This window comes from Rhodanobacter ginsengisoli (assembly GCF_042657065.1).
GTDB lineage: Bacteria > Pseudomonadota > Gammaproteobacteria > Xanthomonadales > Rhodanobacteraceae > Rhodanobacter > Rhodanobacter ginsengisoli.
The window spans coordinates 510,790-568,460 of record NZ_JBHSNF010000003.1; the positions used below are offsets into that span (position 1 = coordinate 510,790).

The window sequence follows — 57,671 nt, forward strand, 5'->3', positions numbered from 1 at the left end:
GACCGGCGTGGCGACACCTGCGCGCGGTTGTATCTGCTGCCGGATACCGACTACCTCGCGTGGGATGCGTTGCTGGCCTGCGCCGGGCCGGCCACCACCATGCCCGCGCCGCGACGGCCGCATGAATCGGGCCCGCTCGGTGCGCAGCTGTTGTGCTTTCAGGTGCGGTGGCTGGGCGGCCTGCAGGTGCTGGGGGGCGAGATCGTCAGCCGCCGCGTGTCGCCGCTGGGCCGGCAGCTGGCGGGGCTGATCGCACGCGCCGAAGCCGCATCATGCTGGCGGACGCCGTGCGATTGAGCGGGTGTCCGCAGTCCGTCCGACTGTCCGAGGATTGTCCGCGGACACTGCGCGGCCTCGCCGAATATCATCCAAAACATTGAAATAAAACGTGTTTTATCGATTCATGATGTGTGGCACACGGATTGCAGTATCCGGGTGCAGCCGCACTGTACGCGGCCAGGGGCCACATGATGATTCGTGACACATCCGGATCCGACCGACTGGTCGAGGTCAAACCCAATCGCAAGCGCCAGCTGATCCTGGTGGGAGCCGGCGTAGCCGTGCTGGTGCTGCTGGCGTGGCTGGCGCCGGGGATTGGCCGACTGTTTTCCGCTTCCGGGTCGGTGAGCAGTTCACGCTTGTCGTTCGCCACGGTCGAGCGCGGGCTGTTCGTGCGCGACATCGCGGCCGAGGGCAAGGTCGTCGCGGCGGTCAGTCCTACCCTGTATGCCACCTCCGGCGGCGCCGTGACCTTGAAGGTGCGCGCCGGCGATACGGTGAAGAAAGGCCAGGTGCTGGCCACCATCGTGAGTCCGGAGCTGACCAACAAGCTGGCCCAGGAAGAAAGCAACGCCGACGCGATGCAGGTCAATTACCTGCGCGCCCAGATCGATGCACGCAAGCAGCGCTCGGCGCTGCAGAAAGCCTTCGACAACGCGCGGATCGACCAGCAGACCGCCCAGCGTGACCTGGATCGTTACAAGAAGGCGTTCAGTCAGGGCGCCGTGCCCAGCATGGACGTGGATCGCGCCAAGGACACGCTGGACAAGGCCAACATCGCCGCCGTGCACGCCCGCTCCGACCTGGGCATGGACAACGCCAGCCTCAACTTCGACATCCAGTCGAAGAAGCTGGCCCACGATCGCCAGCTGCTGCTGGTGCAGGATCTCAAGCGTCAGGTCGACGATCTCGACGTGAAGTCGCCGGTCGATGGCCAGGTCGGCCAGTTGTTCATCGCCGAAAAGGCCACCGTGGCCAAGGATGCCCAGTTGCTGAGCGTGATCGACCTGTCCGCCTTGCAGGTCGAGATGCAGGTGCCGGAAAGCTTCGCCCGCGATCTGGGCATCGGCATGTCCGGCGAGATCAGCGGCAACGGCCATACCTGGAAGGGCATCGTCAGCGCGATCTCGCCCGAGGTCGTCAACGGCCAGGTCGCCGCGCGGCTGCGCTTCGATGGCGAGACGCCGAAGCAGCTGCGGCAGAACCAGCGCCTGTCCGTGCGCGTGCTGCTGGACAAGCGCGACAACGTGCTGACCGTGCAGCGCGGCTCGTTCGTCGACGAATCCGGCGGCAGCTACGCCTACGTGGTGCGTGACGGCATCGCCACCAAGACACCGATCCGCGTCGGCGCCTCGAGCATCGACAAGGTGGAGATCCTCGATGGCCTCAAGCAAGGCGACCGCATCGTGATTTCCGGTACCGACAACTTCAAGGGCGCCGACCGCGTCGCGATCAGCAACTGACGATGATTTTCCCTTCTCCTTGCGAGGCGAAGGGTCCACAGACTCCACCACCGAAGGAACCCGAGCCATGCTGAAGATGAGCCACCTGTCCAAGGTCTACCGCACCGAAGTAGTGGAGACCTACGCACTGCGCGATTTCAACATCGACGTGAAAGAGGGCGAGTTCGTCGCCGTCACCGGTCCGTCCGGTTCCGGCAAGACCACCTTCCTGACCATCGCCGGCCTGCTGGAAACGTTCAGTGGCGGCGAGTACCACCTCGACGGCGTCGAAGTCAGCAACCTCAACGACAACGCCCGCTCGAAGATCCGCAACGAGAAGATCGGCTTCATTTTCCAGGCGTTCAACCTGATTCCCGACCTCAACGTGTTCGACAACATCGAGGTGCCGTTGCGCTATCGCGGCATGAAGTCGGCCGAACGCAAGCAGCGCATCATGGAGTCGCTGGAACGCGTCGGCCTCGCCTCGCGCGCCAAGCACTACCCGGCCGAACTCTCCGGCGGTCAGCAGCAGCGCGTGGCGATCGCCCGTGCGCTGGCCGGCAGCCCGCGCCTGCTGCTGGCGGATGAGCCGACCGGCAACCTGGACACCCAGATGGCCCGCGGGGTGCTCGAACTGCTGGAAGAAATCCATCGTGACGGCGCCACCATCGTGATGGTCACGCATGACCCGGAGCTGGCCGCGCGTGCCCAGCGGAACGTGCACATCATCGACGGCCAGGTGGTCGATCTGGCGGAGGAGCCGCGCTTCCACGCCCATGCCGCCGAAGCCACCCACGGCCACAGCTGAGTCCAGGCGGGGGTGAGGAAGATCGCGCGCGCTCTGGCGTACTCGGGGCGGGAGCCCGGCTGCCGAAGCGCTTCGCGACGATGCAATGCCTTATGTGATCAGAGGTTCGACGGATGTTCGGTTATTACCTTCAACTCGGCCTGCGCAGCCTGCGCCGCAATCCCGCACTCACCACGCTGATGGTGATGGCGATCGGCTTCGGCGTGGCCGCGTCGATGATCACGTATTCCGTGTTCCGCGCGGTATCGGGCAATCCGATCCCCGATAAATCCGCGCAGCTGTTCATCCCGCAGGTCGACAGCTGGGGTCCCCAACAGAACGAAAAGGGCGAGCCGCCGGAAGCGCTGGATTACGTGGATGCGGCGGCACTGATGCGTGCGCACGAAGCGAAGCGCCAGACCCTGCTGTACCTGGTTCAAGTGTCGGTGATGCCGGATGGTGGCCGTGATCTTCCCCTTGCCGCAACCGGTTACGCGGTCGGGAGCGACTTCTTCCCGATGTTCGAGGTGCCGTTCCAGTACGGCAACGGCTGGAGCCCGCAGGACGACCAGGCACGCGGTGCCGAAGTGGTGATCAGTAGCCAGCTCAACCAGAAGCTGTTCGGCGGCGTCGACAGCGTGGGCCGCACGGTCAACCTCAGCGGCCACGACTATCGTGTGGTGGGCGTGACTCGTCACTGGAACCCCTCGCCGCGCTTCTTCGACCTGTTCAGTACCAGTGGCTTCAAGGAAGCCTCGGACTTCTACATGCCGTTCACCCGCGCGCTGGACCTGAAGATGCGCCCGGGCGGCCGCAACAGCTGCCGCGGCAAGCTCACCTTCACGACCTGGGAAGATTACCTGCAGAGCAATTGCGTGTGGATCACCCCGTGGGTGGAACTGGACAGCGCCGCCGCCGTCGCGCGCTACCAGCGCTTTCTCCAAAGCTATTCCGCCGATCAGCAACGGGCTGGCCGTTTCGCGTGGGCTCCGAACGTGCGCCTGCGCAACGTGATGCAGTGGCTCGACCACGAGCATGTCGTGCCGCCGGAAAGCCGCATTTCCCTGCTGGTGTCGCTGGGCTTCTTCCTGATCTGCCTGATCAACACTGTCGGTCTGCTGTTGGCAAAGTTCCTGCGCCGCGCCGGCGAAATCGGCGTGCGTCGCGCACTCGGCGCGTCGCGTCGGGAGATCTACACGCAATACCTGATCGAGGCGGGCGCGGTGGGTCTGGCTGGCGGAGTGCTGGGCCTGCTGCTTACCGCCATGGGTGTGTCCGGCGTGGGCGTGCTGTTCCCGCCGCAGATCGCGAAGCTGGCGCAACTCGATTTCAAGCTGGTGGGGCTGACCCTGCTGGTGGCGATCGTCGCGACCGTACTCGCGGCATTCTATCCGGCCTGGCGCGCGGCACGCGTGCAGCCGGCCTGGCAACTGAAGTCCAACTGACGGTGATGACGATGAACCTTCAGATCAAACCGATCCTCATCGCGTTGCGCCGTCACAAGGCTGGTACCGTGCTGATCGCGCTGCAAATCGCGCTGACCCTGGCGATCGTCTGCAATGCGCTGTTCATCATCCACGAGCGACTGACCAATCTGTCCGCGCGCAGTGGCGTCGATGAGGCTGACGTGTTCGTGATCCAGAATCAGTGGGCCGCCGACTGGTCGACGCAGCAGGTCGATGCACAGGTGCGGGCCGACCTGGTTGCGCTGCGAAATCTGCCCGGCGTGCGCGACGCGGCTCCCTCCACCGGCTATCCGCTGCAGGGCGGGGGTTGGGACAACTTCATCACGATGACGCCCGACCAGGTCAAGCCGACCACCGATTCAGCGGTGTACATAGGCGATGAGCATCTGCTCGACACGCTCGGATTGCGGTTGGTCGCGGGACGCAACTTCCATCCCGGCGAAGTCCTTGTGATGGGTACCCAGGAGGTGGTCATTCCGCCGCAGGTGATCGTTAGCCAGGCGCTGGCCGACCGACTGTTTCCGGATGGCTCGGCGCTGGGCAAGAGCTTCTATGCGATGAGCGCGACGCCCAGCACGATCATCGGCATCGTCGAGCGCTTGCACCGGCAGGGAGTGTCTTCGTGGAACAAGGCTTATGCCGGGCAGTCGCTGATCTGGCCGGCGCGGCCGGATGATGCGCGCGGCATCTATTACATCGTGCGTGCCAAGCCGGGTCAGCTCGCCGCGGCGATGCGCGAGGCGCCCAAAGCGTTGTTCGCACAGAGTCGCATGCGCATCATCGATCCGAAGGATGGTGTACTCGACTACGCGCAGATTCGTCACCGGGTCTTCGAAAGCGACCGCGGCATGGCGATCCTGATGGGCATCATCAGCGTGGTGTTGCTGGCGATCACCGCGGCGGGCATCGTCGGACTCACCAGTTTCTGGGTCGGTCAGCGGCGCAAGCAGATCGGCGTGCGGCGTGCACTGGGTGCCACGCGCAACAACATCCTGCACTACTTCCTCACCGAGAACCTGCTGATCGGTCTCGGCGGCGTGATGGTGGGCGCGGTGCTGGCGCTCGGCATCAACCTGTGGATGGTGACGCGCTTCGAGATGGATCGGATGTCTCTGGCTTATGTAGGCATCGGCATCCTCGCCTTGCTGCTGCTTGGGCAGGGTGCGGTGTTCGCGCCGGCGCTGCGTGCCTCTCGCGTATCGCCGGTGGAGGCGACGCGGAGCGTGTGAGTTTTTACTTCCCCCTGCTGGCAGGGTGGACATGAACAACGGAGAGACGGGATGTTTGCCTACTACCTTGAACTGGCCCTGCGCAGCCTCAAACGCAGCCCTGGCCTCACCGCGCTGATGGTGCTAGCGATCGGCTTCGGCGTGGCTGCGTCGATGACCACCTGGTCGGTATTCCGCGCCGTGTCGGGCGACCCGATTCCATGGAAGTCGTCGAAGCTGTTCGTGCCGCAGATCGACATGTGGGGGCCGAACGGGCGCGGCGAGGACGGCGAGCCGCCGAATGCCATGGACTACACCGACGCGGTCGCCCTGATGCGCGATCACCGCGCAAAGCTGCAATCGGCGATGTACCAGGTCTCGCCGTCGATCGTGCCGGCCGACGCCGGCAAGCACCCGATCAACGTCAGCGGGCATGCGGTGTACAGCGAGTTCTTCCCGATGTTCGAGGTGCCGTTTCTCTACGGCAATGGCTGGACTGCCAGCGACGATGCGAATCGCGCCGCGGTGGTGGTGATCAGCAGCAAGCTCAACCAGAAGCTGTTCGGCGGCGCCGACAGCGTGGGCAAGACCGTCAACGTCGAGGGCAAGGATTACCGCGTGGTTGGCGTGATGAACGACTGGAATCCGCAGCCGCGTTTCTTCGACGTGGTCAACAGCGGCGGCTTCTCCACCGGCGTCGAGGATGTGTTCCTGCCGTTCACACGCGCCATCGCGGTCGACATGAACAACGACGGCAACACCAACTGCAATGCGGTGCCGGCCGAGTCGGGCTTTGTCGGCCTGCAGAAATCCAACTGCGTGTGGATCGCCTTCATGGCCGAGCTGGACGATGCCGCGGCGGTGACCGCCTACCGGCAATACCTCGACGGCTATGCGCGCGAACAGCGGGAGTCGGGCCGTTTCAGCTGGCCGACCAACAATCGCCTGCGTGACGTGCCGGCGTGGCTGGACAACCAGCATGTGGTGCCCAGCGACACCAAGGTGTCGCTGCTGGTGGCGCTGGGCCTGCTGCTGGCCTGCCTGGTCAATACCGCCGGCCTGTTGCTGGCGAAGTTCCTGCGCCGCAGCGGCGAGATCGGCGTGCGACGCGCGCTCGGTGCGCCACGGGCGGCAATCTACGCGCAGTTCCTGATCGAGGCCGGCATGATCGGATTGACCGGCGGCGTGCTGGGCCTGCTGCTCACCGGCGTCGGCGTGGCCAGCGTCAGCTGGGTGCTGCCCAGGGACATCGCCTCGCTGGCGCGGGTCGACCTGCCGCTGCTGATGTTGACCCTGCTGGTGTCGGTGGTCGCCACCACCCTGGCCGGCCTCTATCCCACCTTCCGCGCCTCACGGGTCCAACCCGCGTGGCAGCTGAAAAGTAATTAGCGCGCCGTCCCTGCGCACAAAGGCAGCCATCCATGGCTGCACTCCTCAACAAGAGCCCGTTCCCAGTCAGTGCGAAAGGAAAACCCTCATGACCTTGCATCCGATTCTCGCGGCACTGCGCAAACACAAGGCCGGCGTGGTGCTGATCTCGCTGCAGATCGCGCTGACCCTGGCAATCGTCTGCAACGCGGTGTTCATCATCGGCCAGCGCATCGAACGGGTGAACCGCCCGACCGGGCTGGATGAAAGCGACCTGTTGCTGGTATCCCAGCAGTGGGTCGGCGCGCCCAGCGGCGACGACCCCGCCAGCGTGGAGAAGCTCGACGCCATGCAGCGCGAGGACCTGGCCGCCTTGCGCAACCTGCCCGACGTCGCCTCGGTGGTGCCGATCAACTCGATCCCGCTGCTCAACTCGTCCTGGACCGGTTCGCTCTCGCTCAAGCCGAACGATCAACTGGCCAAGGGCAACCCGCGCACGGCTTACTACTTCAGCGACGACCAGGTGTTCAAGACGCTGGGCCTGCGCCTGGTCGCCGGGCGCAAGTTCACCGCCGCCGACGTGCAGCACCAGGGCTTTCGCGATCAGCGCGATCGCCCGGTGGTGATCATCACCCAGGCACTGGCCGACAAGCTGTACCCGGGGCAGAGCGCCGTCGGCAAGGTCGTCTACACCGATGGCAGCGGCTCGCCGAGCACGGTCATCGGTGTGGTGGCGCGCCTGCAGATTCCCAGCGCGCGCGGCTTTGGCAGCGACTTCGTGTGGAACTCGACCCTGGTGCCGACGCGGCTGGATGGCTACTTCGCCCGCTACGCGATCCGCGCCAGGCCGGGGCGACGCGACGCCGTGATGAAAGCGGTGGCGCCCACCTTGTATGCGGTCAATCCGATGCGCGTGCTCGACGACGACAGCGTCAAGTCATTCGCGGACATCCGCGCCCGCGCTTACCGCGCCGACATCGGCATGGCGATCCTGATGGGCGTGGTCTGCCTGATCCTGCTCTGCGTCACCGCCGCCGGCATCGTCGGCCTGACCAGTTTCTGGGTCGGCCAGCGCCATCGGCAGATCGGTGTGCGGCGTGCGCTGGGTGCCCGCAAGATCGACATCCTGCACTACTTCCAGATCGAGAACCTGCTGATCGCGGGCATCGGCGTGGTGGTCGGGATATTGCTCGCGGTGGGACTCAACCTGTGGCTGATGACCCACTACGAGATGACCCGAATTCCAGTGGCGTACGTGGTCACCGGCGTGCTGGCGATGCTGGCGATCGGCCAGGCCGCGGTGTTCGTGCCGGCACGGCGTGCTTCCAATGTGCCGCCGGTGGTAGCTACGAGGGCGGCGTGATGAAAAGCCGGGGGGAGAGGGGACTCGTGACTGGAAAGGGTGCCCACCCCGTTTCCATGAGTGGTCGCGAGATGGCGCTCGCCGGTACCTGGGTGTCCCTGTCCTCCGTTGTCCGTTGCTTGCCGGCGAGGATCTGAACAGTGTTCGGCTATTACCTCTATCTGGCCTGGCGCAGTCTGAGGCGCAGCCAGGGGCTCACCGCCCTGATGATGCTGGCGATCGGCTTTGGCGTGGCGGCTTCGATGACCACGTATGCCGTGTTCCGTGGGGTGTCCGTTGACCCGATTCCATGGAAGTCGTCGCAGCTGTTTGTGCCGCAGATCGACATGTGGGGGCCGGCACAATTTTCCGGTTTGGATCCGCGCAGCGGCGCCCATGAGCCGCCGGATGCACTGGACTACGCCGATGCGATGGCGCTGATGCGCGACCATCGCGCCAAGTGGCAGTCCGCGATCTACGCGGTCGCACCGACGGTGTTGCCCGCCGGAGCAGGACGCAGTCCGATCCCGGTGTTCGGGTTCGGCGTCTGCAGCGACTTCTTTCCCATGTTGGATGTGCCGTTCCAATACGGCAGCGGTTGGGATGCCCGCAGCGATCCGCAGGGTGCGCCGGTCATCGTGATCAGCGATGCACTCAACCGGGAGGTATTCGGCGGCGACAACAGCGTCGGTCGCGGCATCGATCTGGATGGCAAGGACTACCGCGTGATCGGCGTGATGAAGCCGTGGAATCCCCAGCCGATGTTCTTCGACGTGGTGGACACCGGCGGCTTCGGCGGTGACGGTCCGCAGGTGTTCGTGCCGCTGCAACGCGCCCTCGCCAGCGGCATGGCGAATGCCGGCGCGGTGAATTGCCCGAAGGGCGTGCAACCCGGCGCGGGTGCGGACGGCCTGCAGGAGTCCAACTGCGCATGGCTGGCGTACATGATCGAACTGGACGACGCGGCAGCGGTGCAGAAATACCGGCAGTACCTGGACAACTATGCACGCGAGCAGCAGAAGATCGGCCGCTTTGCCTGGCCGCCCAACAATCGCCTGCGCGACATGCGCGCGTTTCTCGATGCCGAGCACGTAGTACCCGACGATACCCATGTGTCCCTGTTGGTTGCGCTGGGCCTGTTGCTGGTGTGCCTGATCAACACGGTGGGTTTGCTGTTGGCCAAGTTCCTTCGCCGCAGCGGCGAGATCGGCGTACGTCGTGCACTGGGCGCATCGCGCCGCGCGATCCATGCGCAGTTTCTCACCGAGGCTGCGGTCGTCGGCGTCGGTGGCGGAGTGCTGGGGCTGTTGCTGACCGCCGTCGGCGTAGCCGGTGTCAATCAAGTGTTGCCGCCGCGGCTGGCCGAGCTGGCGCGCATCGATCCGGCCCTGCTCGTACTCGCCGTGGCGGTGGCGGTCGCCGCCAGCTTGCTGGCCGGCGTGTATCCCACGTTTCGTGCGGCGCGCGTACAGCCTGCATGGCAATTGAAGACGAATTGAGAATGCATCGATGAGACTGCATCCCATCCTCTCCGCCCTGCGCCGGCACAAGTCCGGCGTGTTGCTGATCGTGCTGCAGATCGCTCTGACCCTGGCAATCGTGTGCAATGCCATCTTCCTGATTGACCAGCGCATCGAGCGCGTGAATCGCCCGACCGGTGCCGTCGAGGACGACCTGATCCGCATATCGCAGACATGGTTCGGTGCATCCACCGGCGAGGACGCCACAGCGGTGGAAAAACTGGACGCATTGCAGCGAACGGATCTGGCCACGCTGCGCAATCTGCCGGATGTTCAGGACGCGGCGGCTTCGACCAGTATGCCGCTGCAGGGCATGATCTACAGCGGCTCCCTCAGCTTGAATCCGCAGCAGACGGGTGTGACGGCAAGCGCCGCCTACTATTACGGCGATGAACATCTGCGCTCGACACTGGGTGTGCGCCTGATCGCCGGTCGCGATTTCAAGGCCGACGAAATTCTGCATCACACCATCAGCAGCGCTGTCGTATCGCCGGTGATCATCGTCAGCAAACCGGTGGCCGACCAGCTGTTTCCTGATGGCGACGCACTCGGCAAGACGGTGTACCAGGACGGCAAGCCGGCGACTATCGTCGGCATCGTCGAGCGCCTGCAGACGCCGACCACGGCGAAATGGGGTAGTGCATGGGATTACAACTCGGTGCTGGAACCGGTGCGCGTAGACGGCGCCTCGGCGAGCTACGCCGTGCGCGCGCGACCGCGCCGCACGGAGGCGGTGATGCGCGAGGCACGCAAGGCGCTACTGGCGATTGACCCCCAACGGGTAATGCCCGACAGCTGGGGGATTCAGTCGCTTTCCCAGATACGCAGCAAGATTTACCGCGTCGACCGCGGCATGGCGTTGGTGATGGGCGTGGTGTGCCTGATCCTGCTGGGCGTCACTGCAGCGGGCATCGTCGGACTGACCAGCTTCTGGGTGGAACAACGGCGCAAGCAGATCGGCGTACGCCGCGCGCTGGGTGCCCGCAGGGTCGACATCCTGCGCTATTTCCAGATCGAGAATCTGTTGATCGCCGTTGGTGGCATCGCACTGGGCGTGCTGCTGGCGCTGGGGTTGAACCTTTGGCTGATGGCGCACTACGAGTTGGCGCGTTTGCCGCTGGAGTACGTGGGAGTCGGCGTGCTGGCGATGCTGGCGATCGGCCAGGCGGCCGTGTTCATGCCGGCACGCCGAGCTTCGCTGGTGCCGCCGGTGGTGGCGACACGGGCCGCATGAAGGATGGTGCGAAGGCGCGGGGAGTTGCGCCGCGGGATTCGGGGCTCGGGAGCACGTGGGTTGGTCTGGGATTGACGGAGAAAGAGCATGTTTGCCTATTACCTTGATTTGGCCCTGCGCAGCCTCAGGCGCAACAAGGCGCTCACCGCGCTGATGGTGCTGGCGATCGCGCTTGGCATCGGCGCCAGCATGACCATGCTGACCGTGCTGCACGTGCTGTCCGGCGATCCGCTGCCGGGGCGCAGCGGTGAAATCTACTATCCGCAGGTCGATCCGCAGGATCTCAGGGGCATGTACCCGAGCAAAGAGCCACCGATGCAGGTCACTCTGATCGACGGCATGAACCTACTTCGCGCGAAGCGGGCGGATCGCCAGGCGCTGATGACCGGCGGCGAGGTGCCGATCCAGCCGGCGCAGTCGGCGCTCGATCCGTTCTATGCGGATGCGCGTTACACCACGGCGGACTTCTTTCCGATGTTCGGTACGCCGTTCCTCTACGGCCGTGGCTGGAGCCCAGCCGATGATGAGGCGAAGGCGCGTGAGGTAGTGATCGCCCGTGAACTCAACCAGAAGCTGTTTGGCGGCGCGAACAGCGTGGGCCGCACTCTGCGCTTGGCCGGCACCGCCTTCCAGATTGTCGGCGTGCTCGACTACTGGCAGCCGAACCCGCATTTCTACGATCTCAATACCGGTTCCTACGCCTATGGCGAGCAGGTGTTCCTGCCGCTGCAGACGATGATCGATCTGCACCTGAACCATGATGGCTCCACCGATTGCTGGGGCAATGGCGGCGGCGGCACCGGAACCATCCTGCCTTCGGCCACCTGCGTCTGGTTGCAGTTGTGGGTGCAACTGGACAGCCCGGCGAAGGTGGCGTCGTACAACCAGTTCCTGGTGCATTACTCGCAGGAGCAAAAGGCACTGGGCCGCTTCCAGCGGGCGCCCAACGTGCGTCTGCGCAATGTCATGCAATGGCTGGATCACAATGGCGTGGTGCCCGACGACGTGCGACTGCAGACCTGGTTGGCCTTCGGCTTCCTGCTGGTGTGCCTGGTCAACACGGTGGGACTGATGCTGGCGAAGTTCATGCGCCGCGCCGCCGAGCTGGGCGTGCGCCGAGCACTGGGCGCATCGCGGCGTGCGCTGTTTGCGCAACTGCTGATCGAATCGGGCGTGATCGGTCTGGTCGGCGGTGTCGGCGGTCTGCTGCTGGCCCTGCTCGGGCTATGGCTGGTGCGGCAGCGGCCGTCCGCCTATGCCGCACTGGCGCATCTGGACATGAGCATGCTGTTCAGCACCTTCGTGCTGGCGCTGTGCGCCGCCCTGCTGGCCGGTCTGTTGCCGGCCTGGCGGGCGTGCCAGATCGCTCCGGCCCTGCAACTGAAGAGCAATTGAGGTGGTCATGGATATTCTTCCGATTCTCTCCACGCTGCGTCGGCACAAGCTCACCGCCTGGCTGCTGGTCCTGGAAATCGCGCTGACCTGCGCGATCGTCTGCAATGCGGTGTTCCTGATCGGTCAGCGCCTGCAGCGGATGGACATGCCCAGCGGCGTCGCCGAGCACGAGTTGCTGCAGATCCAGGTGGCCAATGTGGTGCAACCGGCCAATCCCTATGCGCGCGTGCAGGAGGATATGGCCGTGCTGCGCCAGGTTCCGGGCGTGCAGTCGGTGGCCTTCACCAACCAGGTGCCGTTCGGCGGCTCGTCATCGAATGGCAATGTCATGCTCGATCCGAACCAGCCCCAGCGCACGCTCAACGCGACCACCTACTTCGGCGAAAATCTGGTGACCACGATGGGTGTCCAGCTGGTTTCCGGGCGCGACCTGCAACCGGATGACTTCGTCGATGTGGAAACGGCATTGAAGGGGCTGAGCAGCGGTGACAACAAGAGCCTGCCGCATGTGACGCTGATCACCTCGACACTGGCCGGGCGCCTGTGGCCAGGACAAAACCCGCTTGGCCGCATCATCTATCTGACGCCACAGGTGGGGTTGCGTGTGGTCGGTGTGCTGGCCAGCCTGGCACGGCCGAACGCCTATGATGCCAGCAAGGCTCAGTACACCATGGTGGTTCCGTTGCGTATGGGCGCGGACAAGGGCGAGAGCTACGTGATCCGCACCCGGCCGCAGGATCGTGAGCGCGTGATGAACGCGGCACTGGCGGCGCTGAAGAAGGCCGATCCGCAGCGCGTCGTGACGACCCAACGAACTTTCGACGAAGTGCGCCACCGGTTTTTCCAGGACGACCGTGCGATGGCCGGCATGCTGGTCGGCGTGATCGCGGCGCTGCTGATCGTCACCGCGCTGGGCATCGTGGGGCTGGCCAGCTTCTGGGTGGCGCAGCGCCGCCGCACCATCGGCGTCAGGCGTGCGCTGGGTGCCACCCGGAGCAACATCCTGCATTACTTCCAGACCGAGAACTTCGTGCTCGCCACGATCGGCATCGCACTGGGCATGGTGCTGGCGTACGGAATCAACCTGTTCCTGATGCTGCATTACGAGCTGCCCCGCTTGCCTGCGGTCTATTTCCCGGTCGGTGCGATCGTGCTGTGGCTGATCGGCCAGCTGGCGGTGCTCGGCCCCGCGCTGCGTGCGGCGGCGGTGCCGCCGGTGGTGGCGACAAGGTCGGTGTGATGAACAAGGAACCTGCAGGAGCGCACCCTGTGCGCGATGCTCTTGGGTGCATCGTGCGAAGAGCATTCGCGCAAAGGGTGCGCTCCTACCGGATAACGGCAGTTTTGTTGGTTGACGAGGGCACATGATGTTCGGTTATTACCTTGATCTGGCCCTGCGCAGCCTGAAGCGCAACGTGATGCTCACGGCGCTGATGATCGTGGCGATCGCGGTGGGGATCGGCGCCAGCATGACCACGCTGACGGTGATGCACCTGTTGTCGGGCGATCCGCTGCCAGGCAGAAGTGCAGATATCTACTACCCACAGGTGGATGCCTCGCCGGCCGGCTACACCAAAGGTGGCCCGCTGGATATGCTCGACTACCGCTCGGCGGTGGATCTATGGAGCGCGCATCGGGCCGACCGCCAGGCGTTGATCGCGGGCAGCGATGTCAAGGTCCGCGCGCCCGATGTCAAGTTGCCGCCCTTGATGGTGCCGATGCTGGCCACGACCTCCGACTTCTTTGCGATGTTCAAGGTGCCGTTCCAGTACGGCGGCGCCTGGACTGCTGCGGACGCCGCCAACCGTGCGCGCGTGGCCGTGATTTCCTCGGACCTCAACGACAGGCTGTTCGGTGGTGCCGATAGCGTGGGCAAAACCTTGCGCTTGAAAGACAGCGACGTGCGAATTGTCGGCGTGATGAATACGTGGCGCCCCTCGCCGCTCTTCTACGATGTGCGCGGTGGGCGCTTTGCCGAGGGCCAGACCTCGTCGTTCTACGACAAGCCCGAAGGCGTATTCATGCCTTTTTTCAGCGGGCTGGAGGTCAACGAAGGCAATTTCTGGCAGTTCACCTGCTGGGGCAAGGTTGCCACGCCGGGGCATCTGCAGGACGCGCCGTGTGTCTGGGTCGGCTTATGGGTGCAACTGGACAACGCAACCAAGGTGGCGGATTACCGCGCCTTCATTGCGCATTACGCGCAGCAGCAAAAGGTGCTGGGGCGTTTCGCCAATACCGATACTCGCATGCCGAGCCTGATGCAGTGGCTGGTGTTCAACCATGTGGTACCCAGTGACGTGAAGCTGCAGACGTGGCTGGCGTTTGCGTTCCTCGCCATTTGCCTGTTCAACATGATTGGCCTGCTGCTGGCCAAATTCCTGCGTCGCAGCAACGAAATCGGCGTGCGTCGTGCTCTTGGCGCCAGTCGTGGCGCGGTGTTCACGCAATGCCTGGTTGAGGCCGGGGTGGTCGGCGTGGTCGGCGGCATCGGTGGTTGGTTGCTGACCCTGCTGGGCCTGTGGCTGGTGCGACGGCAGCCGGTCGAGTACGCCGATCTCGCGCATCTGGACATCGGCATGTTCGGGTTGACGTTCGCGCTCGCCGTTGCGGCCAGTCTGTTGGCCGGCCTGTTGCCCGCGTTGCGAGCCAGCCGGGTGGCACCGGCGTTGCAGTTGAAAACGTTGTGAGGACCGGGACGATGCAGATCAAGCCCATTCTTTCCGCGCTGCGCAAGCATCGCCTGTCCACGGTCCTGATTGCGCTGGAAATCGCGCTGGCCTGCGCGGTGTTGTGCAACGCCTGTTTCATCATTTCCCAGCGCATCGCGGCAATGCATATTGTCAGCGGAGTGGATGAAGCTGCACTCGCCTCGGTGCAACTGACCGGCTACGACTCCGCGCAAGCGGCCGATGTGGACGCACGGGCCCTCGCCGCCCTGCGCGCCGTTCCCGGTGTGGAGTCGGTGTCGCCAATCAATTCCATCCCGTTCGGCAGCCGCCGTGGTACCGCTGGAATCAGCACCGATGCGGCCGGTGAACATTTTGGCGGCGTGATCGAATTCTACGTGGGTGGTCCGGGCAGCTTGCAGACGCTCGGCGCCAAGGTTATCGCCGGACGCGCTCCGCAGATGGATGACTTTCACGCGTTCACCGGCTTCATGCCCGATGAGGGCAGCGTCCAGATCACGCAGTCCCTGGCCAACCATTTGTGGCCGGGCGCCAATCCGCTCGGCAGGGAGTTCTGGGTGCTGAAGTCGCACTACCGCGTTGTCGGCGTGCTGAAGAACCTGGTCCGGCCCGATCCGACGGGATGGACGCCAGAGCAGCGCCAATGGTCTGTATTCCTGCCTGCGCAGCCGGGTCCGTATCTGACTGGAAGTTACCTGTTGCGAGCCCATCCCGGGGATTTGCCGCGCGTGCTGCGCGATGCGCTCGCGGCCGTTGCCAGAGCGGTGCCGGAAGTGGTGATTGATCGGGAAGACAGTCGGACCTTGACCGACTTGCGTCACGACGTCTTCAAGAACGACCGCGCCATGGCGGGCATGCTGGTCGGCGTGATCGCCGCACTGCTGCTGGTCACCGCGCTGGGCATCGTCGGACTGGCAAGTTTCTGGGTGCAGCAGCGGCGCAAGCAGATCGGCATCCGTCGTGCGATCGGCGCCACCCGCGGCGACATCCTGCGTTACTTTCAGACCGAGAATTTCCTGATCGTCACCTTCGGCATCGCGTTGGGCATGGTGCTGGCGTTCGCGATCAACCTTCTGCTGATGCAGCACTACGAGTTGCCGCGCCTGCCGCTGTACTACCTGCCGATCGGCGCGCTGGCGCTGTGGGTGCTGGGCCAGTTGGCGGTACTCGGCCCCGCGCTGCGTGCTGCGGCCGTGCCGCCGGTGGTGGCGACAAGGTCGGTATGAGAACCATGCTATCTGGCACGGGAGCGCGCGGCCCGCGCCGGGCACAATCGTCAGGTCTGAATCTTCTCTACACCCACAAGGATGCCTCTGCATGAAAATCTTGCCATTGCTGATTTGCGCGAGCCTGCTGGGCTCGGTGACGTTGACGGTATCCGCCCAGGCAGCCCCTGCGGCGCAGGCGGCTTCGACTGCCGATGTGGCCACGCGGGTGAAGGCGCTCAATGCGCTGCTGGCCGAGCAGTGGCAGTACAACCTGAAGAATTCGCCGGAATTCGCCACCATCCTGGGCGACCTGCGCTACAACGACCGCTGGAGCGATGTCTCGCTGGCGCACCAGGCGGCCGACCACCGGGCCACCCAGGATTTCCTCAAGCGGTTCGAGGCGATCGACACCCGCGGCTTTGCCGACAGCGACAAGCTCAACCAGCAGTTGATGGTGCGGCAGTTGAAGGATCAGCTGCGAGGCTACGAGCTGAAGCTCAGCGAAATGCCGCTGGACCAGATGAGCGGCATACATATCGCGCTGGCCGGCTTCGTCAGCTCGATTCCATTTCACAACGTCAAGGAATACGACGACTACCTGGCCCGCCTGAAGGCGGTGCCCAAGCTGTTCGACCAGGTCACCGAAGTGGCACGGCAGGGCCTGCGCGACAAGATGATGCCGCCGAAGTACCTGCTGGAAAAAGTCGCCACGCAGATCGGCAGCATCGAGAAGCCGGCCGGGATGGACAGCGTGTTCGCCGAACCGCTGAAGCATTTTCCGAAGTCGATACCAGCGGCGGATCAGAAGCGCCTGCACGATGCCATCCTCGCGGCGATCGCCGATGACGTGCGTCCGGCTTACGCGAAGCTGGGCCGGTTCGTGGCCACGGACTATGCGCCGCACGGGCGCAGCCAACCGGGCGTGTGGGATCTGCCCAACGGCGATGCGATCTATCGCTACGATGTCGAGCAGATGACCACGACCAAGGAGACGCCGCAGCAGATCCACGAGATCGGCCTGGCCGAGGTGAAGCGGATCGAGGGCGAGATGACCGCGATCGCCAAGGCTCAGGGCTTCAAGGATCTGGCCAGTTTCCGTGCCTCGCTGAAGTCCAATCCGAAGACGCACGCGACTTCGCGTGAGGACATCCTCAATCGCTACCGTGGCTATATCGCCGGCATGCAGCCGGAGCTGCCCAAGCTGTTCGGCCTGCTGCCGAAGACCAACGTGGTGGTGATGCCGGTCGAGGCGTTCCGCGAGAAGGAGGCGGCGGCCGCGGAATACCACCCCGGCACGCCGGACGGCTCGCGGCCCGGGCAGATCTTCGTCAATACCGGCGACTTCGCCAATCGCAGCGTGCTGACGATCGAGTCGACCGCCTATCACGAGGGCATCCCAGGCCATCATCTGCAGATCTCGATCGCGCAGACCCTGCCGAAGCTGCCGCCGTTCCGCCAGCAGGCCGGCTACACCGCCTACATCGAGGGCTGGGCACTGTATTCGGAGCAACTGGGCAAGGAGGTCGGTTTCTACAAGGATCCATTGTCCGACTACGGCCGGCTGGTCGACGAACTGCTCCGTGCCGATCGGCTGGTGCTGGATACCGGCGTGCACTACAAGCACTGGACGCGCCAGCAGATGGTGGACTTCTTCCACGCCCATTCCAGCGAGGACGAGCCGGACGTGCAGGCCGAGACCGATCGCTACATCACCTGGCCCGGCCAGGCACTGGCCTACAAGACCGGCGAGCTGAAGATCCTCGAGCTGCGCGCGCGCGCGAAGAAGGCATTGGGCGACCAGTTCGACATCCGCGCCTTCCACGACGAGATCCTCAGCGGCGGTGCGTTGCCGCTGGACGTGCTGGAAGCGCGGGTCGACGACTGGATCGCGGCGGTGAAGGCGGGCAAGGCGCCGGCGCATCCGGTGACGGTTTCCGGGTGAGTTGAGCCGGCGCTTGCCGGCGGGGCGTGTCGCGAGCGCGGCGCACCCGCCGGCAGCAGTCTCCGTACGGGTGGGAATGGCCGGGTTCGGCCATCCCGTGGCGGTTTTGCCCTGGGTATCGACCGATTCGACGGTGCGGGTGGTTTGAATAGTTCGTTGGTCATGGCAACCTTCCAGGCTGGAGCGGCATCCATGTCCGCATGTGCAGAAGAAAGATGCGAACCGTCCTGATCATCGACGACAACCCGGCCGTGGGCGAGGCGCTGTCATTGGCGCTGTCGCTGCACGAAATCCGTCCGTTGACCGCGTTGACCCCCGACGAAGGCCTGGCCCTGCTCGAGCGCGAGGCGGTCGACGTGGTGATCCAGGACATGAATTTCACCGCCGACACCACCTCGGGCAAGGAGGGCATCGCCCTGTTCCGCGCGATCCGCGAGCGCCATCCGGATCTGCCGGTGATCCTGCTCACCGCGTGGACCCATCTGGAAACCGCGGTGGAACTGGTCAAGGCCGGTGCTGCCGATTACCTGGCCAAGCCGTGGGACGACAACAAGCTGCTGGCCACGGTGGAGAACCTGCTCGAGCTTTCCGAGTCCACCCGCGAGATCACGCGCAGCCGGCGCGAGCGTCGCCAGCGGCGTGAGCAGCTGCAGAAGAAATACGACCTGGACGGGCTGGTGTTCGCATCCGAGGCGATGGCGCGCACGCTGGACCTGGCCTGCCAGATCGCCCGTTCGGATGTCTCGGTGCTGATCACCGGCCCCAACGGCACCGGCAAGGAACGCATCGCCACGATCATGCACGCCAATTCGGCGGTGAAGCGCGGCCCCTTCGTCGCGGTGAACTGCGGCGCGCTGCCGGGGGAGCTGATCGAGGCGGAGCTGTTCGGTGCCGATGCCGGCGCCTACACCGGCGCGAACAAGGCACGCGAGGGCCGCTTCGAGCTGGCCGATGGCGGCACCCTGTTCCTCGACGAGATCGGCAACCTGCCGCTACCGGGCCAGATGAAACTGCTGCGGGTGCTGGAGACCGGCCAGTTCGAGCGGCTCGGTTCCGGCCGCACCCGCCAGGTCAAGGTGCGCGTGCTGAGCGCGACCAATGCCGACCTGAAGGCGATGATCCGCGCCGGCACGTTCCGCGAGGACCTGTACTACCGGCTCAACGTGATCGAGGTGAACCTGCCGCCGCTGGCCGAACGCAGCGACGACATCCTGCCGCTGGCCGAATACTTCCTGGATGGCCGTGGCGAACTGGGCGATGCGGCGCGCGAGGCGCTGCAGGGTTATCCGTGGCCGGGCAATGTGCGCGAATTGAAGAATGCGATCGAACGCGCCGCGCTGCTGGCTGGCGGAGGACCGATCACCCCCGAGCTGCTGAACCTGCCGCAGCATGTATCGACCACCGCCCGCAATCTGGACGAACCCAGCCGCGAAGCGGTCGAGGGCGCACTGCACAAAGCCGACGGCGTGGTCAGTCGTGCCGCGCAGAGCCTGGGCCTGTCGCGCCAGGCGCTGTATCGGCGGATGGAGCGCTACGGGCTGGCGAGCCAGGCTCAGGTATAGACTCTTGCTCGCAGGGCTGGCGTCAAATGCGGTTTGCCACAGCGGCTGTTGCCGGAGGGGTCATGCACTACCGAACGCTCATGACACCGTGTCGTTGAACCTGCGCGGAGCCTTGCGATGCTGCGACTGAATTCCCTGCAGATGCGGCTGACCGCGTTGCTGGCGGTGGCCGGGCTGGCCGGCGCCCTGATCTACGCGGGCGTCACCCAGTGGCCGCTGCCGCAGCTGCTGCAATGGCTGCGCAAGGATCTGGCGTTGACCATCCATGCACCGATGCCGCTGGGCATCTACGGCGGCATGCTGGCCAGCCTGATCGTGCTGTTGCCGCTGGCATTCTGGCTGGCCGGACAGGTGATGGCGCCGGTAAGCCGCCTGCTGCGCGCACTGGAAGGCGCGGTAGCCAGTTATCGCGATGGCGATTTCAGCTTCTCCATCGCGATCGACCGCCGCGATGAGCTGGGCGAGCTGATCCGGATGCACAACGCGCTGGGGCAGACCCTGCGCGAGCAGCGTCAGCATCTGGTGCAGCGCGAGCTGTTGCTCGACACGGTGGTGCAGAACACGCCGGTGGCGCTGGTGCTGACCGATGCGGTGGGTCGGATTGCCTATGCCAACATCGCTGCGCGGCATCTTTTCCACGGGGGCCGCAACCTGGTCGGGCTGGATTTTGCCGAGCTGCTGGCCGACACGCCCGAAGCGCTGCGGCGGGCGGTGGATAGCGGTGAGGACGCCCTGTTCACTGTGGAAATGGACGGCGGCGAGGAGACCTTCCACCTGTCGCAGCGGGCGTTCCGGCTGCAGGGGCGGCCACATCGGCTGCAGTTGTTCCGGCGCATGACGCGCGAGCTTTCGCGACAGGAAGTGGCGACCTGGAAGCGGGTGATCCGGGTGATCAGCCATGAGCTCAACAATTCGCTGGCGCCGATTTCCTCGCTGGCCCATTCCGGCGCTGAGTTGGCGCGTCGCGGCGATATCGAGCGGTTGCCCGGCGTGTTCGCCACCATCGGTGAGCGCGCGCGCCACCTGCACGGCTTCATCGCCGGTTACGCCAGTTTCGCCAAGCTGCCCACGCCGCAACCGGTGGCGGTGGAGTGGGCGCCGTTCCTCGAAGGTCTGGCGCTGCACTGCCGGTACCGCATGGCCACGCCGGTGCCGCAGCAGCCGGGACATTTCGACGCGGTGCAGATCGAGCAGGTGCTGATCAACCTGATCAAGAACGCGCATGAATCGGGCGGCGCCGACGACGAGGTCACCCTGTCCCTTGTGGAGACCGCCAGCGAATTGCGCATCGAAGTGGCCGATCGGGGGCCGGGCATGAGCGAGACGGTGCTGGCGCAGGCACTGCTGCCGTTCTATTCGACCAAGCGTTCGGGCACCGGCCTGGGGCTGGCGCTGGCACGCGAGATCACCGAGGCGCACGGCGGGCGCGTGACCCTGGCCAACCGCGAGGGCGGTGGCCTGAGCGTGAGCCTGCGGCTGCCGCTGATGCAGGCGCAAGCGCAGGTGCAGGTGCAGGCTTCAACGCGGTAACCGTCCTGCCGGGCCCGCTCACCTATACTCATGGCTTCATCTGGATAGGGGAAGGGCACATGGGACAGATTCTTGCGCTGGTCATCGTATTTCTGGTCGTCATCACGATCGCCAAGCTGGTGCGCATCGTGCCGCAGGGCTACGAGTGGACCGTGGAGACGTTCGGCAAGTACACCAGCACGCTGAGCCCGGGCCTGCATTTCCTGATCCCGGTTTATCAGGCGGTGGGGCGCAAGATCAACATGATGGAGCAGGTGCTGGACGTGCCCAGCCAGGACGTGATCACCAAGGACAACGCCGTGGTGAAGGTCGACGGCGTGGTGTTCTATCAGGTGCTGGACGCATCCAAGGCGGCGTATGAGGTGTCCAACCTGGAACAGGCCTCGCTGGCGCTGGTGATGACCAATATCCGTACCGTGCTGGGCTCGATGGACCTGGACGAAAGCCTGAGCAAACGCGACGAGATCAATGCGCGCCTGCTGCGCGTGGTCGACGAGGCGACCCATCCGTGGGGCGTCAAGGTCAACCGCATCGAGATCAAGGACATCGCGCCGCCGCGCGACCTGATCGACGCGATGGCGCGGCAGATGAAGGCCGAGCGGGAGAAGCGCGCCAATATCCTCGACGCCGAAGGCTTCCGCCAGGCAGCGATCCTCAAGGCCGAAGGCGAGAAGCAGTCGGTGATCCTGTCGGCCGAAGGCGACAAGGAAGCGGCGTTCCGCGCCGCCGAGGCGCGCGAGCGCTCGGCCGAGGCCGAGGCGAAGGCGACCACGATGGTGTCCGACGCGATCAGCGGCGGCAATGTCAACGCGCTGAACTACTTCGTCGCCAACAACTACGTCGAGGCATTGAAGGAGATGGCCAAGTCGCCGAACCAGAAAATGCTGCTGCTGCCGATCGAGGCGACCGGTATCCTCGGTTCGCTGGCAGGCATTGCCGAGCTGGCGAAGGAGTCACTGGGTCAGCAGCAGAAGTCGGTGGCGGTGCAGCCGCCGCTGCGCTGAAACCGGAGTCGATGATCATGTGGGAACTCTCTGCACATTATCTGTGGTGGATCCTGGCGCTGATGCTGATCGCCGGCGAAATCCTGTTGCCCGGCTATTTCCTGCTGTGGATCGGTCTGGCCGCGGCGGCGATGGGCGCATTGCTGTGGGTCGTGCCGTCGCTGGGCCTGCTGGCGCAGGCCGTGCTGTTCGGCCTGCTGGCAGTGGCGGCCTGCGTGGCCTATGCGCGCCTGCTGCGACCGAGGCTGGAACGGCGCGACCCGGGCAGCGACCGGCTCAACCGGCGTGCCGAGCAGATGATCGGCCAGCGTTACGAACTGATCGAGCCGATCGTCAACGGTCGCGGCAAGGCCCGCGTGGGTGATGGCCAGTGGCTGGTCAGCGGTCCGGACCTGCCGCTGGGCAGCACGGTGGAGGTGATCGCGGTCGATGGCAGCACGCTGAAGGTGCGCGCCGCGGCATGAGCGCCGGCCCCGCCATCAATCAGCCGTTTGCCACTACCGCGCTGACCACGCGCATCGCGTTCCTGCTCGAGCTGGCGCGGCGCCTGCATCAGTACGGCACCACCGCGCCACGGCTGGAGATAGCGGTGGCCGGCGTGGCACAGCGGATGGGGCTGGCCGCCGATGTGTGGTCCAGCCCCACCGCGATCATCATCTCGTTTTCGGACCTGGCCCAGGGCGAGGAGGGCGTGGCGCAGAGCACCCAGGTGATGCGGCTGGCACCGGGCGACGTGAACCTGGCCCGGCTGTGCGAGGCCGATCAGATTGCCGACCAGGTGATTTCCGGCGACCTGGAACTGCGTGAGGGCTTTCACCGCCTGCGCGCCCTGAGCCGGCCCGAAAGCCGGTTCGCGCAGGCCGCGGTGATTGCCAGTTACGGGCTGTCGGCCGCGAGTATCGTGGCGTTGTTCCTGCACAGCTCGTGGCCGGATCTGCTGACCGCCGGCCTGATCGGCCTGATCATCGGCGCCATCACCATTCTTGCCGCCAGCCGGCCGCGGCTGGCGATTGCCAGCGAGGCGGTCTGCGCGATGGTCGCCACCACCATCGCGATCGTGGTCAGCGCCCTCGTGGTGCCGCTGGCGATCAAGGCGGTGGTGCTGGCCAGCCTGATCGTGCTGATTCCCGGCATGTCGCTGACCACGGCGGTCCGCGAATTGTCCAGCCAGCATCTGGTATCCGGCGTGGCCCGCATGGGCGGCGCGGTGACGACCCTGCTCAAGCTCACCTTCGGCACGGTGGCGGCGACCCAGCTGTGTGCCGCCGTCGGCATCCAGGCGCGCGACTATGCGTTGCCGCCGTTGCCGGGCTGGATGGACTATCCCACCCTGCTGCTGGGCGCGTTCGGCTTCGCCATCCTGTTCCGGGCGGCACGCCGCGACTGGCTGGTGGTGATGGGGGCGGTGATCGTGGGCTATCTGTCCACGCGCTGGGGTGGCCGGATATCGGGTGCGGTGCCGTCGGCGCCGTTCGGGGTATTCCTGGGCGGTTTTCTGATCAGCGCGCTGGCCAACTTCTATGCGCGGTACGCCGGTCGTCCCGGTGCGGTGATCCGCGAGCCGGGCATCATCCTGCTGGTGCCCGGCAGCGTGGGCTTCCGCAGCATGTCGTTTCTGCTCGACCGCGACACCGATCTGGGCCTGGATACCGGCGTGCTGTTGCTGACCCTGCTGGTGTCGCTGGTGGCCGGGCTGATGTTCGGCGAGCTGCTGGTTTCCCCCCGTCGGTCGCTGTAAGACAGAAGTTGCCGGCCTCAGCGATCTGCACGTGACCCGTGCATCAAGAGGGCGAACCTGCACGGCACTTTCGCCCCCTCCCCCAAAAAGGGAGAGAAATCTGTCGCCCGTCGATTGATGGGTGCCGGCTTTGCCTGAGGTGGAGAGTGAAACGGCGCGTGAGACGAGTACAAGAAAACGCCGGCACGAAGCCGGCGTTTCTTCATGGAAATGGCGCCGATCAGATCGCCAGGTCCTTTTCCTTCTTGCCGGCCTTCAGCGCGTCGTTGAACCAGTGCGGACGCTTGCCGCGGCCGGACCAGGTCTGTGCCGGGTTGGCCGGGTTGCGGTATTTCGGCGGAACCGGGGTGCCCGTGCGCTTGGCCTTGCCGCGGGTGCTGCCGAAGATGTCCTCGAAGGCATAACCCTCGGCCTTGATCAGCGCATGAATCTTGTCGCGCAGTTTGACGACCTTTTCCTTGCGCAATTCATTCTGGCGCATCTGCGCCTTGCTGATCAGGTCATTGAGCTGGGTGTGATTGAGATTCTTGATATCGACGGCCATGATTGACTCCCGGGGTGAGTGTCGGTTTAAACAGTCTGGGTATTATTGGGGACAATGCCCGACGTATTGACGGTTGTTGCGGGCGGGATTCTCGCCGATTTGCCCGGTATTTGCAAAGAGTGACCGGGGTGTGAGTACGGTTTCACATTAAGCCGCGATTATTGTCGTGACGGGTAAATCGAATGGATCGGGGTTATGGTTTCATTCCTCCGATAAGGAAACGGCCGCCCACGGCGACCGTTTCTCCCAATTGCATCGGCACGATTCAACCCAGCAGGGCAAACAATTCGTCCTCGCTGAGCGCGCGGCTTTCGCTTTCCTCACGCGCACGATATTCCAGCGTGCCGGCGGCCAGTCCACGCTCGCTGACCACGACACGGTGCGGAATGCCGATCAGTTCCATATCGGCGAACATGCCGCCGGGACGCAAGCCGCGATCGTCCAGCACGGTCTCGATGCCGCGCCGGTTGAGCGACTGGTACAACGCCTCGGCCGCTTCGTTGACGGCGGCGGAGGCATTTTTCGGATTGATCACGCACACCGCCACGCGCCATGGCGCCATCGCCTCCGGCCACAGGATGCCGGCGTCATCGTGGCGTTGCTCGATGGCGGCGGCGACGATGCGGCTGACACCGATGCCGTAGCAGCCCATCGTCATCAGCTGGGCCTTGCCCTGGTCGTCGATCACCGTGGCATCCAGTGCCTGGGCGTATTTCTGGCCCAGCTGAAACACGTGGCCCACTTCGATGCCGCGGGCGATATGCAGCACGCCCTTGCCATCGGGGGACAGGTCGCCTTCGACCACGTTGCGCAGGTCGGCGGTGCGCCCGATGCGTGCGTCGCGATCCCAGTTGGCACCGGTCCAGTGCGTGCCGTCGGCGTTGCCGCCGCAGACGAAATCGGCCAGCACCGCGGCGTCGCGGTCGACGATCAGCGGGATCGAGTCGGGCAGGCCGACCGGACCGATGAAGCCGGGGCGGGTGCCGCAGGCGGCGAGGATTTCCTCCTCGCTGGCGAGTATCGATTCACCCGGCAGCTCGGCCAGCTTGCCGGCCTTGACCTCGTTGATCTCGTGATCGCCGCGCAGGCACAGCGCGACCAGGCCATCGCTGCCGCGCACCAGCAGCGTCTTCACGCATTGCCGCGGCGATACCTGGAGGAAGGCGGCGACGTCACCGATGGTTTTCTGGGTCGGCGTGTCCACCCGCTGCAGGGCCGCGCCGGCGGCGGGGCGTGCAAGGGTCGGCGGCAGTGCCTCGGCTTTCTCCAGGTTGGCGGCGTAATCGGAGCCGTCGGAAAACGCGATCGCGTCCTCACCGGAATCGGCCAGTACCTGGAACTCGTGGCTGGCATTGCCGCCAATCGCGCCGGTATCCGCCTGCACCGCGCGGAAGGTCAAGCCGAGCCGGGTGAAAATGCGCACATAAGCCTGGTACATCGCCGCGTAAGTTTCCGCCAGCGACTCCTGCGTGAGGTGGAACGAATAAGCGTCCTTCATCAGGAATTCGCGCGCGCGCATCACGCCGAAGCGGGGGCGGATCTCGTCACGGAACTTGGTCTGGATCTGGTAGAAGTTGACCGGCAGCTGCTTGTAGCTCTTCAGCTCGTTGCGGGCGAAATCGGTCACCACTTCCTCATGGGTCGGGCCGTAGCAGAACTCCTGCTGTTTGCGATCCTTGATTTTCAGCAGCTGGCCGCCGAATTTCTCCCAGCGACCGGTTTCCTCCCATAATTCCTTCGGCTGGATCGACGGCATCAGCATTTCGATCGCGCCGGCGCGGTTCATTTCCTCGCGCACGATGTTTTCCACCTTGCGCAGCACACGCAGGCCCAGCGGACTCCAGGTGTACAGGCCCGAGGCGAGTCGGCGGATCATGCCAGCCCGCAGCATCAGTCGATGGCTGGCGATTTCCGCATCGGCGGGGACCTCCTTGACGGTGGCCAGGTGAAATTGGCTGAGACGCATACATGCAATTCCGGCGTGAATGAAGACGGGCATTGTAGCGGGCTGCCGTCGCCGCCGGAGATTGCAGCCGGCGATGGCAGCCGGACGCTGCCATCGCCATGAAACGAGCGGTCTGCGGGGCCGCTACCTGGCCTGGCAATACTGGTCGTACTGGGCCTGGGCCGCGGCGACCTGCTGCTTGCGCTGGGCCGCGTCGAGCGCCATCGACTTGCCGTCCTGCTGCATCACGACCGGGCCGCTGCCCTGCAGGGTGGCCAGATTGGCTTTCAGCGATTCGCACAGCTTGCTGCGATTTTCCGGGGTATCGGCCACCGGTTTCTGCTCCACGCTGGGTTCATTGCTGCCTTCGGTATTATCCTTCGGCGCCGGTTTCACCAGCGGCTCCGCCGTGCCGGTGGTGGCCACCTTGGTGAATTGGGTGCCCTGCGCGGGCGGTGCCTGCGAGTAATGCACGGTGCCGCCGGCATCGGTCCATTTGTAGACCTGGGCGGTGGCTAGCGGAGCCAGCAGCAACAGCGCCACGGCAATCAGTGAACGATGCATGGGGGTACTCCATTTCATGGGAAACATGTGGTTTACCTTGTTATCACTCCGGCGGCCCGGACTCAAGCAGTCGATGGTTTACACTGCGTCTATCCCGTCACGGTCCTGATTCATGAGCGAGCACATGCCCGTCCGTCCGCCCCGACACCGGGGTATTTACCTGCTGCCGAACCTGTTCACCACGGGTGCGATGTTCGCGGGCTTCTACGCGATTATCGCCAGCATCGGTGGACATTACACCGATGCGGCGGTCGCGGTATTCATCGCCGCGGTGCTCGATGGCATGGACGGCCGGGTGGCGCGGATGACCGGCACCCAGACCGAGTTCGGCGTGCAGTATGACTCGCTGTCCGACCTGATCAGCTTCGGGCTGGCGCCGGCGCTGGTGATGTATACGTGGTCGCTGTCGGCCTTGCGCGATTTCGGGCCGTTGTGGGGCAAGCTGGGTTGGGCCTGCGCTTTCATCTACGCCGCCTGTGCCGCGCTGCGGCTGGCGCGCTTCAATACCCAGGTCGGCGTGGCCGACAAGCGCTATTTCCAGGGACTGGCCAGTCCGGCCGCGGCGGCGGTGTGCATGTCGTTCGTGTGGAGCGTGGACAAGTTCGGCCTGCCGGGCAGCGAATTCTGTTTTGTCACGCCGGCGATCATGGTGATCACCGGCCTGCTGATGGTCAGCCGGTTTCGCTATTTCAGCTTCAAGTCGTTGCCCACCGACGAGCGCCAGCGCGTGCCGTTCGCCTGGATGGTCGGTGCCGTGCTGCTGCTGGCGCTGCTGATCCTGGACACCGCGCGGGTGCTGTTCGTCGGATTCACGCTCTATCTGCTCTCCGGGCCGGTATGGACGATCTGGGGCCTGCTCACCCATCGGCGCCGGGTACGGCGCAACGCGGCATGAACGCGACCGTCTCCCCGGGTGTGAACGACAGCCATCGCGCCCGCGTGTTGCGGGCGCTGGGCGTGACGCCCTGGGTGCGGCGCGCGGCACCGGGCCTGCCCGCGGCCGCGGCCGCAGCGGTTCTGTCGTCGACGGCGCCGGGTGCGGACGTGGTTTGCGTGGTGGTGCTTCCACAGGGCTGCAGCACGCGGGAGCTCGATCTGCTCGGTCGTGCCCTCAATACCTGCGGCGCGATGCTGGCACGCGCGGCGCGCGTCACGGTCAGCGGCGGCGAGCTGGCGGCGGAGGTCCCCGCGGCGGCGGCCTATCTGGTATTCGGCGAGGCGCAGGCGCATGCGCTGGGGCGCGCCCTGCCAGCCGACGTGATGCAGCGTGCGCAGATCGTGCTGGCCGATGAACCGGCCCTGGTGCTCACCAGCTCCGGCGCCAAACGACGGCTGTGGAGCGCATTGCGCAACCTGCGCCGTGCGCTGGCCACCGTGGAGAGGTAGCGGCCATGGTCGCGGTCATCAAGCCGGTGGTCCAGGTGCGCGGCATGCGCATCGACGATCTGGACGTGGTCAGCGGGCTGGAAGTGCTTTCCTACGAGTTCCCGTGGTCGCCGGGCATCTTCAGCGACTGCGTGAAGGGCGGCCATCCGTGCTGGGTGCTGTGCGTGGATTCGGTGATCGCCGGCTATGGCATCCTCTCGATGGGAGCGGGCGAGGCGCATTTGCTGAACCTCTGCATCGCGCCGGATTATCGTGGCCGCGGACTGGGCCGCCATCTGCTCGGCCGGCTGCTGGATATCGCGCGCTGGAACGGTGCCGAGCGGGTATTCCTCGAAGTGCGGCCGTCGAATCCATCGGCGCAGGCGCTGTACGAGTCGGTGGGGTTCAAGGAGATCGGGCGGCGGCCACGCTATTACCCGGCGCGCGACGGGCGCGAGGACGCGATCGTGATGGCACTCGAGGCGGAAACGAGGGCCGAGAAGTGAGAAACGAGTGACGGCGGGCACGCTCGTACTCGTTTCTCACTCCGGTTCCTCCACACTCACTCCTGCAGTTTGCCTGCCTGTTCGCGCAGCGCGCCCAGCGTGGTGTTCCAGTCGCTGATGCGCTGGCGTTCCTGGCTGACGACTTCCGGCGGCGCGTTGGCGACGAAGCTGGCGTTGCCCAGCTTGCCCTCGCACTTCCTGATCTCGACTTCGATGCGGGCGATCTCCTTGGCCAGGCGGGCTTTTTCGGCGCCCAGGTCGATCAGCCCGGCGAGCGGGATCATCACGCGCAGCGAGCCGACCACCGCGGCGGCGGCGGCCGGCTCGTCGGCGCCGGCGTCGATCCAGCCCGGGGCCTCGACGCGGGCAAGGAAGCCGATCTGCGCGGCGAACTTGGCGGCGCGGGCGCGATCGTTGGCGTCGCCATCGGCGAGCAGCAGCGGAATCGTCTTGCCCGGCGGGATGTTCATCTCCGAACGGATCCGGCGAATGCCGCTCAGCACGTTCTTGAACCACTCGATCTCGGCCGTGGCCGCGTCATCGGCAACGATCTCCCCGGCGCGTGGCCACGGCCGCTGCATCAGGCTGGTTTCGCTCAGGCCGAGCTTCGGGCCCACCGACTGCCAGATTTCCTCGGTGATGAACGGGATCACCGGATGCATCGCGCGCAGCACGCTTTCCAGCACCACCAGCAGGGTGTGCCGGGTCGAGGCCGCCGCGACGGCATCGTCGCCGTTCAACGCCGGCTTGGACAGCTCCAGGAACCAGTCGCAGAACTCGTTCCAGACGAACTCGTACAGCGCCTGCGCCAGGTGATCGAAGCGGTAGCTGGCGAAGTGCTGCTCGACTTCCACCAGCGTCTGCTTCAGGCGGGTGAGGATCCAGCGCTCGGCCTCGGTCGCCGGCGCGCCGGACGGCGCCGCGATCTCGCCTTCGGGCAGGTTCATCAGCACGAAGCGCGAGGCGTTCCACAGCTTGTTGCAGAACGCCTTGTAGCCCTCGGCGCGCTTGATGTCGAAGTTGATCGTGCGGCTGTAGCTGGCCAGCGCGGCGAAGGTGAAGCGCAGCGCGTCGGTGCCGATCGACGGGATGCCGTCCGGGTAATCCTTGCGGATGCGCTTCTCGACCTTGGCGCGCACCTGCGGCAGCAGCAGCGAGCGGGTGGATTTCTCCACCAGCGGCTCCAGCTCGATGCCGTCGATCAGGTCCAGCGGATCGAGCGTGTTGCCCTTGGACTTGGACATCTTCTGGCCTTCCGCATCACGCACGATGGCGTTGATGTAGACCTCGCGGAACGGCACCTGGCCCACGAAATACCTGGTCGCCATGACCATCCGCGCGACCCAGAAGAAGATGATGTCGAAGCCGGTGACCAGCACCGCGCTGGGCAGGAAGATCTTGTCGTCCTGCCAGTTTGCCACGATCTCGCCGCGCTCGTTCTTCACCGGACCGTCGCCGGGCCAGCCCAGGGTGGAGAACGGCCACAGCGCGGAGGAGAACCAGGTGTCCAGCACGTCCTCGTCCTGGCGCAGCGCACCGACCGGCGGCGTGGCGGCGTGCGCGCGCGCATCGGCCTCGTCCTCGCCCACGAAGATGTTGCCCGCCTCGTCGTACCACGCCGGGATGCGATGGCCCCACCATAGCTGGCGACTGATGCACCAGTCCTGGATCTTGTCCAGCCACTGGGTATACGTCGTGGTCCAGTTCTCCGGCACGAACTTGATCTCGCCGGACGTCACCGCCTCGAGCGCCGGCTCGGTGATCGCCTTGCGGCCGCCCGGGCGGCCGTCCTTCTGTACGTCGGAGGTGAGGTCGACGAACCACTGGTCGGTCAGCATCGGCTCGATCACCGCGTCCGAGCGCTGGCTCACCGGCACCTGCAGCTTGTGCGGCCTGGTCTCGACCAGCAGGCCGGCGGCCTCCAGGTCGGCCAGCACCTGCTTGCGCGCCTCGTAGCGGTCCAGCCCCCGGTACTTCGCCGGGCCGTTCTCGTTGACCTTGGCCTCCAGCGTGAAGATGGTGATCGGCGCCAGTCGATGGCGCTGGCCGATCGCGTAATCGTTGAAGTCGTGCGCGGGGGTGATCTTCACGCAGCCGGTGCCGAAGTCCTTGTCGACGTAGTCGTCGGCAATGACTGGAATGGTGCGGCCGGTCAGCGGCAGGTGCAGCGACTGGCCGATCAGGTGCGCGTAGCGCTCGTCCTCCGGATGCACCGCCACGGCGACGTCGCCGAGCATGGTCTCCGGGCGGGTGGTGGCCACCACAAGACTGTCTGCACCGTCGGTGGTCATGTAGCGGATCGACCACATGTGGCCGTCGCGCTCGACGCTGTTCACTTCCAGATCCGACACCGCGGTGCCCAGCACCGGGTCCCAGTTGACCAGCCGGTTGCCGCGATAGATCAGGCCGGCGCGGTACCACTCGATGAATACCTTGCGCACCGACGCTGACAGCCCCTCGTCCATGGTGAAGCGCTCGCGCGACCAGTCGGCGGCGGCACCGATCCGGCGCATCTGATTGGTGATGGTGGAGCCGGACTCCTCCTTCCATTTCCACACGCGCTCGATGAAGGCGTCGCGGCCCAGGTCGTGGCGGCTCTTCTCCTCGACCGCGAGCTGGTTCTCGACGATCTTCTGGGTGGCGATGCCGGCGTGGTCGGTGCCGACCTGCCACAGCGTGTTCATGCCCTGCATGCGCTTGTAGCGCACCAGCATGTCCATCACCGTCTGCTGGAACGCATGCCCCATGTGCAGCGTGCCGGTGACGTTCGGCGGCGGCAGCAGGATGCAATACGGCTCGCCCTTGCCCGACGGCTGGAACGCACCGCTGGCCTCCCAGCGCGCGTACCACTTCGACTCGATCTGGGCTGGCTCGAAACTCTTTTCCATCGGGATTGGGCTCGCTGGCGCGCGCGTCGCGCGCGCCTGGGTCATGGGAGTGAACGGGTGATTGTACGGGGCGGGCGCCGGGCTGCCAAAAACCCGCCTCTCCCCCCTCTCCACGATGGGGAGGCCGGGGCTGAGGGGAGCGGGGTGCCGCGGGACACCAAAGCTCCCTCTCCCCGTCGGGGAGAGGGTTGGGGTGAGGGGCGGGTGTTCGCGAGGTCGGTGGTATTTGGTCGGCGCGGCCGGTGCGACCAGTCGCAAACACAAACGACTCACTCCATACCGTCGCGCTCGCGCACCGCCTCCATCGTCAACGACGCCAACTGCCGCAACCGCCCACTCCCCGCATCCGCGAGCAACTCCTTCAGCCGCGCCCCCGCATCATCCTGATCCAGCGTATGCCGCTCGGCCAGCGAAGCGGCCAGCGCGCGGCCCATCGAATCGAAGATCAGCGCGTAGGCGAACGCGTGCAGCACGCCGCCGCCCAGCGTGCCCAGTCCGGGAAACGCCTTCAACGCGTTGCCGGCCACGGCGAGGACGATCGAGCTGCCGGTGCGCAGGGTGAGGCGGGCCTGCAGCACGAAATCCTCGATCTGCACGTCGCTGACCTTGACCCCGTAGAGTTCCGCCAGCGCGCGGACCAGGCCGGTCGCGAGCACGCCCTGGATCACCAGGTCGCTGCCCGGCGCGACCGCGGCCAGCGCGCCGACGATGGCGCGGCGGGCGTACTTGCGCACGATGCGCTGGGCTTCCTCGGCGCGGGTCTGCGCTTCGAGCGTGCCGGTGCGTTGATGCAGGCCGGCGAGGACGGCGTGCTCGCGCAGGTTTTCCAGACCCTCGGCGCCCGGGGCGGTGAGCCTGGCCAGTGCCTGCAGCAGCGGCTCGATCGCCGGCTTGCGCTGGCGTTCGACCGATTCGGTGCTGCCGTCCGCGAGCAGGCGCTGGTAACGCTCGCTGCCGCCGGCGCTGATCGCCAGCACGGCGCTGGCGATGCCGCGCGATTGCCGGCGCAGCTGGCCGAGCAGTTGATCGCGCTCGACCGCATTCCACTGGTCGGCCTTGTTGAGTACCAGCAGCAGCGGCTTGCCGAAGTCGGCGAGCCAGCGCAGTTCGTCGGCCTGGCCGCGAGTGAGGTCGCCGGCGCACAGATAGATCACCGCATGTGCGCGCAGCGCTTCCTCGCGCGCCAGCGTTTCGCGGGCTTCGCCGCCGCTCTCGCGGCTGCCGGGCACGTCCGCCAGCACCAGGTTGCGGCCATCGTGGAGCACGCCGTCGTAATGACCGACCTCGCGGGTGGTGCCGCCACGCACGTCGCTGGCGAGCTGGGCGTGCGGCGCCAATGCGCGGATCAGGCTGGACTTGCCGGTGGAGATTTCGCCGAACAGCGCGACGTAGACGCGGGCGCTGAGTCGGCGCCGATCGAGCTCGCCCAGTTCCGCGGCGAGTGCACCGGTATCGGCGCCGTGCTCGCGCAACTGGCCGATGCGCTGCTCCAGGCTGCCGCGATCGGGTACCGGCATCGGCCGGCGCCTGCGGCGCGGCCGCAGCAGCCACCACATCACGCTGAGGCCCATCGCGGCGAAGATCAGCAGCAGTCCGCCGAGCGTCCACTGCAGCCACGGCGGCAGGGTCAGGAAGCGCTGCGTCAGCGCCAGTGCGCGTTCGGCCGCGGCGAACAGCAGCCACAGCAGGGCGGCCATGGCTAGCGCGGTGAACAGCAATCGCAGGCGTCGGGACATGCGCGCATTGTAGTGTGCTGTTTCATCCGGCATGGAGGCACGTGGCCGGCATGGTCCGTGCGTTCGCGGTATGACGCCGGTTTTGGCATGATGCCTGTCGGGGTCTCGGGGGGCTGTGCATGCTGGCGTCGTTCGTGCTGAATGCTGTGCTGACGATCGCTTCATCGAAGGTCATGATGAGCGGCGTGGCGGCGTCGAAGGCATCGGTCGATGCGTCGAGCGTGGTGGCGACATCGCCGTTGACGCCCCAGTTCCGCCGTTTCGGCATCGCCGACGGACTCCCCGGCGGGCCGGTCTACACCGTGGCGCAGGACAACCACGGACTGATGTGGTTTGGTTCGGCCGGCGGCCTGATCCGCTATGACGGCATCGACTTCAAGGTCTTCCGGCACGTCGTGGACGACCCGCAGTCGTTGCCGTTCAATGCGATCTACACCCTGCTGGTCGATCGCGACAACCGGATATGGGTCGGCGGCATAGCCGGCGGGCTGGCGCGCTACGATCCGTCGACCGGCCATTTCCGGCATTGGGAGCACGACGACGGTCGTCCGGCCAGCCTTTCCGACAACGAGGTCTGGAATATCGCGCAGACCGCCGACGGCACGGTATGGGTCGCGACCCAGGCCGGCCTCGACCGGATGCGTCCGGACGGCAGCGGGTTCGATCATGTGCCGCTGCAGGTCGAGGGCACACCTGCCGCCGCGTTCGGCCCGGTCAGGGCGTTGCTGGCCGAGCCGGACGGACGGCTGTGGATCGGGGCGCAGAGCGGACTGTACCTGCGCCGGGCCAACGGTACCCAGCTGCGCGTGCCGGTGGATCCCGCGTATCACGGCGACCTGCACAAGATATGGGCGCTCGAAGGCGGCAGCGGCGAGGTCCGCGTCGCACTCGACGGCGGACTGCTGGTGATCGGAACCGACGGCGTGGCGCGGCCGCTGCCCAGGCCGTTGCTGGCGTCGGCGCGCATCCTCAGCAGCGCCCGCGATCGGCAGGGACGGCTTTGGATCGGGGAGGCCAGCGGGCTGGTGCTCGATGCGGGTGCGGGACGGCTGCAGCCGGTCCACAGTCACCCGCTGCTGCCGGGAGGGTTGCCCGGCAGCAAGATCTGGCACACCGCGATCGATCGCGAGGGTGGACTGTGGATCACCTTCGAGGAGTCCAGCATCGCCTACCTGCCACCGGGCTGGGACGGCTTCACGCGCTTCTCCCACATCCCGGATGATCCCGGCAGCCTGTCCAGCATCACGGGGGCGACGATCCGGCTCAGTCACGACGGCGGTCTGTGGGTGGGCGGCGATGACGGCTGGGTCGACAAGCTCGATGTGCGGACCGGTCACGTGCAGCATGTGATCGCGGGCATCGGCGGACAGGTGGTCGAGCTGGCGGAAGATACCCGCGGTCGTCTGTGGATTGCCGTTCCGGGCGGACTGCGGCTGTTCGATCACGGCAAGCTCCGATCGATCGACATTGCCCGTGCGCACCTGAGTCGCCCGGTGTTGCTGACTGCCGCCGACGACGGCAAGGTGTACGTGGCGTCCTGGGGCGAAGGCATCTTCGTGATCGATCCGGACACGCTGGCGATCACGCCCGTGCCGATCGAAGGCGCCAGCACCAATGACAACCTGCTGCTGCCGGCCCAGTTCGGTATGCGCGCCGGCAAGCTCTGGTATGCCAGCGCCGCGGGCCTGATGCGGCTGGACCCGCGCAGCGGCAAGCTCGTGTTCGTGCCCGGTATACCTCCGGCCGAAATCCGCGCGTTCGATTTCGATGCCGACGGGGTCTGGGTGGCCACCGCGCAATTGCTCGAACATTATCGCTATGCCGATGGCCGCGCCACGCGGGATGACGTTGTCGACATCGGCCACGCCCGGCTGGCTTCCGACCTGATGGCCATGCGCGTCGACAAGCAGGGTGGGCTGTGGCTGTTCGCCAATCCGGGTCTGTGGCGACTCGACAAGTCCACCCATCGGCTCACCTCGTTCGGCCCCGAGCAGGGGCTTTCCAATACCGAGTTCGGCGCCGGGATATCCGAGATGGCAGCGGACGGGACGATCTTCGCTCCCGACAACGCCGGCGTGGTGGCGTTTCAGCCGAGTCATTTGCGGCAACCCGAGGAAGACCATCCGCTGCTGCCACCCTCACCGCTGACCCTGACAAACATCAGCATCCGACGGGGTGGCAACGAGCAGATCCTCGCGCCGGACGAACGGACCGTGCAGCTCGGCTGGCGCGATCGCGACCTCAGGGTGGATGCGCGGCTCGCCTCGTACGTCAATCCGGCGACCAACCATTACCGCTATCGCCTGACCGGCTTCGACAGCGGCTGGGTGGATACCGGCAGTCGTGGCGAGCGCGAATTCGCCGGCCTCGGTGCGGGCAGCTATCGACTGGATGTGGAGGCGGCCGGCCCGAACGGGCAATGGTCGCACCTGCCGCGGCCCTTGCTGATCCAGGTGCAGGCGCCGCCGTGGACGCGCTGGTGGGCGTGGCTGGGGTATGTGCTGCTGACCTTGGCCCTCGTCGGCCTGGTCCTGCTGGCCTGGCGTCGGCGACTGGCGCAACGCCATCGCATGCAGCTGGTCGAGCAGCAGCGGCAGATGGCCGAGGCGGCGAGTGCGGCGAAGACGCAGTTCCTGGCCACGCTGAGCCACGAGATCCGCACCCCGATGACCGGGGTGATGGGGATGGCCGAGCTGCTGCTGAGCACGCCGCTGAATCCGCAGCAGCACGACTACACCCAGGCCATGCAGCGTTCCGGCGGGATGCTGCTGAAACTGCTCAACGACGCGCTGGACCTGGCCCGGATCGAGGCGGGCCGGCTGGAGCTGGAGCTGGCACCGTTCGATCCGCGGCAACTGCTCGAGGACGTGGCGCAACTGGAGCAGGGACTGGCGCATGCCAAGGGCATCCGCTTCGTGCTGGAGCAGGCCGACGACCTGCCGGCACGGCTGATCGGCGACGCGGTACGGATCAAGCAGGTGCTGCTGAACCTGGCCAACAACGCGCTGAAGTTCACCGAGCACGGCCACGTGAGCCTACGCGCGCAGCGCAGCGTGGACGGCCTGGAGTTCAGCGTCAGCGACACCGGCCCGGGCATTCCGGAGGCGAGCCAGGCACGATTGTTCCAGCGCTTCGAGCAGGCCGACGGCCCGCAGCGGCGCGCCGGCAGCGGACTGGGTCTGGCGATCTGCCGCGAACTGGTGGACATGATGGGCGGCAGCATCGAGCTGGTCTCGCGGCTGGGCTACGGCAGCACGTTCCGGGTGCGCCTGCCGCTGGCCGAGCCGGTCGAGGTGCAAGCGATGCCGGCGGGCCCGGTGGCCAGCGGCAGCTACCGGCTGCTGCTGGTGGAGGACGACGGCATCGTGGCGGCGGTGATCCGCGGCCTGCTGGAACGCGAAGGCCACACGGTGGTGCATGTGCTGAACGGGCTGGCGGCACTGGCCGAGCTGGCGCATGCGAACTTCGATGCGGTGCTGCTGGATCTGGACTTGCCCGGGGTGGACGGGTTCCAGATCGCGCGGCTGATCCGCCAGCGCGAAGCGGCCGGCGAGCATCTGCCGACCGTGGCGGTGACCGCGCGCTCGGGCAGCGAGGACGAGGCGCGGGCCCGCGCGGCGGGCATGGACGGCTTCCTGCGCAAGCCGCTCAGTGGCGAGCAACTGGCCCGCGCGCTGGCACAGATCGTGGGTACCGCATCGACGCCGGCCTGAGTGGCGCGCGCTGGCTGGCGCAGGCATGACGCCGACCGGCGGGATGGATCCCGGGACCGTCCGCTCGCGCCGGCAGGGGGGATTTGGCATCATCGGGGTCACGGGACCGCCGCCGGCATGTGCCTGGTCCGCTGGATCATCGATCCATCACGGCCTGGTGCAGGCAGTCATCGACGGCCCGCAGGGGAGCACGATTTGATGCTTTCAGCTGTATTGCTGGGAATGACCCTGGGCCTGGGCGCGCCCGCCGGGGGTGCGCCCGTTCCGCTGCCCGTGGTGACGGCGTCGCCCTTCAGCCGGCTGCCGACCCCGCAATTCCGTCGCTACGGCATCGCCGACGGCTTGCCCAGCAGCGCCGTCTATGCGGTCGTGCAGGATCGCGATGGAGCCATGTGGTTCGCCACCAAGGGGGGCATCGCGCGCTACGACGGCGTCGACTTCACGGTCTTTCGCCATGTCGCCAACGATCCCGACTCGCTGTACGACAACGGCATCGCCTCGTTGCTGTTCGATCGCGACGGCCGGCTCTGGGCCGGTGGGCTGGAGGCGGGGCTGAATCGTTACGACGCGGCCAGCGGCAAGTTCCTGCACTGGCAGCACGATCCGCACGACCCGTCCAGCCTGAGCAGCGACAAGGTCTGGACGATCGCGCAGGATGTCGACGGCAGCCTCCTGGTCGGCACGGTTCACGGGCTGGATCGGCTGCTGCCGGACGGCCATGGTTTCGCCCATGTGGCCAATCCGCTGCTGGGACCGGACCCTGCCGCGTTCGGCCTGGTCGCGGCGCTGTACGTGGATGCGCAACGGCAGTTGTGGATCGGCAGTAGCCGCGGCCTGTTCCGCCGCGACGCCGACGGGCACATGCACAAGGTGTCGCAACTGGACAGCAGCGTACCGATCGACGCCTGGCATATCGACGGCGAGGGTGACGAGGTACGCATCGCCAGCACACGCGGTTTGTTGCTGGTCGGCAAGGACGATATCGCGCGGCCGTTCGGGGTCGGCGTGATCCCGTCCGGCAATGTGCTGAGCAGCGTGCGCGACGCGGCCGGACGCCTGTGGGTCGGCGCCCAGCAGGGTCTGTTCCTGCAACGCTCGCCGGGTGGACCGATGATGCCGGTGACCGATCAGCCCGTGCTGCGCGGGGATCTGCCGGGCACCTGGGTGTGGTCGATGCTGGTCGACCATGAGGGCGGGCTGTGGGTGGGCCTGCTGGATGGCGGCGTGGCGTACCTGGCGCCGGGCTGGAACGACACCAGCCGGTTCACTCACATTCCCGACGATCCGGCCAGCCTGCGCGATTCGATCGTCACCGCGATGGCGCGCGGTCACGATGGCCGGGTCTGGGTCGGCGAACGTGGCGGTCGGGTCGACAAGCTCGATCCGCTGACCGGCAAGGTCGAGCACGTGTTGTCCGGCCTGGGCGGCGACGTGCTGGGAATGACCCAGGACGCGCGCGACCGCTTGTGGATTGCGGTACGCGGCGGCCTCTATCGCTATGAACGGGGCAAGCCATCGGTGCGGGTCGATCCGGGCCACCGCTGGTTGAAGCATCCGCTGGAGGTGGAGCTGGGGCCGGATGACCGGATGTATGCGCGCACCTTCGGCGAGGGCCTGTTCCGGGTCGACCAGGAAACGCTGGCGGTCAGTCGGGTGCCGATGGAGCAAACCAACCAGCGGGTGTTGTGGGGCAGCCAGCTGACCCTGCATGACGGCAGCTTCTGGTACGCCAGCGATGGCGGCATGCTGCGGCTGGACACGCAGCATGATCGCTTCGAGGCGATCGCCGGGGTATCCAACGATCGCGCCGTGAATGCGTTCGATTTCACCGCCCACGGCTTGTGGATGGTGCGCCCCGACGGGCTGGAGCATTACCACTACCACGGCGATGGTCTGCTGCTCGACCGCACTGTCGGTGCGGCGCAGGGCTGGCCGTCGATCAACGTCGTCGATATGCGGGTGGATGCGCGGCAGCGGGTGTGGTTGCTGGGGCACGACGGCCTGTGGTGCTTCGATCCCGTGCGGGGCCGGTTCCGTTCGTTCGGACTGCAGGATGGCCTGGCCAATGGTGAGTTTTCCCGCGGCTTCGCCTTGATGCCCGACGGCAACATGTACGCGCCCACGCTGGGCGGGGTGGTGGGTTTCGATCCCGACCGGATTCGCGAGCGCAGCGGAAGGCCGCCGCTGGCGATCACCCGGGTCAGCGTGCGTCGCCACGGCAAGCTGCAGCCTTTGCCGGCCGGCCAGACGTCGATCGAACTGGGCTGGCGGGAGCGCGGCTTCGACGTCACGGCGCGGCTGTTTTCCTACGTGGATCCGGCCGCGAATCGTTATCGCTTCAAGCTGCGGGGCTTCGACACCAGTTGGGTGGATGCCGGCAATCATGGCGAGCGCGAGTTCGCCGGCCTCGGTGCGGGCAGCTATCGGCTGGACGTGGAGGCGGCCGGCCCGAACGGGCAATGGTCGCACCTGCCGCGGCCCTTGCTGATCCAGGTGCAGGCGCCGCCATGGGCGCGCTGGTGGGCGTGGCTGGGCTATGTGCTGCTGACCGTGGCCTTCGTCGGCCTGATCCTGCAGGGCTGGCGTCGGCGACTGGCGCGGCAGCACCACATGCAGCTGGTCGAGCAGCAGCGGCAGATGGCCGAGGCGGCGAGTGCGGCGAAGACGCAGTTCCTGGCCACGCTGAGCCACGAGATCCGCACCCCGATGACCGGGGTGATGGGGATGGCCGAGCTGCTGCTGAGCACACCGCTGAATCCGCAGCAGCACGACTACACCCAGGCCATGCAGCGTTCCGGCGGGATGCTGCTGAAACTACTCAACGACGCGCTGGACCTGGCCCGGATCGAGGCGGGCCGGCTGGAGCTGGAGCTGGCACCGTTCGATCCGCGGCAACTGCTCGAGGACGTGGCGCAACTGGAGCAGGGACTGGCGCATGCCAAGGGCATCCGCTTCGTGCTGGAGCAGGCCGACGACCTGCCGGCGCGGCTGATCGGCGATGCGGTACGGATCAAGCAGGTGCTGCTGAACCTGGCCAACAACGCGCTGAAGTTCACCGAGCACGGCCACGTGAGCCTACGCGCGCAGCGCAGCGTGGACGGCCTGGAGTTCAGCGTCAGCGACACCGGCCCGGGCATTCCGGAGGCGAGCCAGGCACGATTGTTCCAGCGCTTCGAGCAGGCCGACGGCCCGCAGCGGCGCGCCGGCAGCGGACTGGGTCTGGCGATCTGCCGCGAACTGGTGGACATGATGGGCGGCAGCATCGAGCTGGTCTCGCGGCTGGGCTACGGCAGCACGTTCCGGGTGCGCCTGCCGCTGGCCGAGCCGGTCGAGGTGCAAGCGATGCCGGCGGGCCCGGTGGCCAGCGGCAGCTACCGGCTGCTGCTGGTGGAGGACGACGGCATCGTGGCGGCGGTGATCCGCGGCCTGCTGGAACGCGAAGGCCACACGGTGGTGCATGTGCTGAACGGGCTGGCGGCACTGGCCGAGCTGGCGCATGCGAACTTCGATGCGGTGCTGCTGGATCTGGACTTGCCCGGGGTGGACGGGTTCCAGATCGCGCGGCTGATCCGCCAGCGCGAAGCGGCCGGCGAGCATCTGCCGACCGTGGCGGTGACCGCGCGCTCGGGCAGCGAGGACGAGGCGCGGGCCCGCGCGGCGGGCATGGACGGCTTCCTGCGCAAGCCGCTCAGTGGCGAGCAACTGGCCAGCGTGCTGGCGCGGATCGTGGGCACGGCGGCACCGGCCACGGCCGATCCGGCCTGAACTACATGTCGTTCTTGTGCAGCTCGAAGCCCAGCCGCTGGTATTCGCGCCAGCGCACGCGCGAACCGTCGCGCTCGGCCGGGTCGGCTGCCACCACTTCCAGCACGCGCTGGTAACGGCCACCAGGGCAGGTCTCGCGCAGGTTGATCAGCAAGGGACGCTCCTCGGTGTCGACACCGGGCGGCACGATCAGCACGGCGGTGTCCGCGTCGTCGTCGTCACCGGCCAGCTGATGCGGAATCATCGCGTCGTCGTCGAACGCCCACAGCAGCTCGTCCAGCGCGTGGGCCTGTTCGTGATCGCGGGTCAGGATCAGCGTCGGCTGCTGCGCCGCGAACGCCTTCTTCGCCAGTTCGCAGACCAGCAGCAGGGGCTGCTCGCGAAAGCGCGGCTTGTCGATCAGGTAGAAGTCGGCTCGGGGCATAGGGCGAGGAACGAGTGGAGAGGAGTGAGAAAAGAGTGAGAAACGAGTGTAACGGCACGATGCCGACTATTTTCTCACTCCTCCGCACTCACCGCTGGTTCAAAGGGGTTGCTCGCGAAAGCGCAGCTTGTCGATCAGGTAGAAGTCGACTCGGGGCATAGGGCGAGGAACGAGTGGAGAGGAGTGAGAAAAGAGTGAGAAACGAGAGGAGGAGCGGGAGTGATGCAAGTTGGCGGCAGATACCTGCTCCTGCTCACTCCTCACTCCTCTTCACTCACTTCTCGCTCTGATCGAGTAGCCACTGCGCCAGCAAGGCCACCGGGCGACCGGTGGCCAGGCCCTTGCGGCCCTCGTCCCAGCCGGTGCCGGCGATGTCCAGGTGGGCCCAGCGCTGGCCGTCGGTGAAGCGCGACAGGAAGCAGGCGGCGGTGATCGCGCCGGCGCTCTTGCCGCCGATGTTGGCCACGTCGGCAAAGCCGGAGTCGAGCTGGGCCTGGTAGTCGTCCCACAGCGGCAGACGCCAGGCGCGGTCGAGGGTTTCCTCACCGGCGGCCAGCAGCTCGGCGGCGAGGTCGTCGTGCTTGCTCATCAGGCCGGTGGCATGCTTGCCCAGCGCGATCACGCAGGCGCCGGTGAGCGTGGCCGTGTCGATCATCGCCTTCGGCTGGAAGGTCTGGGCGGTCCAGGTCAGTGCATCGCACAGGATCAGCCGGCCTTCGGCGTCGGTGTTCAACACCTCGATGGTCAGGCCGGACAGGCTGGTCAACACGTCGCCCGGACGGTAGCTGTCGCCGTCGGGCATGTTCTCGACGGACGGCACCACGCAGACCAGGTTGAGCTCGAGGCCCATCTTCGCGACGGCGACGAATGCACCGAGCACGCCGGCCGCGCCGCCCATGTCGAACTTCATCTCCTCCATGCCGGCACCGGGCTTCAGGCTGATGCCGCCGGAATCGAAGGTGACTCCCTTGCCGACGAACGCATACGGCTTGTCGCCGGTCTTGCCGCCGTTGTACTCGAGCACCACCAGCTTGGGCTTGTTGACCGAACCGCGGGCAACCGCCAGCAGCGAGCCGAAGCCGAGTTTTTCCATCTCGACATGATCGAGCACACGGCAGCTGACCTTGTCCTGGGTGTCGGCGAAGCTCTGCGCCTGGCTCGCGATGTAGGCCGGATTGCAGATGTTCGGCGGCAGGTTCGCCAACTCGCGGGCGAATTGCACGCCCTCGGCGATCGCGCGGGCCTGGTCGAGGCCGGCCTGGCTGTCGTCGCCGGCGACGAAGGTGATCGCGGCCAGTTCCGGCTGCTTGCTCTTGTCGCGCGGCTTGAACGTGGCGGTATAGCGGTAGCTGGCATGGTCGCTGGCCAGCGCCGCGATACGCACGCGCCAGGCGCTGTCGCGACCCGGCACATCCACTTCGGTCAGATGGGACACCGCGTCGGCGACGGGCAGGCGGCCGAGCGCGCGGGCCGCTTCGAGGCAGACTTTCTGGAAGCGTGCGCCATCGAACGATTTCTGCGCGCCCAGGCCCATCACCAGCACGCGCCTGGCCGTGATGCCGGCCGGTGCGAACAGCAGCGTGCTGCTGCCGGCCTTGCCGCTGATGTCGCCGCTCTCGACCTGGCGCTTGATCAGCCCGTCGGTAGCGCTGTCGACCCGCGCGGCGGCACTGGTCAATACGCCCTGTTCGTACACGCCCACCACCACGCATGCGCTGTCAACGGTTTCGGGAGCGGTGGTGCCGAGGCTGAACTGGAGTGTCATCGCGATGGTTCCTGCATGGGCCCGGCGATGGCCGGACAGGCTAGACTTGTGGTTTGCCGGTCCGGATCGGGCTGGCGGGTAAGCGGACAAGTTTATCGCATGCTGAGTATCCTCGACCGCTATTTCCTGCGCGAGCTGGCGCAGACCGTGGCCGCCACCGTGGCGGTGCTGCTGGTAATCGTTGCCGGCAGTGCGTTTGCCAAGGTGCTGCAGCAGGTCGCCAACGGCAGTTTTCCACCCAGCGTGATGTTCCAGGTGCTTGGTCTGCGCACGCTCGATGGCCTGACCAACCTGATGCCGCTGGCCAGTTTCATCGGCGTGCTGATGGGCCTGGGCCGGATGTATCGCGAGAGCGAGATGCACGTGCTGGCCTCCTCGGGCATGGGCCCGCGCGGCCTGTTGCGGCCGGTATTGATCCTGGGCGCGGTACTGGTTTCGATCACGGCCGTGGTTTCGCTGTGGCTGGGGCCATGGGCGGTGCGCACCAGCGACGCGATGGTGGCCGCGGCGAACCGGTCGGTGATCGCGGCCGGACTGGATGCCGGTCGATTCACGAGCCTGCCGGGCAAGGGCGGCATCATCTTCGTCGACAGCATGAATCGCGAGGGCAACCGGCTGGGACGCACCTTCGTGGCGACCCAGCGCAGCAGCAAGGACGGTCACCCGCATCTGAAAGTGGTCAGCGCGCGCAGTGGCGAGCTGTATCAGGAAAGCGATGGCAATGGCCGCTTCATCGCGTTCAAGGATGGCTGGCAATACGACATCCCGCTGGGTGCCGACGACTGGCGGCAGATGCAGTACCAGCGCAACGACACCTCGCTGTCCAGCGTGCAGGCCGATGACGACGACGATCCGGCGCATTCGAAGGGCAGCTGGACGCTGGCCCGTTCCGACGATCCGACCGACCGGGCCGAGTTCGCCTGGCGCGCCAACGCGCCGCCGCTGACCCTGGTGCTGTTGCTGCTGGCGTTGCCGCTGTCGCGGCAGAGCCCGCGCGAGCCGAAGTACGGTCGCCTGCTGCTGGCGGTGGTCAGCTTCTATCTCTACTACCTGCTGCTGGCGCTCGGTCGTGCGCAGATCGGCAAGGGCCACTGGCACAGCGAGGCGCCGCTGTGGGCGCTGCACGCGCTGGTGCTGGCGCTGGCCGGCTGGATGCTGTGGAAGCAGTATTCGCCGCGCAGGTCGCGCAAGCCGGCGACCGGTGCCGCGGCATGAGCGCGTTCAACTTCAACATCAAGCGGGTCGACCGGCTGGTGGCGATGAGCGTGCTCGGTTCGCTGCTGATGGTCTGGCTGGTGCTGACCGGTTTCGACGCGGTGACCCAGTTCCTGCGGCAGCTCGGTCACGTCGGCAAGCACGGTTACACGCTGAGCAACGCGATGGTCTACGTGCTGGTGACGTTTCCGCGCCGCGCCTACGAGATGTTCGGCAATGCCGCGCTGATCGGCGGCCTGCTCGGCCTGGGCGGGCTGGCCGGCACCGGTGAGCTGACCGCGTTGCGCGCGGCCGGCATGTCACGCTTGCGCATCGCCGGCTCGGCGGTCGGGGTGGTCGCGGTGCTGATCGTGGGCGTGGTGATTCTCGGCGAGACCGCGGCGCCGTGGGGCGACCAGCAGGCGCAGGCGATGCAGCTGCGGATGACCTCGGGCGACCTCGGCATGGGCACCGACAGCGGGCTGTGGGCGCGCGACGGCAACGACATCATCAACGCCCGCGGTACCTCGCTCAAGCAGCGGGACGGTGTCAGCACGGTGCAGTTGAGTGACGTGCGCGTATTCAGCTTCACCGCCGACGGTCAGCTCAACCGCTTCCAGTGGGCGAAGACGGCCGAGCACGATGGTCACCAGTGGATCCTGCACGACGTGCGCAGCACCACGCTGGATGCACAGGGCACGCACAGCTCCACGATTGCCACCGAGCCGTGGCGATCGAGCCTCAATCCGCAGGTGCTGGCGCAGTCGGTGATCCTGCCGCAATACCTGTCCATGCGCGACCTGCGCCGCAACATGCGTTACCTGGAAAGCAACGGCGAGAGCCCGGGCAGCTACGCGGTGGCGTTCTGGGGGCGTGCGCTGTACCCGCTCAACGTGCTGGTGCTGGTGCTGTGCGCGATGCCGTTCGCCTTCGGGGCGTTGCGCTCGGGCGGTCTGGGCAAGCGCATGTTCATCGGCATGTTGCTGGCGATCGGCTGGTATTTCCTGCAGCAGGCGATGGTCAACTTCGGTACCGTCTACGGCCTGCCGCCGCTGCTCGCCAACCTGTTGCCGGCCACGATCCTGGCCTGCGCCGCCTGGCTGTATTTCCGCCGGCTCGCCTGAGTTCCGGCGTTCGTGCGGGGGGGGGCGGACGGCCGATCGTGGCGTCGATGTTTCGTACTACGACATGAGGAGCGGTGATGCACGTGATCGATCTGCGCAGCGACACGGTAACCCGGCCGACCGACGCGATGCGCGCGGCGATGCTGGCGGCGGACGTCGGCGACGATGTCTACGGCGAGGATCCCACCGTCAATGCGCTGCAGCAGCGGCTGGCCGACGAGCTCGGTTTCGATGCCGGGCTGTTCGTGCCCAGCGGCACCCAGTCCAACCTGCTGGCCTTGCTGGCGCATTGCGAACGTGGCGACGAATACCTGGTCGGCATGGACGCGCATACCTACAAGTTCGAGGGCGGCGGTGCGGCGGTACTCGGCTCGATCCAGCCGCAGCCGATCGTGCAGGCGGCCGACGGCAGCCTGCCGCTGGAGTGCATCGAGGCGGCGATCAAGCCGGTCGATCCGCACTTCGCGCGCACGCGCCTGCTGGCGCTGGAAAACACCTGGCATGGCCGTACGCTGCCGCTGGACTACCTGGCCGCGGCGCACGACCTGGCGCGCTCGCACGGGCTCGACCTGCATCTGGACGGCGCGCGGCTGTTCAACGCCGCGGTCGCCTGCGCGGTGCCGGCGCGCGAGATCGCGCGGCATTTCGACACGGTGTCGATCTGTCTTTCCAAGGGGCTGGGCGCGCCGGTCGGCTCGGTGCTGGTCGGCTCGCATGCGCTGATCGACAAGGCGCGCCGCTGGCGCAAGGTCGCCGGTGGCGGCTGGCGTCAGGCCGGCATCCTGGCGGCGGCGGGCCTGCATGCGCTGGACCATCATGTGGCGCGGCTGGCCGAGGATCACCGGCGTGCGGCGTACCTGGCCGGACGCCTGCGCGAGATCGCCGGCATCGACCTGCTCGGGCAGTACACCAACATGGTCTTCATCGACGTGCCGGCCGCGCGCCTGCGCGATCTGGACGTCCATCTGCGCGAGGCCGGCATCCGCATCAGCATCGGCTACCTGCCCACGCTGCGGCTGGTGACGCACCTGGACATCGACGATGACGGGATCGAGCGCACGGTGGCAGCGTTCCGCGGATTCTTTGCTGCCGGCTAGAAGATCGACAGGCCGGTCTTGCTGGTGAACCGTTCCAGCGCCTCGCTGCCGGCCAGCGAGTTGCCCTTGGCGTTGAGTCCTGGCGACCATGCCGCCACCGCCAGCCGGTTCGGGATCACCCCGACGATGCCGCCACCGACGCCGCTCTTGCCGGGAATGCCCACGTGGTAGGCGAAATCGCCGGCGGCGTCGTAGGTGCCGCAGGTCAGCATCAGCGCATTGATGCGCTTGGCCTGGTCCGGCGACAGCACCGTATCGCCGCTCCACGGGCAGCGACCCTGGTTGGCCAGGAACAGGAAGCCGCGCGCCAGGTCGACGCAGCTCATCACCAGCGAGCACTGGTAGAAATAGAAATCGAGCACCTCGTCGATCGCGTTTTCGAGGTTGCCGAAGCTGCGGATGAAATTGGCCAGCGCCGCGTTGCGGAAACCGTGCGCCTTTTCCGACAGCGCGACCTGCGGGTCGTCGTGCAATATCGGGTTGGCGCTGCAGCGGCGTATCGTGTCCAGCAAGCGGGCGCGGGGATCGTCGCGGGTGGCGAGCACCACGTCGGCGACTACCAGGGCACCGGCGTTGATGAAGGGATTGCGCGGCAGGCCGTTTTCCAGTTCCAGCTGCACCAGCGAATTGAACGCATTGCCGGAGGGCTCGCGCCCGACCCGTTGCCACAGGCGGTCACCGATGGATTGCAGGGCCAGGGTCAGCGTGTAGACCTTGGAGATGCTCTGCACCGAAAAGCCCTCGGTGGCATCGCCGGTCTGGAACAGCTGGCCGTCGAGCGTGACAACTGCCATGCCGAATTTTTCACGCGGCACGTCGGCCAGTCGCGGGATGTAGTTCGCCACCGCTCCTCGCGTCAGCAGCGGCTGCACCTCGTCGCGGATCTCGTCCAGGATGGTCTGGTAGTCGGGCATGGCCTGGCACATGTCCCGCGCCGGGAGCGCGGGGGGATCATGGGAAAGAGCGAGCTCAGCTGGCGCTGGTATCGAACTTGCGGATGAAGTCGCGCACCTGCGGGTACACCGTCTCGCGCCAGCGGCGGCCGCTGAAGATGCCGTAGTGGCCGGCGCCCTCGATCACCTTGTGCACGCGGCGCTTCGCCGGGATGCTGCTGCACAGGTCGTGCGCCGCTTCGGTCTGGCCCAGGCCGGAGATGTCGTCCAGCTCGCCTTCGACGGTCAGCAGGGCGCTCGACTCGATCGCGGCGGGGTTGACCCGCTCGCCGTTCACGTCCCACAGCCCGCGTGGCAGCAGGAACTGCTGGAATACCCCGGAAATCGTGTCCAGGTAGAACTTCGCCGGCATGTCCAGCACGGCGTTGTATTCGTCGTAGAACTTGCGATGCGACTCGGCATCGTCCATGTCCCCGCGGACCAGATCCTGGTAGAAGTCCCAGTGCGAGCTGAGATGGCGGCTCGGGTTCATCGCGATGAAGCCGGCGTGCTGCAGGAAGCCGGGGTAGACCTCGCGGCCGCGGCCGGGATAGTTGCTCGGCACGGTGTGGATCACGTTGCCCTTGAACCAGGACAGCGGTTGCGTGGTGGCCAGGTTGTTGACGCTGGTGGGGCTGCGCCGCGGGTCGATCGGGCCACCCATCATGGTCAGGCTGCGCGGGGTGGCTTCGCCACGCGCCGCCATCAGCGACACGGCGGCCAGCACCGGCACGGTCGGCTGGCATACCGAGATCACGTGCAGCGATTCGGCGCCGATATGCCGGATGAACTCCTCGATGTAGCCCACGTAGTCGTCCAGCCCGAACGTGCCTTCGGCGGCCGGCACCATGCGCGCATCGACCCAGTCGGTGATGTAGACCTTGTGATCGCGCAGCAGCGTGCGCACGGTGTCGCGCAGCAAGGTGGAATGGTGGCCGGACAGCGGCGCCACCACCAGCACCACCGGGTCGACCTTCATCTTCTCGATGGTGGCCGGATCGTCGCTGAAGCGCTTGAAGCGCTTGAGCTCGCAGAACGGCTTGGCCAGTGCCACGCGTTCGATCACGGCGATTTCGTGATCGTGCGCGGTGGCGCTGTGGATATCGAATTCAGGCTTCTCGTAATCCTTGCCCAGGCGGTGGATCAGTTCGTAACCGGCCGCCATCCGCTGCGCGCCGGGAAACTGCGCGAACGGGTTGCTGTGATCGTTGAGCATGCTGGAGTTGGCTTGCGCGAAGTAGCTCAGTGGACCGAGGAACGAGCGCTGCCATTCGTGGAGTTGATAAAGCATCGAATTGGATGACCGGGTGACGAAAACGCTTTCATCTTAGCGCTGTTTGGGCCCGCTGTGGTGCGATGCCGCAAAGTCAGTCGCCAGCTGGATCAACAAGTTACCCGCGACGGCAGTACAGCAGCAGCTCGTCGACCCCTTGCGTGGCGCCCAGCCCGGCTCGCCACTGCAGCGGTTTCTGGAAGCGCAGCCCGAGCGGCATGAACACGTGGTTGTACCACCACATCGCGCGCTCGCGCCGGTGGGTCAGGTACCACTGGCCGAGGTCGAGCAGGCGCGAGGACTTCGGCTGCATGCCATACACCGCGCTGTGTTCGATGCGGATGCCGTGGTCGGCCAGCTTGGCGACGATCCGCGCCGGCTCGTACCGGCGGCAGTGGCCGACGAAGTCGTCGAACGCGGTCCATGCCTCCGGGTGCAGCGGTACCGACAGCAGCATGCTGGCACCGGGTGCGGCGACCCGTGCCAGTTCGGCCAGCGCGCCGTCGTCGTCGGCGACATGTTCCAGGATGTCGAGCGCGCAGACCAGGTCGAAACTGGCGTCGGCGCAGGGCAACGCGCCGATCATGCCGTGCACCGTGCTGGCGCCGCGGGCATGCAGCCGATGCAGGGCGGCATGGCTGAGGTCGACGAAGCAGGTGCCGTCCAGCGGCAGCCGCGGGCGCAGGCCGGGCGCCACTTCCAGCCGACGCGGAGCCCCGGCCGCCAGTTCGCGCAGCAGCGGCCAGGTGTTGAATCGTTCCGGACCGATCAGTTTGGCCCGGGCCCACAGCGATTCGTAGAACCCCCGGTTGGCGAGGATCAGTTCGGCGTCGTTGCGACTTTCGGCGGGGCGTGGTGGGGACATCGGCGCATTGGACCCGGTAGGCGCTCAGCGTAACGTGAAGCTCAGCCCGCCAGGCGAAGCTCGGTCGCGGCGACGATGTCGTGCAGGGCGCGCCGGCGTGGGTCGAACAAGGCCACCGCGAACCAGCCGGCCCAGACTGTCAGCACCGTCCACAGCGTCGCATGCAGCCCGAGCATCGGCTGCAGCATCAGCAGCAGCAACGGCGCCGCCGCCACCAGCACGCGCAGCAGCGCCTGCTGCAGCGTGGGTGCGCCGCCATCGGCCCGGGTCAGCCGGATATGCCACGGCCGCATGCCCACGGTCTGTCCACCGCGCATCCACGAGCTGATGAAATACGCCGCCACCACCACTCCCTGCAGCGGCCGGTACCAGGCCGGGATCACGGTCCGCGCGCCGGTCTGGATCAGCTGGCCGCCGGTGGCCAGCTGGCACAGCAGGCCGACTACCATCACGATCGCGATCACGATCAGCAGGTCGTAGACCAGCGCCAGCAGCCGCCGCCACAGCGGACAGGGACGAGCAGGGTGGGATGGCACCTGGGTGTCTGGGTTCACGGGCATCGGGCTGCGGTCGCTTGCGTAGTGCGCGCGCAATGGCCAGCATCGTGCGCATGAAGAAGGAAGAAACTCACGCCAGTATCGCCGAAGCCGACCAGCGGAGCATCGCCGCCTTTCTGGAGCGGGTGTGGTCGGAGGACGGTCTGGCTGATCGCACGCTGGAAGCGTATCGCCGCGACCTGGAGGCACTGGCGAGCTGGCTGGCCGGGCGTGGCCGCAATCTGCGGGTGGCGCGGCGCGAGGATATTTCCGCGTATCACGGCGCGCAGTCGGTCGCATTGCGTTCGATCGCGCGGCGGCAATCGGCGTTCCGCCGCTACTACGCGTTTCTCGTCCGCAACGAACCGGGCTTTGCCGATCCGACCCTGCTGGTGGAACGACCGAAGATGCCACGCAGCCTGCCCAAGGCGCTGGCCGAGCGCGAGATCGAGGGTCTGCTCGACGCGCCGGATGTGGGCACCACGCTGGGCCTGCGCGATCGCGCCATGCTGGAGCTGATGTATGCCTCCGGCCTGCGCGTATCCGAATTGGTCGAGCTGCCGCTGGCCGCGCTCAACACGCGCCAGGGCGTGCTGCGGGTGACCGGCAAGGGCGGCAAGGATCGGCTGGTGCCGGTCGGCGAAATGGCGCTGGAGCGCATCGGCACCTATCTGTCCGGCGCCCGGCCGCAGCTGGCGAAGGGCCGTCAGCCGGCGGCGCTGTTCCTCAGCATGCGCGGCGAGGGCATGACCCGGCAGATGTTCTGGACCCTGGTGAAGCGCTATGCATTGAAGGTCGGGATCAACCCCAAACGCATCTCGCCCCACGTGCTGCGCCACTCGTTCGCGACACACCTGCTCAATCACGGCGCCGACCTGCGTGCCCTGCAGATGCTGCTCGGCCACAGCTCGCTCAGCACCACCCAGATCTACACCCTGGTGGCAAAGGAAGGCCTGAAACGCCTGCACGCACAGCACCATCCGCGGGGGTGAACGGCGCTGCCGGTAGCGCGCCACTCGCAGGCAAGCCGGGGCGGGTTGTCAGCCTGTAGTCCAATCTTCGCCGATCCAGATGACCAGTCTCGTAGGACAACTTGACCAGCGTTGCTAGCCCATAGACGATCCGACTGAAGGTCGCTTGTCGACGGAGGACACCGCCCAATCCGTAATCACAGGGAGGCTAGACATGACCGACCTGCCTTATTCGATTGAACTACACGACTCGACAATCAGCGGCATCGAGAGTCGCGACGGATCGATCATTATCAAGTTCAGTCGCGCATATGTGCATCTGGATGGCAAGGGATGGGCTCAGGAAGCTGAGATTCGTGTTTGCAGCGCAACCGTTGGTGGTGAGCAAGTTGACTACCCTGCCAAGGTAGGGGACGGCAAGCTTGTTACTGAAGATGGCCCTTATCACAACTTGCTCATGCTTCCCTTGTCGACCACCGGGCCAGTCAATCTCGAAATCGAGTTCTTCTCGGGGAAGGTCGTTCGTATAAGTGGGACCGGGATCGACGTGACCCTCAAAGGGCGGCGAACCCTCTTGGAACAGGTGGCGGGCCGTTTGTAAGTCCAATGGTCTGCTTGCGACCCGTAGCGGCCGCTCCAGGGCCATGGCTCTCCGCCCGGTTATACGTTTGTTTGTTAGCCTGACGCAGCAAAGGTAAACTCCCGGCAGAATAAGGGATTGCGTCAGTAGCTCCGAGCGCGATCAAGTATGTATAACCGGACCCACGGGTCCGTCTAATCAGTAGTTGGGCGCCTGAACATGCGCATTGAGCACATCGCCCTCTGGACCACCGACATCGAGCGTTGCAAAGCGTTCTATGTCTCGTACTTTGGTGCCACGACCGGTGCTTCGTACGTAAACCCCACAAAGGGGTTTGAGTCCTGCTTTCTGAGCTTCTCGGAAGGCGCACGCATTGAGGTCATGAAGACAACTACGCTGTCTCCTGTGTTCATTGAGGCAGGCGCACAGCGTATGGGGCTCACCCACTTCGCAATATCGGTCGGATCGGAGGCACGCGTTGATGCGCTCACCGCACAACTGAGGGCCGACGGGCACCCAATCGTCGATGGTCCTCGCCGCACAGGCGATAGTTACTATGAAAGCGTGGCGCTCGACCCAGATGGAAACCGAGTTGAAATCACTGCCTGAGGTGCAGCAGGCGCCTAACCCTTCCATCGAGGGAACTTGCTCCAGCGGGCTTCGCTCGCCTACGCAAGCCCCTCATGTCAAACGTTAAGTGTCGATGGCCGAGCTACGTACCAAGCCGATGCTCCGTGAGGCGGAACGCCTCGTAGCGGACGCTGAATACCTTCGAGGCAAGGTCAATGCGGAGTCGAATGGTTCCTGCCTGCTTGAATTGCTTGCCCTCGAGATCCTACTCGAGTGCAGCGTGCTGCTCGAAACAGGGTCACTTGAGCGCGGTCACGACTACGTACACATCTTCCTTCGTCTTGAGTAAGGAGCGAGACGAGAGATCGTTGAGGCAGCAGCTCAGCGCATGGGGCCAATCGCCGACTATTCAGACCCGTACTGGTTGCTCGCACTGTTCAGCTCAAACTTCATTCGCGCACGGTATCCGTACGAAGCTTGTAGATCCGGAATGTCCGAGTCTGACGGCGGATTCAACCGGTGGATGCAACACACTGAGAGCTGCCACAGGCAGCAGGAGCGTTGCAGATGCACTACCGGAAACGGATCTATTACTCGGAAACACAGAAGTCGTTGATGTGGGATCGCTGGCAGCGCGGCGAGCCGCTGCAGCAGATTGCCGACCTGTTCGATCGGCATCATTCCGCTATTGCCGGGGTCTTGGCTCGGTCAGGAGGCATTCGTCCACCACAACGTCGTCGCTCACTGCGGGCGTTACGACCGAACGTACGATAGGAGATATCGCGTGGTGTGGCTGCCGGCAAGTCGATTCGTTCGATTGCCGCTGCGCTGAACCGGGCGTCCTCGACCATCAGCCGCGAGCTGCAACGCAACCAGGGTCGGCAACGCTACCGGGCCGCGCAAGCCGCTCGAGCCGCTCAAGTCGCTCAAGCCGCTCAAGGCGGCAGGATATCGAGGCTCTCCACATAGATCAGCTCGCAGGCGCCCGCGCCGGTGTCGTCGCGGCTCATCGAGGTGCGCCAGTGCCAGCCGTTGGCGCGGCTGGCGTCGACCAGGAAGCCCTCGATGTGCACGACCTGGCCGGCGCGCACCTGTTCGAGTTCATGTTTCACGCCGGCATCGGCGGGGATCATGTGCATGTTCGCGCTGGACGTCTCGATCTCGCGGCGCGGAATCGGAAACTCATTGACGTGCCAGTAGTAGAAGCGGCCGGACTGGCTGATGTCGATCTTCGCCAGCACGGCGCTGTCGGACATGCGGCCCCAGCCCAGCGCGAGGTCTTCGGGGATCAGTTGGGCGTCGTCGCCCCAGGTATAGTCCGCACGCGACAGCACGCGGGCGGTGATGTCGAAATGCGCGCGGGTGGTCAGCGTGACGTCGCCGCGCTGCAGTTGCGCGCCGTGGTCGAGGTCGACCTGCACCGGCACTTCGGCGGCGAGCACGCCGGGGGCGGGATGCAGCGGGCGATGCTGCCGCTGCTTGAGTACGGCCAGCAGGAGCAGCAACGCGGCGGCGACGATCAGGAGCTTGCGCATGCGGGCAGCGGGCGTGAAGGAACGGGGAGTGTAAGCCGCCCGCCGGTAGCGTGCGCAATCAGTCGAAATCCGCTGCCAGCGCGCGGCGCTGTCCGGCGCTCAGGCTTGTCGTGATCGGCATCGCCGCCAGGATCGAGGCCAGGGTCACCCCGGCACCGGCGTGCCAGTCGGCGATCATGGCCGGATCCAGTTCGAAGCGCAGGAAGTGCACGGCGGCGGTCTTCTCGTCGTTGCCGCGATCCATGTCCTCGTCGGCGATGGCCGGGACCGGGGCGTGGCCGTCCACGAGCAGTTCGATGGCGTGCTCGATGCCACGCAGGCGCACCAGTTCCTGCCGGCGCTGGGCCTCGTCGGGAAACTCCACCATCATCGTGGCCTTGAGATTGCGGCCGTCCGGGATCAGCGGATTGTAGGCATCGAGTTCTTCCTGGATGCCGGCGGCCTCGAAGATGCGCTCGATGCGCAGCATCTCCTGGACCTGGTATTGCACGGTGTGCCGGTCCTCGAAGATCAGCGTGAGGTGCCCGCCCAGGTGCACCGTGCGTTGCTTCTTGTGCGCGAGTACGCGGGCGCGCAGCTCGTTGCGCTCCAGTGCATAGTTTTCCAGGCTGAGCAGGTCGGCGCGGGTGAGTTTGTCCATCGTCAGATTCCGTAGGCCTTGCGCAGCAGGCTCAGCGGATGCTCGGCGGCCGGCTTGTCGTCCAGGCCGTGGGCGATGTGGCCGCCGGCCATCGGGCAGTCGCTGGTGAAGTGGTCGGCTTCGGCCTGGCTGACCCGGCTCTCCACCGGCCTGGCCAGCTTGCGCGACAGCGCATAGGTCTTGTGCTTGACGCCATAGGTGCCGTCGTGGCCGGAGCAGCGCTCGATGGTGACGACTTCGGTGCCCGGCACCAGCTGCAGGATGTCGCGCGTCTTCGGCCCGATCTTCTGCACGCGCTGGTGGCATGGCACCTGCCAGGCCACCTTGCCCAGCGGGGTCGTGAAATCGGTGTCGAGCAACCCGGCCTTGTGCCGTTCGGCCAGGTATTCGAACGGATCGAAGAAGCGCTCGCGCACCAGCGCCACCTCGGCGTCGTCGGGAAACATCAGCGGCAGCTCCTGCTTGAACATCAGCACGCAGGACGGGACCGCCGCGGTGAAGTCCCAGCCGTCGCGCGCCATTTTCGCCAGCACCGGGATATTGCGCTCCTTGTATTTGCGCACCGTCTGCAGGTCGCCCAGCTCGAGCTTCGGCATGCCGCAGCAGCTTTCCTGCTCGACCAGCCGGGTCGGGATCGCGTTGTGCCGAAGCAGCGCGGCCAGATCCTCGACCACGCCCGGTGCCGAGTGGTCGCAGTAACAGGTGGCGAACAGCGCCACCTTGCCGCGGGTGCGCCCCGCCGGGGTCGCCTCGCCGCTGCCGTCGAGGTCGCGCAGGCGCCTGCGCGCGGTGGGCGAGTGATATTCCGGGACGCGTGCGTTGGCGTCGACGTCCATGGTCTTTTCCAGCAGCTTGCGGGCGCCGGGATTGCGGTTCGCCGCGTTGATCACCTGCACCACCACCGGGATCGAGGCGAGCTTGCCCACGGTGCGCGTGCTGGACAGGATCTTCGCCGACAGCGGCGCGCCATCGCGTTCGAACGCCACCGCCTTGGCGCGCAGCATCAGGTGCGGGAAATCCACGTTCCAGGGATGCGGCGGCGTGTACGGACACTTGACCTGGTAGCACAGGTCGCACAGGTAGCACTGCTCGGTGACCTTCGGGTAGTCGGCCTTGTCGACCCCGTCGATCTCCATCGTCTTCGACTCGTCGATCAGGTCGAACAGGGTGGGGAAGGCGTGGCACAGGCTCACGCAGCGGCGGCAGCCATGGCAGATGTTGAACACCCGCTCCATCTCCGCGTCCAGCGCCTGCTGATCCATGAACTCCGGCTTGAGCCAGTCCAGCGGATGCCGGGTCGGCGCATCCAGGTTGCCTTCGCGCGTTTCGTGGATCAGGTCCATGGTGCCTCCGGTAGGAGGGGTCGGAGTGCGTTTTCGTCGCGACGAAAACGCACTCCGACCCCGGTCCGCGATCGGCGCGTCAACCCAGTTCGTTCAGCGCCTTGGTGAAGCGGTTCGCATGCGAGCGCTCCGCCTTGGCCAGGGTTTCGAACCAGTCGGCGATCTCCTCGAAGCCTTCTTCGCGCGCGACCTTGACCATGCCCGGATACATGTCGGTGTATTCGTGCGTCTCGCCGGCGATGGCCGACTTGAGGTTGTTCGCGGTGTCGCCGAACGGCAGCCCGGTGGCGGGGTCGCCGACCGCTTCCAGATATTCCAGGTGGCCGTGCGCATGACCGGTCTCGCCTTCCGCGGTGGAGCGGAATACCGCGGCCACGTCGTTGTAACCCTCGACGTCGGCCTTGCCGGCGAAGTACAGGTAGCGGCGGTTGGCCTGGGATTCCCCGGCGAAGGCGTACTTCAGATTTTCCTCGGTCCTGGAACCTTTCAGGTTGCTCATGACATCACCTCATGGCGTGTGGCTGGGAGGGAAAAGCGAGGCGGCCATGACGGCCGTTGCCGCTCGAGCCTAGTCCGCGCCGTGCACGCGATGAAATTGATTGTTTCGATGGAACGGATAGCCCCCGGCTATCGGGGTTGGCGTTTGCGCGGGGGCGGCGGCAGCGCCGCCGCGGGCGGCGAGGCCGCGGCGTGCGTATCCAGCAGATCGGCCGGCAGCTGCCGGAAGACCTCGGCCAGACGCTTCAGAAAGGCATCCATTGCCGAGCTCTTGCGCCAGACCATGGCGACGCGCCGGCTCGGCGGGTGGCCCTTGAACTCGATCAGGTGCAGGTTCTCGACCGCCGCCACCGGCGGCTTCACCGAGGTGACCGGCAACAGGGTGATTCCCACATTCGCCGCCACCATCTGGCGCAGCGTCTCCAGGCTGGTGGCGCGGAAACCGCTGCGCTCGCCGGCGCCGGCCATGTGGCACACCTCCAGCGCCTGGTCGCGCAGGCAATGGCCGTCTTCCAGCAGCAACAGGTTCTGGTTGGACAGGTCACTCAATTTCAGCAGGCCCTGTTTGTGCGCCAGCGGATGCGCTTCGGAAACCGCCAGCAGGAACGGTTCCTCGAACAGGAATTCGCTGTGCAGGCTGTCCTCGTGCAGCGGCAGCGCGAGGATGGCGGCGTCGAGCCGGCCTTCGCGCAGCAGGCGCAATACCGCTTCGGTCTTCTCCTCGACCAGCAGCAGTTCCAGCTTCGGAAACGCGGCGCGCACCAGCGGCAATGCATGCGGCAGCAGGTACGGACCCAGGGTCGGGAAAATACCCAGCCGCACGGTGCCGGACTCCGGGTCCAGCGTGCGCCGGGCCACGCTGCGAATCTGTTCGATGCCGCCGAGTACGTCACGGGCGCGGATCGCGATGTCGCGGCCGACCTCGGTCAGCAGTACCTTGCGCGGCGTGCGTTCGACCAGCGGCACGCCCAGTTCGTCCTCCAGTTTCTTGATCTGGGTGGACAGGGTCGGCTGGCTCACGAAGCAGGCCTCGGCGGCCCGGCCAAAGTGCCGGTGCTCGGCAAGGGCGACCAGATACTGGAGATCGCGCAGATTCATCGGCCACCTCGGCTAGTCAATAGCTTGAAACTATGATTTCGATGGTAACAATCAATTGGAGCAATGCAAATACAGGGCTTACTCTGCATCCACTCCGATGGAGTAATACCCGTGCGTCGGAGCCACTCCATCTCCCCCGCAGGCGCACGGGCTACCCCGCCGGCGACGAGCCCAGCCTCGTCGCCGGTTTTTTTTTAAGTCGGCCCGAGGCGTGCCGCCGAGCGCAGTCGATACCTTTGCCCAGCCGCTCGGGCCAGGGCATCCGTGCCTTATGGCACTGGGTCGAAAGTCATTCCGGGCCCTAGTTTGTGGATCCTCTTCTTTCCAGGTCAGGTCCCCATGCGCCGTCTCGTTCGCCCGCTTCTGCTCACTGCGCTCGCTGCCTGTTGCGGCACCGCGCTGGCCGCCACCGCCGAGCAGGCGCCGCAAGGTCGCTTGCCGGGCTGGGCCGTGCCGCAGTCGTACCGGCTGGCGTTCAAGGTCGATCC

At 66.2% G+C, this 57,671-nt stretch carries 47 protein-coding genes and 1 pseudogene (2 of these 48 only partly in view); 32 read left to right on the forward strand and 16 right to left on the reverse strand.

Features of this window, described 5'->3' with window-relative positions; all coding sequences use genetic code 11:
• The 19 genes from ACFPPA_RS15700 to ACFPPA_RS15790 all read left to right on the forward strand — a co-directional run.
• On the forward strand, positions 1-297 hold the 3' portion of the coding sequence (locus ACFPPA_RS15700) for a hypothetical protein (RefSeq protein ID WP_377321581.1). It extends 288 nt beyond the left edge of the window; 297 of the gene's 585 nt are visible here — the last part of the coding sequence; the start codon falls outside the window, past its left edge; its stop codon occupies positions 295-297.
• Positions 298-470: 173 nt separating this feature from the next.
• Positions 471-1,742: an efflux RND transporter periplasmic adaptor subunit gene (locus ACFPPA_RS15705; protein ID WP_377321728.1), complete on the forward strand. Its 1,272-nt coding sequence runs from the start codon at positions 471-473 to the stop codon at positions 1,740-1,742.
• A gap of 67 nt (positions 1,743-1,809) precedes the next feature.
• On the forward strand, positions 1,810-2,529 hold the full coding sequence (locus tag ACFPPA_RS15710) for an ABC transporter ATP-binding protein (protein ID WP_377321583.1): 720 nt from the start codon (positions 1,810-1,812) through the stop codon (positions 2,527-2,529).
• Between the two features lie 113 nt (positions 2,530-2,642).
• The gene (locus tag ACFPPA_RS15715; protein WP_377321585.1) at positions 2,643-3,953 is read left to right on the forward strand and encodes an ABC transporter permease; all 1,311 of its coding nucleotides are present in this window, start codon (positions 2,643-2,645) and stop codon (positions 3,951-3,953) included.
• A gap of 11 nt (positions 3,954-3,964) precedes the next feature.
• Complete coding sequence (locus tag ACFPPA_RS15720; protein ID WP_377321587.1) at positions 3,965-5,203, forward strand: ABC transporter permease; 1,239 nt, start codon at positions 3,965-3,967, stop codon at positions 5,201-5,203.
• Positions 5,204-5,254: 51 nt separating this feature from the next.
• Entirely contained in the window at positions 5,255-6,571 is a 1,317-nt protein-coding gene (locus ACFPPA_RS15725) for an ABC transporter permease (protein ID WP_377321590.1), read from the forward strand.
• An 88-nt stretch (positions 6,572-6,659) separates the two neighbouring features.
• Positions 6,660-7,913 carry an ABC transporter permease gene (locus ACFPPA_RS15730; RefSeq protein WP_377321591.1) on the forward strand — a complete coding sequence of 418 codons (1,254 nt, stop codon included), beginning with the start codon at positions 6,660-6,662 and terminating at the stop codon, positions 7,911-7,913.
• 140 nt (positions 7,914-8,053) lie between these two features.
• Positions 8,054-9,391, forward strand: a complete 1,338-nt coding sequence (locus tag ACFPPA_RS15735) for an ABC transporter permease (protein WP_377321593.1) — start codon at positions 8,054-8,056, stop codon at positions 9,389-9,391.
• A 10-nt stretch (positions 9,392-9,401) separates the two neighbouring features.
• Positions 9,402-10,646: an ABC transporter permease gene (locus tag ACFPPA_RS15740; RefSeq protein WP_377321595.1), complete on the forward strand. Its 1,245-nt coding sequence runs from the start codon at positions 9,402-9,404 to the stop codon at positions 10,644-10,646.
• Between the two features lie 87 nt (positions 10,647-10,733).
• The gene (locus tag ACFPPA_RS15745) at positions 10,734-12,041 is read left to right on the forward strand and encodes an ABC transporter permease (protein ID WP_377321597.1); all 1,308 of its coding nucleotides are present in this window, start codon (positions 10,734-10,736) and stop codon (positions 12,039-12,041) included.
• Positions 12,042-12,048: 7 nt separating this feature from the next.
• Positions 12,049-13,281 carry an ABC transporter permease gene (locus tag ACFPPA_RS15750; protein WP_377321599.1) on the forward strand — a complete coding sequence of 411 codons (1,233 nt, stop codon included), beginning with the start codon at positions 12,049-12,051 and terminating at the stop codon, positions 13,279-13,281.
• Positions 13,282-13,408: 127 nt separating this feature from the next.
• Positions 13,409-14,728, forward strand: a complete 1,320-nt coding sequence (locus ACFPPA_RS15755) for an ABC transporter permease (RefSeq protein ID WP_377321730.1) — start codon at positions 13,409-13,411, stop codon at positions 14,726-14,728.
• Positions 14,729-14,739: 11 nt separating this feature from the next.
• Complete coding sequence (locus tag ACFPPA_RS15760) at positions 14,740-15,954, forward strand: ABC transporter permease (protein ID WP_377321732.1); 1,215 nt, start codon at positions 14,740-14,742, stop codon at positions 15,952-15,954.
• Between the two features lie 91 nt (positions 15,955-16,045).
• Positions 16,046-17,878, forward strand: a complete 1,833-nt coding sequence (locus ACFPPA_RS15765) for a DUF885 domain-containing protein (RefSeq protein WP_377321601.1) — start codon at positions 16,046-16,048, stop codon at positions 17,876-17,878.
• 215 nt (positions 17,879-18,093) lie between these two features.
• Positions 18,094-19,440, forward strand: a complete 1,347-nt coding sequence (locus ACFPPA_RS15770; protein WP_377321603.1) for a sigma-54-dependent transcriptional regulator — start codon at positions 18,094-18,096, stop codon at positions 19,438-19,440.
• 117 nt (positions 19,441-19,557) lie between these two features.
• Complete coding sequence (locus ACFPPA_RS15775; RefSeq protein ID WP_377321605.1) at positions 19,558-20,970, forward strand: sensor histidine kinase; 1,413 nt, start codon at positions 19,558-19,560, stop codon at positions 20,968-20,970.
• A 59-nt stretch (positions 20,971-21,029) separates the two neighbouring features.
• Positions 21,030-21,974 (forward strand): SPFH domain-containing protein, encoded by a 945-nt coding sequence (locus ACFPPA_RS15780; RefSeq protein WP_377321607.1) that lies wholly within the window; start codon positions 21,030-21,032, stop codon positions 21,972-21,974.
• Positions 21,975-21,991: 17 nt separating this feature from the next.
• The gene (locus ACFPPA_RS15785) at positions 21,992-22,438 is read left to right on the forward strand and encodes an NfeD family protein (RefSeq protein WP_377321609.1); all 447 of its coding nucleotides are present in this window, start codon (positions 21,992-21,994) and stop codon (positions 22,436-22,438) included.
• Positions 22,435-23,712, forward strand: coding sequence for a threonine/serine exporter family protein (locus ACFPPA_RS15790; RefSeq protein WP_377321610.1), 1,278 nt, complete (start codon positions 22,435-22,437; stop codon positions 23,710-23,712). Before ACFPPA_RS15785 ends, ACFPPA_RS15790 begins: the two co-directional genes overlap by 4 nt.
• A gap of 220 nt (positions 23,713-23,932) precedes the next feature.
• Here the strand turns inward: ACFPPA_RS15790 and ACFPPA_RS15795 are convergent, their stop codons facing one another.
• From ACFPPA_RS15795 to ACFPPA_RS15805, 3 genes are all read right to left on the reverse strand, one after another.
• Positions 23,933-24,256, reverse strand: coding sequence for an H-NS histone family protein (locus tag ACFPPA_RS15795; RefSeq protein ID WP_377321612.1), 324 nt, complete (start codon positions 24,254-24,256; stop codon positions 23,933-23,935).
• 265 nt (positions 24,257-24,521) lie between these two features.
• Positions 24,522-26,222, reverse strand: a complete 1,701-nt coding sequence (locus tag ACFPPA_RS15800) for a proline--tRNA ligase (protein ID WP_377321614.1) — start codon at positions 26,220-26,222, stop codon at positions 24,522-24,524.
• 123 nt (positions 26,223-26,345) lie between these two features.
• The gene (locus tag ACFPPA_RS15805; protein WP_377321616.1) at positions 26,346-26,765 is read right to left on the reverse strand and encodes a DUF4124 domain-containing protein; all 420 of its coding nucleotides are present in this window, start codon (positions 26,763-26,765) and stop codon (positions 26,346-26,348) included.
• A gap of 112 nt (positions 26,766-26,877) precedes the next feature.
• Here ACFPPA_RS15805 and ACFPPA_RS15810 point away from each other — a divergent pair, with 112 nt between their 5' ends.
• From ACFPPA_RS15810 to rimI, 3 genes are read left to right on the forward strand one after another with little or no spacing between them, the layout of a single operon-like run.
• Entirely contained in the window at positions 26,878-27,660 is a 783-nt protein-coding gene (locus ACFPPA_RS15810) for a CDP-alcohol phosphatidyltransferase family protein (protein WP_377321618.1), read from the forward strand.
• The gene (locus ACFPPA_RS15815; protein WP_377321619.1) at positions 27,657-28,151 is read left to right on the forward strand and encodes a hypothetical protein; all 495 of its coding nucleotides are present in this window, start codon (positions 27,657-27,659) and stop codon (positions 28,149-28,151) included. The genes ACFPPA_RS15810 and ACFPPA_RS15815 overlap by 4 nt, the downstream gene beginning before the upstream one ends.
• A 5-nt stretch (positions 28,152-28,156) precedes the next feature.
• Positions 28,157-28,636: a ribosomal protein S18-alanine N-acetyltransferase gene (rimI, locus tag ACFPPA_RS15820; protein ID WP_377321621.1), complete on the forward strand. Its 480-nt coding sequence runs from the start codon at positions 28,157-28,159 to the stop codon at positions 28,634-28,636.
• Positions 28,637-28,692: 56 nt separating this feature from the next.
• On the opposite strand, the gene ACFPPA_RS15825 is transcribed toward rimI, so the two are convergent.
• Entirely contained in the window at positions 28,693-31,524 is a 2,832-nt protein-coding gene (locus ACFPPA_RS15825) for a valine--tRNA ligase (protein ID WP_377321623.1), read from the reverse strand.
• 269 nt (positions 31,525-31,793) lie between these two features.
• Positions 31,794-33,260 (reverse strand): GTPase, encoded by a 1,467-nt coding sequence (locus tag ACFPPA_RS15830; protein ID WP_377321625.1) that lies wholly within the window; start codon positions 33,258-33,260, stop codon positions 31,794-31,796.
• A 119-nt stretch (positions 33,261-33,379) separates the two neighbouring features.
• Between ACFPPA_RS15830 and ACFPPA_RS15835 the strand changes: the two genes are divergently transcribed.
• Together ACFPPA_RS15835 and ACFPPA_RS15840 are read left to right on the forward strand one after the other, a co-directional pair.
• Positions 33,380-36,973: a hybrid sensor histidine kinase/response regulator gene (locus tag ACFPPA_RS15835; RefSeq protein WP_377321627.1), complete on the forward strand. Its 3,594-nt coding sequence runs from the start codon at positions 33,380-33,382 to the stop codon at positions 36,971-36,973.
• Between the two features lie 198 nt (positions 36,974-37,171).
• The gene (locus ACFPPA_RS15840; protein ID WP_377321628.1) at positions 37,172-40,738 is read left to right on the forward strand and encodes a hybrid sensor histidine kinase/response regulator; all 3,567 of its coding nucleotides are present in this window, start codon (positions 37,172-37,174) and stop codon (positions 40,736-40,738) included.
• A gap of 1 nt (position 40,739) precedes the next feature.
• Here the strand turns inward: ACFPPA_RS15840 and ACFPPA_RS15845 are convergent, their stop codons facing one another.
• Together ACFPPA_RS15845 and ACFPPA_RS15850 are read right to left on the reverse strand one after the other, a co-directional pair.
• Positions 40,740-41,162 carry a DNA polymerase III subunit chi gene (locus tag ACFPPA_RS15845; RefSeq protein ID WP_377321630.1) on the reverse strand — a complete coding sequence of 141 codons (423 nt, stop codon included), beginning with the start codon at positions 41,160-41,162 and terminating at the stop codon, positions 40,740-40,742.
• Between the two features lie 274 nt (positions 41,163-41,436).
• Complete coding sequence (locus tag ACFPPA_RS15850; protein ID WP_377321632.1) at positions 41,437-42,927, reverse strand: leucyl aminopeptidase; 1,491 nt, start codon at positions 42,925-42,927, stop codon at positions 41,437-41,439.
• A gap of 99 nt (positions 42,928-43,026) precedes the next feature.
• On the opposite strand from ACFPPA_RS15850, the gene lptF reads away from it, so the two are divergent.
• From lptF to ltaE, 3 genes are all read left to right on the forward strand, one after another.
• Positions 43,027-44,142 (forward strand): LPS export ABC transporter permease LptF, encoded by a 1,116-nt coding sequence (gene lptF, locus ACFPPA_RS15855; protein WP_377321634.1) that lies wholly within the window; start codon positions 43,027-43,029, stop codon positions 44,140-44,142.
• The gene (gene lptG / locus ACFPPA_RS15860) at positions 44,139-45,245 is read left to right on the forward strand and encodes an LPS export ABC transporter permease LptG (protein ID WP_377321636.1); all 1,107 of its coding nucleotides are present in this window, start codon (positions 44,139-44,141) and stop codon (positions 45,243-45,245) included. Before lptF ends, lptG begins: the two co-directional genes overlap by 4 nt.
• Before the next feature lie 77 nt (positions 45,246-45,322).
• Entirely contained in the window at positions 45,323-46,342 is a 1,020-nt protein-coding gene (gene ltaE / locus ACFPPA_RS15865; RefSeq protein WP_377321638.1) for a low-specificity L-threonine aldolase, read from the forward strand.
• Here ltaE and ACFPPA_RS15870 read toward each other — a convergent pair.
• From ACFPPA_RS15870 to ACFPPA_RS15885, 4 genes are all read right to left on the reverse strand, one after another.
• Complete coding sequence (locus ACFPPA_RS15870) at positions 46,339-47,256, reverse strand: glutaminase (RefSeq protein ID WP_377321640.1); 918 nt, start codon at positions 47,254-47,256, stop codon at positions 46,339-46,341. The two genes, ltaE and ACFPPA_RS15870, sit on opposite strands and share 4 nt — an antisense overlap.
• 55 nt (positions 47,257-47,311) lie before the next feature.
• Positions 47,312-48,565 (reverse strand): polyhydroxyalkanoate depolymerase, encoded by a 1,254-nt coding sequence (locus tag ACFPPA_RS15875; RefSeq protein WP_377321642.1) that lies wholly within the window; start codon positions 48,563-48,565, stop codon positions 47,312-47,314.
• A gap of 100 nt (positions 48,566-48,665) precedes the next feature.
• Positions 48,666-49,412, reverse strand: a complete 747-nt coding sequence (locus tag ACFPPA_RS15880; RefSeq protein WP_377321644.1) for a class I SAM-dependent methyltransferase — start codon at positions 49,410-49,412, stop codon at positions 48,666-48,668.
• A gap of 41 nt (positions 49,413-49,453) precedes the next feature.
• Positions 49,454-49,966, reverse strand: a complete 513-nt coding sequence (locus tag ACFPPA_RS15885; RefSeq protein WP_377321646.1) for an RDD family protein — start codon at positions 49,964-49,966, stop codon at positions 49,454-49,456.
• Positions 49,967-50,022: 56 nt separating this feature from the next.
• On the opposite strand from ACFPPA_RS15885, the gene xerD reads away from it, so the two are divergent.
• From xerD to ACFPPA_RS15905, 4 genes and pseudogenes are all read left to right on the forward strand, one after another.
• The gene (gene xerD / locus ACFPPA_RS15890) at positions 50,023-50,940 is read left to right on the forward strand and encodes a site-specific tyrosine recombinase XerD (RefSeq protein ID WP_377321648.1); all 918 of its coding nucleotides are present in this window, start codon (positions 50,023-50,025) and stop codon (positions 50,938-50,940) included.
• A gap of 193 nt (positions 50,941-51,133) precedes the next feature.
• Complete coding sequence (locus ACFPPA_RS15895) at positions 51,134-51,520, forward strand: hypothetical protein (protein ID WP_377321650.1); 387 nt, start codon at positions 51,134-51,136, stop codon at positions 51,518-51,520.
• A gap of 198 nt (positions 51,521-51,718) precedes the next feature.
• The gene (locus ACFPPA_RS15900) at positions 51,719-52,108 is read left to right on the forward strand and encodes a VOC family protein (RefSeq protein WP_377321652.1); all 390 of its coding nucleotides are present in this window, start codon (positions 51,719-51,721) and stop codon (positions 52,106-52,108) included.
• A 528-nt stretch (positions 52,109-52,636) separates the two neighbouring features.
• Positions 52,637-52,984 (forward strand): annotated as a pseudogene (locus ACFPPA_RS15905) (helix-turn-helix domain-containing protein); the annotation flags it as partial.
• Positions 52,985-53,004: 20 nt separating this feature from the next.
• Here the strand turns inward: ACFPPA_RS15905 and ACFPPA_RS15910 are convergent.
• The 5 genes from ACFPPA_RS15910 to ACFPPA_RS15930 all read right to left on the reverse strand — a co-directional run bounded on the left by ACFPPA_RS15910 (position 53,005) and on the right by ACFPPA_RS15930 (position 57,183).
• On the reverse strand, positions 53,005-53,604 hold the full coding sequence (locus ACFPPA_RS15910; protein ID WP_377321654.1) for a hypothetical protein: 600 nt from the start codon (positions 53,602-53,604) through the stop codon (positions 53,005-53,007).
• A 58-nt stretch (positions 53,605-53,662) separates the two neighbouring features.
• Positions 53,663-54,244 (reverse strand): DUF3501 family protein, encoded by a 582-nt coding sequence (locus tag ACFPPA_RS15915; protein WP_377321656.1) that lies wholly within the window; start codon positions 54,242-54,244, stop codon positions 53,663-53,665.
• Between the two features lie 2 nt (positions 54,245-54,246).
• Positions 54,247-55,587 carry a (Fe-S)-binding protein gene (locus ACFPPA_RS15920; RefSeq protein WP_377321658.1) on the reverse strand — a complete coding sequence of 447 codons (1,341 nt, stop codon included), beginning with the start codon at positions 55,585-55,587 and terminating at the stop codon, positions 54,247-54,249.
• A gap of 79 nt (positions 55,588-55,666) precedes the next feature.
• Positions 55,667-56,086, reverse strand: a complete 420-nt coding sequence (locus tag ACFPPA_RS15925; protein WP_377321660.1) for a rubrerythrin family protein — start codon at positions 56,084-56,086, stop codon at positions 55,667-55,669.
• Between the two features lie 128 nt (positions 56,087-56,214).
• A complete protein-coding gene (locus tag ACFPPA_RS15930) occupies positions 56,215-57,183 on the reverse strand; it encodes a LysR substrate-binding domain-containing protein (RefSeq protein ID WP_377321662.1) in 969 nt (322 codons plus the stop codon).
• A gap of 339 nt (positions 57,184-57,522) precedes the next feature.
• On the opposite strand from ACFPPA_RS15930, the gene ACFPPA_RS15935 reads away from it, so the two are divergent.
• Positions 57,523-57,671, forward strand: the 5' end (the start) of a protein-coding gene (locus ACFPPA_RS15935) for a M1 family metallopeptidase (protein WP_377321663.1). 2,533 nt of this gene lie beyond the right edge of the window; the window shows 149 of its 2,682 coding nt (coding positions 1-149); it begins with the start codon at positions 57,523-57,525; its stop codon lies off the right edge, out of view.

Excerpts from the sequence above, each read along its gene's own strand:
- ACFPPA_RS15705 (WP_377321728.1), top strand. The coding sequence starts at position 471 with ATGATTCGTGACACATCCGGATCCGACCGACTGGTCGAGGTCAAACCC.
- ACFPPA_RS15710 (WP_377321583.1), top strand. The coding sequence starts at position 1,810 with ATGCTGAAGATGAGCCACCTGTCCAAGGTCTACCGCACCGAAGTAGTG.
- ACFPPA_RS15715 (WP_377321585.1), top strand. The coding sequence starts at position 2,643 with ATGTTCGGTTATTACCTTCAACTCGGCCTGCGCAGCCTGCGCCGCAAT.
- ACFPPA_RS15720 (WP_377321587.1), top strand. The coding sequence starts at position 3,965 with ATGAACCTTCAGATCAAACCGATCCTCATCGCGTTGCGCCGTCACAAG.
- ACFPPA_RS15725 (WP_377321590.1), top strand. The coding sequence starts at position 5,255 with ATGTTTGCCTACTACCTTGAACTGGCCCTGCGCAGCCTCAAACGCAGC.
- ACFPPA_RS15730 (WP_377321591.1), top strand. The coding sequence starts at position 6,660 with ATGACCTTGCATCCGATTCTCGCGGCACTGCGCAAACACAAGGCCGGC.
- ACFPPA_RS15740 (WP_377321595.1), top strand. The coding sequence starts at position 9,402 with ATGAGACTGCATCCCATCCTCTCCGCCCTGCGCCGGCACAAGTCCGGC.
- ACFPPA_RS15745 (WP_377321597.1), top strand. The coding sequence starts at position 10,734 with ATGTTTGCCTATTACCTTGATTTGGCCCTGCGCAGCCTCAGGCGCAAC.
- ACFPPA_RS15750 (WP_377321599.1), top strand. The coding sequence starts at position 12,049 with ATGGATATTCTTCCGATTCTCTCCACGCTGCGTCGGCACAAGCTCACC.
- ACFPPA_RS15755 (WP_377321730.1), top strand. The coding sequence starts at position 13,409 with ATGTTCGGTTATTACCTTGATCTGGCCCTGCGCAGCCTGAAGCGCAAC.
- ACFPPA_RS15760 (WP_377321732.1), top strand. The coding sequence starts at position 14,740 with ATGCAGATCAAGCCCATTCTTTCCGCGCTGCGCAAGCATCGCCTGTCC.
- ACFPPA_RS15765 (WP_377321601.1), top strand. The coding sequence starts at position 16,046 with ATGAAAATCTTGCCATTGCTGATTTGCGCGAGCCTGCTGGGCTCGGTG.
- ACFPPA_RS15770 (WP_377321603.1), top strand. The coding sequence starts at position 18,094 with ATGCGAACCGTCCTGATCATCGACGACAACCCGGCCGTGGGCGAGGCG.
- ACFPPA_RS15775 (WP_377321605.1), top strand. The coding sequence starts at position 19,558 with ATGCTGCGACTGAATTCCCTGCAGATGCGGCTGACCGCGTTGCTGGCG.
- ACFPPA_RS15780 (WP_377321607.1), top strand. The coding sequence starts at position 21,030 with ATGGGACAGATTCTTGCGCTGGTCATCGTATTTCTGGTCGTCATCACG.
- ACFPPA_RS15785 (WP_377321609.1), top strand. The coding sequence starts at position 21,992 with ATGTGGGAACTCTCTGCACATTATCTGTGGTGGATCCTGGCGCTGATG.
- ACFPPA_RS15790 (WP_377321610.1), top strand. The coding sequence starts at position 22,435 with ATGAGCGCCGGCCCCGCCATCAATCAGCCGTTTGCCACTACCGCGCTG.
- ACFPPA_RS15795 (WP_377321612.1), bottom strand. The coding sequence starts at position 24,256 with ATGGCCGTCGATATCAAGAATCTCAATCACACCCAGCTCAATGACCTG.
- ACFPPA_RS15800 (WP_377321614.1), bottom strand. The coding sequence starts at position 26,222 with ATGCGTCTCAGCCAATTTCACCTGGCCACCGTCAAGGAGGTCCCCGCC.
- ACFPPA_RS15805 (WP_377321616.1), bottom strand. The coding sequence starts at position 26,765 with ATGCATCGTTCACTGATTGCCGTGGCGCTGTTGCTGCTGGCTCCGCTA.
- ACFPPA_RS15810 (WP_377321618.1), top strand. The coding sequence starts at position 26,878 with ATGAGCGAGCACATGCCCGTCCGTCCGCCCCGACACCGGGGTATTTAC.
- ACFPPA_RS15815 (WP_377321619.1), top strand. The coding sequence starts at position 27,657 with ATGAACGCGACCGTCTCCCCGGGTGTGAACGACAGCCATCGCGCCCGC.
- rimI (WP_377321621.1), top strand. The coding sequence starts at position 28,157 with ATGGTCGCGGTCATCAAGCCGGTGGTCCAGGTGCGCGGCATGCGCATC.
- ACFPPA_RS15825 (WP_377321623.1), bottom strand. The coding sequence starts at position 31,524 with ATGGAAAAGAGTTTCGAGCCAGCCCAGATCGAGTCGAAGTGGTACGCG.
- ACFPPA_RS15830 (WP_377321625.1), bottom strand. The coding sequence starts at position 33,260 with ATGTCCCGACGCCTGCGATTGCTGTTCACCGCGCTAGCCATGGCCGCC.
- ACFPPA_RS15835 (WP_377321627.1), top strand. The coding sequence starts at position 33,380 with ATGCTGGCGTCGTTCGTGCTGAATGCTGTGCTGACGATCGCTTCATCG.
- ACFPPA_RS15840 (WP_377321628.1), top strand. The coding sequence starts at position 37,172 with ATGCTTTCAGCTGTATTGCTGGGAATGACCCTGGGCCTGGGCGCGCCC.
- ACFPPA_RS15845 (WP_377321630.1), bottom strand. The coding sequence starts at position 41,162 with ATGCCCCGAGCCGACTTCTACCTGATCGACAAGCCGCGCTTTCGCGAG.
- ACFPPA_RS15850 (WP_377321632.1), bottom strand. The coding sequence starts at position 42,927 with ATGACACTCCAGTTCAGCCTCGGCACCACCGCTCCCGAAACCGTTGAC.
- lptF (WP_377321634.1), top strand. The coding sequence starts at position 43,027 with ATGCTGAGTATCCTCGACCGCTATTTCCTGCGCGAGCTGGCGCAGACC.
- lptG (WP_377321636.1), top strand. The coding sequence starts at position 44,139 with ATGAGCGCGTTCAACTTCAACATCAAGCGGGTCGACCGGCTGGTGGCG.
- ltaE (WP_377321638.1), top strand. The coding sequence starts at position 45,323 with ATGCACGTGATCGATCTGCGCAGCGACACGGTAACCCGGCCGACCGAC.
- ACFPPA_RS15870 (WP_377321640.1), bottom strand. The coding sequence starts at position 47,256 with ATGCCCGACTACCAGACCATCCTGGACGAGATCCGCGACGAGGTGCAG.
- ACFPPA_RS15875 (WP_377321642.1), bottom strand. The coding sequence starts at position 48,565 with ATGCTTTATCAACTCCACGAATGGCAGCGCTCGTTCCTCGGTCCACTG.
- ACFPPA_RS15880 (WP_377321644.1), bottom strand. The coding sequence starts at position 49,412 with ATGTCCCCACCACGCCCCGCCGAAAGTCGCAACGACGCCGAACTGATC.
- xerD (WP_377321648.1), top strand. The coding sequence starts at position 50,023 with ATGAAGAAGGAAGAAACTCACGCCAGTATCGCCGAAGCCGACCAGCGG.
- ACFPPA_RS15895 (WP_377321650.1), top strand. The coding sequence starts at position 51,134 with ATGACCGACCTGCCTTATTCGATTGAACTACACGACTCGACAATCAGC.
- ACFPPA_RS15900 (WP_377321652.1), top strand. The coding sequence starts at position 51,719 with ATGCGCATTGAGCACATCGCCCTCTGGACCACCGACATCGAGCGTTGC.
- ACFPPA_RS15910 (WP_377321654.1), bottom strand. The coding sequence starts at position 53,604 with ATGCGCAAGCTCCTGATCGTCGCCGCCGCGTTGCTGCTCCTGCTGGCC.
- ACFPPA_RS15915 (WP_377321656.1), bottom strand. The coding sequence starts at position 54,244 with ATGGACAAACTCACCCGCGCCGACCTGCTCAGCCTGGAAAACTATGCA.
- ACFPPA_RS15920 (WP_377321658.1), bottom strand. The coding sequence starts at position 55,587 with ATGGACCTGATCCACGAAACGCGCGAAGGCAACCTGGATGCGCCGACC.
- ACFPPA_RS15925 (WP_377321660.1), bottom strand. The coding sequence starts at position 56,086 with ATGAGCAACCTGAAAGGTTCCAGGACCGAGGAAAATCTGAAGTACGCC.
- ACFPPA_RS15930 (WP_377321662.1), bottom strand. The coding sequence starts at position 57,183 with ATGAATCTGCGCGATCTCCAGTATCTGGTCGCCCTTGCCGAGCACCGG.